Origin of the sequence: Aeromicrobium sp. (assembly GCF_036675695.1) — a bacterium.
In the GTDB taxonomy this organism is placed as follows: domain Bacteria; phylum Actinomycetota; class Actinomycetes; order Propionibacteriales; family Nocardioidaceae; genus Aeromicrobium.
In genome coordinates this window covers 1-52,484 of the sequence record NZ_JAKFEL010000151.1, presented here as the reverse complement: position 1 = coordinate 52,484, position 52,484 = coordinate 1, and the positions used below count along the sequence as shown (strand labels likewise).

Here is a 52,484-nt window from a genome sequence, read left to right as displayed (position 1 = left end):
CGTCTTCCAGCACTACGCAGCGTTCAAGCACATGACAGTCGAGAAGAACATCGCGTTCGGCCTCGAGATCCGCAAACGCCCCAAGGACGAGATCGAGGCCAAGGTCCACGAGCTGCTCCAGCTTGTGCACCTTGAGCAGTGGTCGCAGCGCCTGCCCTCGCAGCTCTCGGGCGGTCAGCGCCAACGCATGGCGCTCGCCCGCGCTCTGGCGATCGAGCCGACCGTGCTCCTGCTTGATGAACCGTTCGGCGCCCTTGACGCCAAGGTCCGCAAGGAACTGCGCGACTGGCTCCGGCGCCTGCACGACGAGATGCACGTGACGACGGTGTTCGTCACCCACGATCAGGAGGAAGCTCTCGAGGTCGCCGACAGCCTGGTCATCATCAACGAGGGACGCATCGAGCAGATCGGTTCCCCCGACGACTTGTATGACCGCCCAGCAAGTGACTTCGTCCTGTCATTCCTCGGTCCGGTCACGATGCTGGGTGACAAGCTCGTGCGTCCGCACGACATCGAGATCTCTCGCTACGAGCAGGCCGCCGCCGCCGTCGGCACGATCACTCGGTGGACCCGCGTCGGTTTCGAGATCCGCCTGGAGGTCACCCCCGAGAACGGTGGCGACAAGACTCCGATCCAGGTCGTCGTGACCCGGGCCGAGGCAGTCGCGCTCGGGTTGCACGAGGGCGATCGCGTATGGCTGCGCGTGCAGGTCGGCGCTGACCGAGTCGTCAGCTAGCGCCGTCAGGCCCCAACACGATCTCAGGTCGCTTAGGGTCGTCTGGTGGAACTCGACACCATCATCATCGGAGCAGGCGTCGCGGGCCTCGTCGCCGCGGATCGCCTCGCAGCCGCGGGTCAGAAGGTGCTCGTACTTGAAGCCCGCGACCGGGTCGGCGGACGCACTCTGACTGAGGACGTTCCAGGTTCAGACGGCCTGCGCGTCGATTCGGGCGGTCAGTGGATCGGCCCCGACCAACGGCTGCTGGCAGCCGAGCTCGAGCGATTCGGCCTCACGACGATTGACCAGGGCGGCCATGGCAAGACCGTGGTCAGTCTGCGTGGCAAGAAGGCGCGCTACACCGGCAGCACACCGCGACTGGGACCGGCAACACTCGTCGACGTCGGACAGGCACTCGTACGGTTCGAGCGCCTCGCGAAGACGATCGACCTCGAGCAGCCATGGCGTACGCCAAAGGCCGACACATGGGACGGCCAGACGTTCGAGTCGTGGATTCGACGCGCCTGCCGAACTGAGAAGGCTCGAGACTTCTTCCGGATCGCGTGCGAGGCAGTGTTCGCCACCACCTCTGCCAACATCTCCATGCTGCACGCGATGTTCTACTCCAAGTCTGGCGTGAGCTTCGAACACCTCATCAGCACCGAAGGCGGCGCCCAGCACGCTCGTGTCGAGGGTGGCATGCAGCAGCTCTCCGAACGGCTCGCCGCTGGGCTCGGTGACCGCGTACGTCTCAGCGAGCCCGTCACGGCGATCACGTACAACGACCGCGGGATCGTCGTGACGACAACCAAGAGCCAGCACGAGGCGACGCGTGTCGTTGTCGCGATCCCGCCGACGCTCGCTGCGCGTATCTCGTACGACCCACCGTTGCCTGCGATCCGCGACTCGCTGACCCAGCGCATGCCTCACGGCTCGGTCATCAAGACCCACTCGGTCTACGACCGCCCGTTCTGGCGCGAAAGCGGTCTCAGCGGCGAGGCGGCCGGCGACACGTCGCCCGTCAAGGTCATGTTCGACGCGACGCCGCCCGGTGATGGTCAGCCCGGAATCATCCTGGCATTCATCGAGGGTGCCGACGGTCTCGCGATGAGCGATGCAGATCCGGCCGACCGCCAGAAGGCCGTGACCGATGTGCTCGCGCACTACTTCGGGGAAGAAGCGCGTACGCCGATCGCGTACATCGAGCGCGACTGGTCCAAGGAAGAGTGGACTCGAGGTTGCTACGGCGCCCATCTCCCGCCGGGAGCATGGACCCAAGTCGGGGCCTCGTTGCGCGAACCGATCGGACCGATCCACTGGGCAGGCACCGAGACTGCCGTCCGGTGGTGCGGCTACATCGACGGCGCCATCAGTTCGGGCGAGCGTGTTGCCGCCGAAATCATCGGCTGACGGACACCCGCGTACGTCGATCCACTGCGAGGCCGATGGCAAAGATCACGAGTCCCGCCGCGGCAAGTCCGATGCCAACGAGGCTGGTCGCTCGGTATCCGTGACCTGCGGCGATGACCACACCGCCGAGCCAGGCGCCAAGCCCGTTGGCGATGTTGAGCGCCGAATGATTGAGCGCCGCACCCAGCATCTGCGCATCGCCGGCCGCGTCCATCAGGCGCATCTGGAGAGTGATCGCGACGACCGATCCAAGGCTGCCGACGCAGAACACCAGCACCAACGCGGGGATCGCGACTCCTGCGGCGAAATAGAACGCGGCGAGCACCACGACGGTCGCGGCGAACCCTCCAAGGACGGATCGCTCGATGTCCCAGTCGGCCAGTAAGCCAGCAGCCCACGAGCCGAACACCGATCCGATGCCGAAGACCAGCAGGAAGACATTGATCCATCCGCGCGACAGATCGGTGACATCAGTGACGATCGGCGCAATGTAGCTGTACATCGCGAACAGGCCGCCGAATCCGACGAGCCCTGCTGACACCGCGAACAAGACCTGCGGGCGCTTGAGTGCCGCGAGCTCTCCACGGAGTGTCGCGTCAAGATTGGCCGGCGAATGCGGAACGAAGGCGACGATCATCGCCGCGGCAAGTGCTGCAATCCCGAGGACAGCCCAGTAGGCGCTCCGCCAGCCGAGTTGCTGACCGAGCAAGTTCGAAACCGGAACGCCCGCGACCAGGGCAACCGACAGGCCGAGCATGACCGAGCTGACGGCACGGCCGCGATACTCCGGACGTACGAGGGATGCGGCCAGCAGCGACGCGACGCCGAAGTAGGCGCCGTGTGGGAGACCCGCGACGAAGCGAGCAGCCATCACGGGCAGGTAGCCGCTCGACACCGCCGTCAGAGCGTTGCCGAGGCCAAGGGCCAGGATCAGCCCGATCGCCAACTCCTTCTTCGGCAGCCGTGCCCCGAGCGACACGATCACGGGTGCGCCGATGACGACACCGAACGCGTACGCGGTGATCAGATGACCCGTCGTGGGGATCGATTCGTCGATGCCTTCGGCAATGTCAGGGAGCAATCCCATGGTCACGAACTCGGTTGTCCCGATCGCAAATCCGCCCAATGCCAACGCCAGCAGTGCCAGTGAAAGATGCCGCGTACTGACAGGGATCTCGGGAGTGCTCACACATTCATTCAATCCTCATGATGTGCCGCGTTATTCCCCGCCCAGATCTGTCCGAGCGTCGTGCGAGGCTGAGCCGTGCGAACTTTCACCGCGGCTGAGCGACGCATACGTCTTGGCCAACGCCACGCGCTCTCGCCTGCCCATCGTGCAGAGGATCCCGTCGGCGCAGCGCGCAGCGTCGTCGCCCTCCACGGCACTGACCCCGCGACGACGTTCCTCGCCGCGCTGGCTCGGATGGACGACGGATCGATCGTCGACATCGAGAAGGCGCTGTACGACGACCGGTCGCTCGTACGAGTGCTCGCCATGCGGCGCACCGTGTTCGCCGTTCCGCGTGATCTGGTCGCGGCCTGCCATGCTGGCGCAGCCGACACCGTCGCCCGAGAACAGCGTCGACTGCTCGAGAAAATGCTCACCGAGGCCGAGATCACCGATGATCCCGCCGCCTGGGTCCGCGAGGTCGAGGAAATCGCCCTCAAAGCCGTCCACGATGCAGGCGAGATCACCAGTGCCGAGCTCGGCAAGATCGATGAACGACTCATGACTCGGTTCGTCCTCGCCCCTGGTACCAAGTACGAGACCACGCAGGGACTCGCCAGCCGGTTGCTGACCCTGATGTCGGCGAAGGGCGAGATCATCCGCGCGCGACCCCGGGGCACCTGGACGTCAACCCAGTTCCGCTGGAGCAGCCTGGCCAACTGGGCACCCGATGCCGTCGCCAAGCTCTCGGTCGACGACGCGGCTGCCGAGATCGCCCGACGTTGGCTCGCGTCATACGGGCCAGCGACTGAGGACGACCTTGCCTGGTGGGCGGGTTGGACCAAGGCGCGCACGCGCGCAGCGCTCGCCGCGTGTGAGGTGGTCGAGGTCGACCTTGACGGGCAGGTTGGCTATGTCCTCCCCGGCGATGACGCGCCCACCACCGATGGTGAGCCGTGGGTGGCGCTGCTCCCGGCGCTCGATCCGTCGGTCATGGGCTGGAAACACCGCGACTTCTACCTCGGGCCTCACCGCTCGCTGTTGTTCGACGTCAACGGCAACGCCGGTCCGACCGTCTGGTCCAACGGTGAGGTGGTTGGCGGCTGGGCCCAGCTCGACTCCGGCGAGGTCGTGGTCAACCTGTTGGCCGACGTCGGCAAGGAAGCGAGCCAGTCCATCGACCTGGTCGCTTCCTCACTCACCTCATTGCTAGGGGACGTGCGCCTCAAGGCGCGCGCACGAGGCTGGACCCTGTCAGAGAAGCAGCTGCGCAGCTAGCTCCACGTACGGTTGACCGACGCCTTAGGCCCGGTCACCAGACTCTGCCCCGGTACGTCATCGGCCACGACCGCGCCGGCGGCAATCACCGCGTCGCGGCCGATGCTGACGCCGGGCAGGATGGTGGCTCCGGCTCCGATCCAGACGTTTTCTGCCACGTCGATGGGTGCACCGGTCAGCCACAACCGTCGTTCTACCGGATCGACCGGGTGGCCGCCGGTGATGAAGGTGACTTTGGGCCCGATCATCACGCCCTCGGCGATGCGAATTCCGGCGTAGTCCAGGAACGTGCAGTTCTGGTTGATGAACACGTTCTCGGCCAGCTGAAGGTGGAGCCCGTCGTCTGTGAAGAACGGCGGATAGATCGTCACCCTCGCGGGGAGCGGACGCCCGAGGATCTGCTCGAGTAACTCAGCCTTGCCCTGCTCGTCATCGAAGGGAAGGGCGTTCAGGCGTGAAGTGAGGGCCGTGACGTGCATCACCCGCTCGTGCATCGCCGTGAACTCAGGGCTGTGGATGCGCATGAACCGTTCGGCCGACATCGCACGATCTTCTCGCGACGTCAGCCGAGCGGTCAGGTGACACGCCGGGAGATCAGCCGAGCCGGTCGACCAGGTCCTTGAGGATCTCGGTGAACGTCGACGACGGGCGCATTACGGCAGTGACCTTGGCGTCGTCCGGGCGGAAGTAGCCACCAATGTCGGCGGGCGATCCCTGCACGGCGAGCAGCTCGTCGACGATCTTCTGCTCATTTGACCCCAGCGCCTCGGCGATCTCGGCGAAGCCCGCGGCCAGCTCTGCGTCCTCGGTCTGCTTGGCCAGCTCCTGCGCCCAGTAGAGCGCGAGGTAGAAGTGGCTGCCGCGGTTGTCGATCGTGCCCAGCTTGCGGCCCGGTGACTTGTTCTCGTCGAGGAACGTGCCAGTTGCCCGGTCGAGTGTGTCGGCGAGGATCTGCGCGCGGGCGTTGCCATTCGTCGTGGCCATGTGCTCGAAGCTCGACGCCAACGCCAGGAACTCACCCAGGCTGTCCCAACGCAGGTAGTTCTCCTTGACGAGCTGCTGCACGTGCTTGGGGGCCGAACCGCCGGCACCGGTCTCGAACAGTCCACCGCCGTTGATCAGCGGCACGATCGAGAGCATCTTGGCGCTCGTACCGAGCTCGAGGATCGGGAAGAGGTCGGTGTTGTAGTCGCGCAGCACGTTTCCGGTGACCGAGATGGTGTCCTCACCCTTGCGGATGCGGTCGACCGAGAACTGCGTCGCCTCGATCGGCGACATGATCTCGATCTGAAGACCCTCGGTGTCGTGATCGAGCAGGTACTTCTCGACCTTCGCCTTGAGGTTGGTGTCGTGCGCACGGGTGGGATCGAGCCAGAAGACGGCCGGGGTGCCGGACGCGCGTGCTCGGGTCACGGCGAGCTTGACCCAGTCCTGGATCGGGACGTCCTTGGTCTGGCAGGCGCGCCAGACATCGCCCGGCTCGACGCTGTGCTCAATCAGCACCGTGCCCGAGGCGTCGACGACCTGGACCGTGCCGGCCCTCGGGATCTCGAACGTCTTGTCGTGGCTGCCGTACTCCTCGGCTGCCTGGGCCATCAGGCCGACATTGGGCACTGAGCCCATCGTCGTGGGATCGTACGCACCGTTGGCGCGGCAGTCGTCGATGACAGTCTGGTAGACGCCTGCATACGAGCTGTCAGGGATGACGGCGAGCGTGTCGGCCTCGGCCCCGTCGGGGCCCCACATGTGACCCGATGTACGGATCATGGCGGGCATCGAAGCGTCGACGATGACGTCGCTCGGCACGTGAAGGTTCGTGATGCCCTTGTCGGAGTCGACCATCGCGAGAGTCGGACCAGCCGCGATGCCGGCGTCGATCGCAGCCTTGATCTCGGCACCATTCGGCAAGGCATCGAGACCAGCGAGGATCGAGCCGAGTCCGTTGTTGGGGCTCAGACCGGCCGCAGCGAGATCGTCGCCGTACTGAGCGAACACGTCGGGCAGGAATGCTTTGACGACGTGGCCGAAGATGATCGGGTCGGAGACCTTCATCATGGTGGCCTTGAGGTGGACCGAGAACAGGACTCCTTCGGCCTTGGCACGAGCGATCTGGGCTGTCACGAACTCGTCGAGGGCAGCCGCACTCAACACGGTGCCGTCAATGACTTCACCAGCCAACACCGGGAACGCTTCCTTGAGCACCGTCACGCTGCCGTCGGCAGCGACGAGCTGGATCGTGATCGTGCCATCGGCATCGATGACGACCGACTTCTCATTGGACCTGAAGTCATCGGCGTCCATGGTGGCGACATTTGTCTTGGAGTCGCTGCTCCATGCGCCCATCGAGTGCGGGTGCTGGCGTGCGTAGTTCTTGACCGAAGCGGGTGCGCGACGATCGGAGTTGCCCTCACGCAGCACGGGGTTGACGGCGCTGCCCTTGACCTTGTCATAGCGCGCGCGTACGTCCTTGTCTTCGTCCGTCTGCGGGTCGTCCGGGTAGTCCGGGAGTGCGTAGCCCTGGCTTTGGAGCTCGGCGATGGCCGCTTTCAGCTGCGGAATGGAGGCACTGATGTTGGGCAGCTTGATGATGTTGGCCTCGGGCGTCTTCGCGAGGTCGCCCAGCTCGGTCAGCGCATCGCCGATCTGCTGCTCAGGCGTCAGACGATCGCCGAACAGGGCAATGATGCGGCCAGCCAGCGAGATGTCGCGGGTCTCAACCTCAACGCCAGCAGTTGAGGCATACGCCTCAATCACGGGGAGGAACGAGTACGTGGCCAGCAAGGGCGCTTCGTCGGTGTGGGTGTAGATGATCTTGGCCATGTGGCCAGCCTCCTCGGCGCAGAAAATTCGTTCGACATCAAGATATCTCACGGATGTCGACACTCCTGACGGAACCTTCTCGCAGGGCCTCTCAGTCATACACTCGAATTGGTCGCAGGGGGCGGCCCCTAGTGGAGGAGTCTCATCATGGCTACAACCACCCCAATGTCATCGCGGCTCGCCGCCGAAGCGCTCGGAACGTTCGTGCTCGTACTGGGCGGCGTCGGTAGCGCGATCCTCGCCGGCCAGGCCATCGGCGCGCACGGCGTCGCGCTCGCCTTCGGCCTCACCGTCCTGACCATGGCGTTTGCCGTGGGACCCATCTCGGGCGCGCACTTCAACCCGGCAGTCACAGTCGGCCTCGCGGCGGCCAAGCGATTCGAGTGGAACAACGTGCTGCCGTACGTCGCAGCCCAAGTCAGCGGCGGCGTTCTCGGCGGACTCGCCATCTGGGCGATCGGTTCGGGCAATGCCGACTTCGACCGCGAGACCTCGTTCGCCGGCGCATCCAACGGCTGGGGCGACACGATCGGCGGCTACTCGCTGCTCGCGGTGCTCCTCACCGAGGTCATCTTCACGGCGTTGTTCGTGTTCATCATTGCCGCCGTGACCTCGGGCAGGACGCCTGACGGGTTCGCCCCGATCGCGATCGGTCTGGCCCTCACGCTCATCCACCTCGTGACGATCCCGATCGACAACACCTCGGTCAACCCGGCGCGATCCATCGGCGCGGCTCTGCTGGCCGGTGGAGACAGCATGCAACAGCTGTGGGCGTTCATCGTCGCACCGCTGGTCGGCGGCATTGTCGGAGGGCTCGGCTACATATTCATCAACGGGAGCAACCGTTCAGGAGTCGACATCGAGGGCAGGCGCTAGTCCCAAGAACATACGAAAGGCCCGGTCATCACGACCGGGCCCTTCGTATGTCTCGTCAATCAGGCGGCGTTAGCGGACGTCGTACCGGTCGAGGTCCATGACCTTGGCCCAGGCAGCCACGAAGTCCGTGACGAACTTGCCCTTGGCGTCGTCGCTCGCGTAGACCTCCGCGATGGCCCGCAGCTCAGAGTTCGAACCGAACACGAGGTCGGCACGACTTCCGGTCCACTTCACGGCGCCCGAGTCGTCACGGCCCTCGTACGTCGACGAGTCCGCCGCCGCGGCCGTCCACGTCGTACCGAGATCGAGGAGGTTGGCGAAGAAGTCGTTCGTCAACGATCCCGGCTTGTCGGTGAGGACACCCGTAGAGGAGTTGTCGTAGTTGGCCCCCAGTACACGCAGACCGCCCACCAGCACCGTCATCTCAGGAGCACTCAGGTTGAGCAGGTTGGCCTTGTCGATCAGCAGGTACTCCGCAGGAAGGCGGTTGCCCTTCGCTTCGTAATTGCGGAACCCATCGGCCTGCGGCTCCAGCGCAGCGAACGACTCGACATCGGTCTGCTCCTGAGTCGCATCCGTACGTCCCGGTGTGAACGGCACCGTGACGTCGTGGCCTGCAGCCTTGGCGGCCTGCTCGATGGCTGCCGCGCCACCCAGCACGATGACGTCGGCGAGGGAGACACCCTTGCCAAATGCCTGCTGCACACCTTCAAGAGCGCGAAGAACGGTCGCCAGCTGCTCGGGGTTGTTGACCTCCCAGCTGTTTTGCGGCTCGAGGCGAAGGCGCGCACCGTTGGCGCCGCCTCGCTTGTCGCTGATGCGGAACGACGATGCCGACGCCCAAGCGGTCGATACGAGCTGTGAGACCGTCAGCCCCGAAGCGAGGATCTGAGCCTTCAGCTCAGCCACGTCGGCGTCCGACAGCGATGCGCCGCCAGCAGGGAGCGGATCCTGCCAGAGCAGCTCTTCTTGCGGCACGAGCGGACCGAGGTAGCGCTGGATCGGGCCCATGTCTCGGTGCGTCAGCTTGTACCAAGCACGCGCGAAGGCGTCGGCGAGCTGATCCGGGTTCTCCAGGAAGCGACGCGAGATCGGCTCGTAGATCGGGTCGAACCGCAGAGCGAGGTCGGACGTCAGCATGGTCGGCGGACGGTTGAGCTCGTTGGTCTCGGGGTCCGGGAACGTGTTGGCGCCGGCGCCGTCCTTGGCCACCCACTGATTGGCGCCAGCCGGGCTCTTGCTGAGCTCCCACTCAAAACCAAAAAGTGTCTCGAAGAAGCTGTTGTCCCACGTCGTTGGTGTGGGGGTCCAGGTGACCTCGAGACCACTGGTGATGACGTCGCGCCCCTTGCCGGTGCCCAGCGACTGCTTCCAGCCGAGGCCTTGTTCCTCGATCCCGGCACCCTCCGGCTCGGGGCCGACGTACTGGTCGGGGTCACCGGCGCCATGCGTCTTGCCGAAGGTGTGCCCACCGGCGATCAGCGCGACGGTTTCCTCGTCGTTCATCGCCATACGGCTGAACGTCTCGCGGATGTCGCGAGCCGATCCGAGCGGGTCGGGGTTGCCCTCCGGTCCCTCCGGGTTGACGTAGATGAGACCCATCTGGACTGCGGCCAGGGGATTCTCCAGCTCGCGGTCGCCCGTGTAGCGCTGCTCGCCACCCTTGTCGCCGCCGAGCCACTCGTCCTCGGGGCCCCAGTAGACGTCCTCGTCCGGCTCCCACACGTCGGGACGACCGCCGCCAAAGCCGAACGTCTTGAAGCCCATCGTCTCGAGTGCAACGTTGCCCGTCAGGATCATCAGGTCAGCCCACGAGATCGCCGAACCGTACTTCTTCTTGATCGGCCACAGCAGGCGGCGCGCCTTGTCGAGGTTGCCATTGTCCGGCCAGCTGTTGAGCGGCGCGAAGCGCTGCATGCCGGCGCCGGCTCCGCCTCGGCCGTCGCGGATGCGATAGGTGCCCGCGCTGTGCCAGGCCATCCGGATGAATAACCCTCCGTAGTGGCCGAAGTCGGCGGGCCACCAGTCCTGGGAGTCGGTCATCAGCGCAGCAAGGTCAGCGCGCAAGGCGTCGAGGTCGAGGTTCTTGAACGCCTCGGCGTAGTCGAAGTCGGCGTCCATCGGGTTGGCGACATCGGTGTTCTTGCGCAGGATCTTGAGGTTGAGCTGGTTGGGCCACCACTCCTGGTTGGCTGAACCCTCAGTCGGATGGACGCGGCCTCCGTGCGAGACGGGGCACTTGCCCTGCCCCTCGTTCTCCTCGTCGTTCATGTCGCCTACGACGGCGTTGTGGTCCTGGTTGTCAGGCATGGCGTTCCTTCCGGATCAGTTGGTTGTCTCAAGAACAGTTGTGCAGTCGGGGCAGGTGCCCCAGTAGGTGACCTCGGCTTCGTCGATCGTGAAGCCATGGTTGTCGGAAGCGGTCAAGCAAGGAGCGCTGCCGTGGGCGCAGTCGACATCAGCGACGGCACCGCACTCGCGACAGACGACATGGTGGTGGTTGTCCCCGACACGCAGCTCGAACAGCGCGGGCGAGCCGGCAGGCTCGATGCGCCGGGCCAGTCCGACATCAGTGAGCGCCCGCAACACGTCGTAGATCGCCTGGGTCGACACGCCACCGAGCTCAGTTCGTACGTCGGCCGCGATGCGGTCAACCTCTGAGTGAGGAGCCAGAGCCAGAGCAGAGATCACGGCGACCCGAGGGCGGGTGACGCGCATACCGGCGCCCCGCAACAGCTCCACGGGGTCATCGACAGTCTGCATGACCACATGCAACCACCTTTTCTGGAACGATTCAAGATTAGACACGCGCATTGGTCCGACCCGAGCACATTCCTACAGCCGCAGTGGGTTAGTTTCGACTGAGTCCCCCATGCATCAAGGAGCACATTCGTGAGCACAACCCCCGTCAAGGTCGCCGTCACCGGAGCTGCCGGTCAGATCGGCTATAGCTTGCTCTTTCGACTCGCGAGCGGTTCACTGCTCGGGCCCGACACCCCGATCCAGCTCCAGCTGCTCGAGATCACCCCGGCGCTCAAGGCGCTCGAAGGCGTCGTCATGGAGCTCGACGACTGCGCATTCCCGACCCTCGCTGGCGTCGAGATCGGCGATGACGCCGAGAAGATTTTCGATGGCGTCAACCTCGCCCTGCTCGTCGGTGCACGTCCCCGCGGACCGGGCATGGAGCGCGGCGACTTGCTCGAGGCCAACGGTGCGATCTTCACCGCCCAGGGCAAGGCGCTCAACAAGGTCGCCGCGAGCGACGTACGCGTCGGTGTCACCGGCAACCCGGCCAACACCAACGCGCTCATCGCGATGACCAACGCGCCTGACATCCCCAAGGAGCGCTTCAGCGCCCTGACCCGTCTCGACCACAACCGCGCCATCTCGCAGCTCGCTGCCAAGACCGGCGCCAGCGTGACCGATATCAAGAAGATGACGATCTGGGGCAACCACTCGGCCACCCAGTACCCCGACATCTTCCACGCAGAGGTTGGCGGCAAGAACGCCGCTGAGACCGTCAACGACCAGGCCTGGATCGAGAACGACTTCATCCCGACTGTCGCCAAGCGCGGTGCCGCGATCATCGAGGCGCGCGGTTCGTCTTCGGCAGCGTCCGCAGCCTCGGCCACCATCGACGCTGCGCACGACTGGCTGTTCGGCACGCCTGAGGGTGACTGGGCGTCGATGGCTGTCGTGTCCGACGGCTCGTATGGCGTCCCCGAGGGTCTGATCTACTCGTTCCCCGTCACGACCAAGGGCGGCGACTGGTCGATCGTCCAGGGTCTGGAGATCGACGACTTCTCCCGCGCCCGCATGGACGCGACGGCTGCCGAGCTCATCGAAGAGCGCGACGCGGTCAAGGAGCTCGGCCTGATCTGAGGCTCGCAGACTCGAACGCTGCCCCATCTCCGGCTCGGAGGTGGGGCAGTGTCATGTCACCCAGGCTGGTCGGGGATCACCAGCGCCAGCACAACGAGTGCGACGCCGAGCAAGGTCATCCACAGCATGTCGAAGGCCTTGCCTCGTACGCGCAGCATGCCTGTGTGGCTGACCGGTACGACTGACCTGGCGATGGCGCCAACAATGAAAGCTCCACCCACGACGGCGACGCCTGCCCTCCATGGTCCAGCCACGACCAGGCACAGACCGCTGAAGACAGCGAGGAGCTGCAGCAGGTAGAGCTGCGAACCGCGGCTGCGGGGACCCTTCACGGGTTGAGCTGCTCAGCGGTGTCGACGACATTGGACAGGAGCATCGCGCGGGTCATCGGTCCCACTCCCCCGGGGTTGGGAGAGACCCAGCCGGCGACCTCGTACGCAGCGGGGTCAACGTCGCCGACGATGCCGTTCTCGTCACGGCTGACGCCCACATCGAGAAGAGCGGCACCTGGCTTGACCATGTCGGCCGAGACGATGCCCGGAACTCCTGCGGCGGCGATCACGATGTCGGCACGACGAACCTCAGCACCGAGGTCGCGCGTACCGGTGTGGCAGAGCGTGACCGTTGCGTTCTCGCTGCGACGGGTCAGCAGCAGACCCATTGGCCGGCCGACGGTGATGCCGCGTCCGACGACAACGACATGCTTGCCGGCAATGGCGACGTCGTTGCGACGAAGGAGCTCGATGATGCCGCGAGGCGTGCAGGGCAGCGGCGCTTCCTTGCCAAGCACGAGCCAGCCGAGATTGGTCGGGTGCAGACCGTCAGCGTCCTTGGCCGGGTCGATGCGTCCGATCACTGCGTTCTCGTCGAGGCCCTTGGGCAGCGGCAGCTGCACGATATAGCCGGTACAAGCCGGATCGGCGTTCAGCCGGTCGACTGCAGACTCGACATCAGCCTGTGTCGCCGTCGCGGGAAGGTCGATGCGGATCGAGTTGATGCCGACCTCTGCGCAGTCCTTGTGCTTGCCTGCGACGTACCACTGGCTGCCGGGATCGTCGCCGACCAGGATCGTGCCGAGCCCGGGAATGACTCCCCTGGTCGCCAGTGCGCTCACCCGCTCGCGGAGCTCAGACTTGATCGCGGCTGCAGCCGCCTTGCCGTCGAGGATCTGTGCCGTCACGGCACGAGTCTTTCACGACGACCGTCTCTGATCGTGACGGGTCAGGGAGCGTCACGCCTGGGCACATAGACTTCCCTCAGCACTCACCGCTCCTCGAAGGGTCGTTCATGGCAACTCGCGCGCAGCTGTCTCAGGAGCGCAGCCGGCTGCGACGCGACGAGCTCCTCAACGCAGCGATCGAGCTGTTCGCCGAGGGCGGCTCCCGCGCCGTCACGCACCGTGCGGTCTCCCTGCGCGCCGGACTGCCGTCAGCAACGACGACGTACTACTTCGAGTCGATCGACGAGCTCATCAAGGAAGCCCTCGGTGCTCACATCGACCAGTGGACTGCTGACCTGGAGGCGCTGTCCAAGGTCGATGTCGACGTCGACGTGAGCCTGGATGACGCGGCCGGGTTCATCACGATGGTGTTCGCAGCCCGTGGGCCCGAAGTTGCTGCAGTTGAACTGTCGATCTTCCTCGCCGCAGCCCGGCAACCCGAGCTGCGCGATCAAGCGGCTCGAGCCATGCGGGCGTTCGAGTCATTGGCTGGCTCAGTGCTCACCCGGGTCGGCATCGACGCCCCCGCCGAGCTCGCCGCTGCGATCGTCGCGCTCATTGGCGGCACCGCGCTGCGGCGACAGTCGGGTCTCTACAGCGAAGAGGCGGAGGCTCGCCTGCTCACTGCAGCGATTCGCAACCTGGTGGCAGCGCATGCTCTCGGTCCAGCAGGCGTTGACCACAAGCTCGCCGAGCTCCGCAAGGACCAGCCTTGACCGTCACGCTGGGCACGCTTGAGCTCGGTCCGCTCGATCTGGAACTGCTCGCCGACCCTGTTGCTGCCGCCTTGGCGCTGCTGCCCGACGTCGCGGCTCACTCACATACCGTCGCGATCGACCCGGATCTGGCCGACACCGCTGCGCTCGCCTCCGAGCACGGCATTCCTCCGGAGGTCTCGGCCAACTGCGTCGTGGTGCTCGGCAAGCGCGGCGGAGAGCAACGTCCAGCTGCCTGCGTCGTGCTGGCGCACACCCGCGCCGACGTCAACGGACTCGTACGCCGCACGATCGACGTACGAAAGCTCTCGTTCGCCCCACAGGATTGGGCGGTCTCCGAGACCGGCATGGAATACGGCGGCATCACTCCCGTCGGCCTCCCGGACGGATGGCCCCTCCTGGTGGATTCCAGGGTCGTCGAACAGCCATGGGTGCTGATCGGCAGTGGCTTGCGGCGATCCAAGCTCGCTCTGCCCGGTGCATCGCTGGCCGCGCTCCCCCATGCCGTGGTTCTCGAGAACCTCGGCATCCCCGCGAGCTAGACCGGAGGCACCTCGGACGGCGCCGGGCGCTGGCTCAGCGCCAGCCATACGACGGCAGCAAGTACGAGAGCAGCGCCGATCGCCTGGACGGTCGACAGCGACTCAGAGAGCAGCCAGGTGGCAAGACCGACGGTGACGACAGGCTCGAGTGTCGACAGCACTGACGTCGAGGTAGGACCGAGCAGTCGCAGTCCGGCGAAGAACGCGAGAATCGCCATCACGGTGCAGACCAGCGCAATCGCGGCCAGCGACGACCAACCCGTGGCGGACTCAGGGAACGAAGCTGCGCGACCAGTCGCAGCGAGTACGGCGACGATCACGCCCGAAACGAACGCAGCGGCGACACACACGACCGTCGAGACTGCAATGGCGTCCAGTCCGCGAGTCACGACCGAGCCAACCGTGATGTAGATCGAGTAGATGACGGCAGCGCCGATACCCAGCGCGATGCCGAGAGGTTTGCCCGTGCCTCCGCCGACGACGAGGAACGTGCCCGCGAGGGCGAGCGTCAACGCCAACGCCGTCACCAGTCCGATGCGTTCGTGCAGGAACACCGCCGCGAGGATCGCGACGAACGCGGGAAAGAGATAGAGCAACAGCGCGACCAGGCTGGCCTGTGCGTGTTCAAGCGCAAGGAAATAGCAGTAGGCCTGACCGACGTAGCCGATCCCGCCCATTGCAGCGACCGGCAGGCAGTCACGCACCGACGGGACCGCAATTCCCCGTACGCGCATGAACGCGACCAGGATCAGCGCGGCAGCGGTGAACCGTACGAAGATCAGCGCCGGCGTGCTCGTGCCATCGTCCTGCGCCCAGACTCCGAAGATCGCCATCGACCCAAACGCAGCCGAGGACAACGCAACCAGCAGCGCCCCGACCATGCGTTCGGACATGACGTCAGTGGAATCTCTGCTTAGTGAAAAAAGTGTCGGGTGCCGGTGACGTACATCGTCACGCCGGCAGCGTTCGCTGCCTCGATCACCGAGTCGTCACGGATCGATCCACCGGGCTGAACGATCGCGCGTACGCCAGCAGCCATCAAGATCTCCGGACCGTCTGGGAACGGGAAGAACGCGTCGGACGCAGCAACCGAGCCCGCAGCGCGCTCGGCTCCGGCCCGCTCCACGGCAAGCTTGCAGGAATCGACACGGTTGACCTGGCCCATGCCGACGCCCACCGAGGCGCCTTCCTTGGCCAGCAAGATCGCGTTCGACTTCACGGCTCGGCACGCGGTCCACGCAAACTCGAGGTCGGCGAGCGTGGCTTCATCCGCAGGCTCGCCGGCCACCAAAGTCCAGGTCGAAGACGCGTCACCCTCAGCATCCACCCGGTCGACCTTCTGGAGCAGCACGCCGCCACTCACCGGACGCAGCTCAACTGGCGAGCGACCGGCTTCGACCGGCACCTGGAGGATGCGGATGTTCTTCTTGGCCTGGAGCACGTCAAGCGCGCCCGGCTCGTAGTCCGGAGCCACGATGACCTCAGTGAAGACCTCCGCGACCTGCTCAGCCATCGCAACTGTGACCGGGCGATTGGCGGCAATGACACCACCAAAGGCCGAGACAGGGTCACAGGCGTGTGCCCGGGCATGCGCTTCGCCGACATCAGTGCCGACAGCGATCCCGCAGGGGTTGGCATGCTTGATGATCGCCACCGCCGGCGCGTCAAAGTCACCAACCGCGCGTCGCGCAGCGTCCGTGTCGACGTAGTTGTTGTAGCTCATCTCCTTGCCGTGCAGCTGCACGGCATTGGCCAGTCCGCCGCGACCGGACGTGTAGAGCGCCGCGGGCTGGTGCAGGTTCTCGCCGTACCGAAGAACCGCCGACCGCTCCCAGGTCGCGCCAAGGAAGTCCGGGAAGACAGAGTCGGTCGGCTGTACGTACGCCGACGCAAACCACGAGGCGACCGCGACGTCGTATGCAGCGGTGTGAGCGAACGCTTGGGCAGCGAGCTGCTTGCGCTGTTCGAGTGTGAATCCTCCGGCGGCGAGCGCTTCGCGGAGCGAGTCGTACTGGGCTGTCGAGGTGACAACGGCGACGCTGGGGTGGTTCTTGGCAGCGGCTCGAACCATCGACGGTCCGCCGATGTCGATCTGCTCGACGCACTCGTCGGGCGTCGCTCCGGACGCAACGGTCTCGGTAAACGGATAGAGGTTCACGATCACGATGTCGAACGGCTCGATGCCGAGGTCGGCGAGCTGTGACACATGTGAGTCGAGACGCAGATCAGCCAGGATGCCGGCGTGTACGCGCGGGTGCAGGGTCTTGACCCGACCGTCGAGGCACTCGGGGAACTCCGTCAACTGCTCGACAGGAGTGACCGGCACGCCCGCCGACTCGATGGTCTTGGCGGTCGAACCGGTCGATACGATTGCAACACCAGCGGCGTGAAGATCGCGGGCGAGCTCCTCGAGACCGGTCTTGTCATAGACCGAGATCAGGGCACGCTTGAGGGGACGGGTTGTCATGTGGGGGCTCCTCCGAGGCGCACGGCCCGGTCATCGATGTGGAAGTCCGAACGGGCCAGCGCGCCGACCCATTCGACGAGCATGGTCCGCTCGCTGGTCTTGATGCGTTTGTGCAGCGTCTCTTCGTCGTCATCGTCGAGCACAGGCACTGCAACCTGAGCCACGATCGGTCCGGTGTCGACTCCCTCGTCGACGATGAACAGCGTCGCGCCGGTGACCTTGACGCCGTACGCGAGCGCATCGCGCGGCCCATGCATGCCCGGGAAGGCAGGCGAGAGCGCCGGGTGGGTGTTGAGGGTTCGGCCGCCGAAACGGGCGAGAAACGCAGGGCCGGTCAGCTTCATGAATCCGGCCAGCACGACGAGATCCGGTCCATGTGCAGCAACAGCCTCGGCGAGGGCGACGTCCCAGGCCGCGCGATCGGCGTACGACTTCGTCTCGAGGACGAAGGTCTCGATGCCGTGCTTCTCAGCGCGCTCGAGAGCGCGGATGTCAGTGCGGTCCGCACCGACCGCGACAATCTCGACGCCGTAGTCAGGTCGGGTCGACGCGTCGATCAGGGCTTGGAGATTTGTCCCGCTTCCAGAGACGAGGACCACGACTCGTGCTGGTGACTTCGGGCTTCGTGGCACGCTCCCCACGATAGTGGCCGAGCACTGCGCCAAGTGCGCCGCCCAACGCCATCACGGGAACAGCGACCAGAAGCGGGGTCAGAGTCGGCGGTCCGGCGTCGGCCATGCGGCCCGGCCCGATCGCGCCACCCGACACGGCGATCAGAAGTCCCAGCGCCAGCCCGGCGACTCCCCCGGCCGCCGCACCCAGGCCTACGCGGGTGAGCAGGTCTTCGCGGTCACGCACCTCGACCCGCCATCCGGCGATCATGCCCGCGAGAAGCGGGATGAGGCCGAGCAGGAACACCCAGTCCGCGAACTGCCCCGGCGCTGGAAGCGCGGCGAAGATCGGCAGACCGGGAACCTCACCCAGCTGAGCGCCCGTCAGGTCCACGCTGGTGTCGGTGCCCAGGGCGAAGCCAGGGCCGATCAGAGCGGAAGCGGTCCACAGGATGAGGGTCGGTATCGCCAGCAGACACCCGACTGCGAGAGCCAAGCCGCCACCGAATCCCGGATCGAGCACGGCCCAAAGGTCGCCCGCGCGCGAAACGTGAAGGACCAGCAGCGCCAACACGATCGTCGCGGACGACGCCAGCACAGCGATGATCGCTGGCACTGATGCGCGGACGACGGCGCGGGCATCGACATTGGAGGTCGGCCAGAGATCAGCTGTGGCCTTGTGGCGGGTGGCCGCACCCAATGCCGCGCCGATACCACCAACGATGAATGCGCCAATTGCTGCACGGACTGCTGAGGTATGGATGTCGCCGGCGTTGGACACAGCCGACGCGATGCCGGCGATTAGACCCGAAGCGCCAGCCGTCGATGCCGCAAAGGCAGGGAGCTCAACCGGATCGACGACGACCCAGTGCGTGGTCGCCGCCACGATCGCGATGCACAGCAGAGTCGCGCCCAAGGGAACGAGCCCCAGCGAAACCTCACCTGTGTCCAACCCCGACCCCAGCGAGACCAACCACGTACGGGCAGACGATCGGGCAAATCCAGAAAACGACAAGTCAGCTGATCCGCGGGCCGCCAGGACGAACAGGGCCGAGACGGCGAGCGACCCCACCGCCGAAAGGATCGCCGTCAGGAAGGCGGGCCGCAAGAAGGACGGCGTGGACGGCTCGGGCACCACTTCATCCTGCCTGTAAAGTTGCGGCGTTGTAGACAGGCACGCCCGGGACGAGGAGGCTGGACATGACTCGCGTCGACGAGTTCAACAGCTTCTACACCTCAACCTTCTCCCAGGCCCTCGAGGTCACGTACGCCGTCACCGGTGACCGTCACGTAGCCTTCGAATCAACCGTCGACGCCTACCGTCGCGCCTGGCGTGACTGGTCCAAGATCCGCGCAGGCAACCCGCTCGCATACGTACGCAACGAAGCCTGGAAGCTGACCGGCCTGAGCCGAGGCACCCACCCGCTGCGCCGCAAGCACGAAGAAGACAGCGACACGCAGCTCCTCGACGCACTCGGCGAGATGAACGTCACCGACCGTCGCCTGATCGTGCTGATGACCCTCGGCAACACCGACCTCGAAGAGGCATCGCAGGAGGTCAACCTGCCCGCCGAGGAAGGCATCGAGAGCGTCACCAACGCTCTGGCAACACTCGAGGCGAAGCTCGGCCAGTCAATCGACGAGATCGAGCGCCGTATGCACGGGCTCGGCACGGCGACCGACGCGTTCGAGGAGCCGACCCCTGCCAAGATCCGCAAGGCGGCGAAGCGTGGCCGGCAGCGCAACACGGTGATTCTGGTCGCGGCATCCGTGGCTCTCGCGATCGGCGGCGGATTCATCGTCACCGAGGGTGACGCCCTCGACAGCCGCGCCTCACTCCCCTATCGCGAAAAGATCGGTGCGGAGCGACCAGACGTCGTCCTCGACGCTGAGAACATTGACACCGGCAACCTGCTGACCCTGACGCAGGTCGGCCAGCTGGACCCGCGGAGTGTGTGGTCCGTCGAGAACACTGATGAGAACATCGACAACACGACGCCCTATGCGACCTGTCCGGTCAAGCGGTTTGCGGACACCGATCCTCTCAAGGTCCTGGTTCGCACCTACACCGCGAACGGTCAGGACAAGGAGCGGGTTGCGCAGGCCATTGAGGTCTCGCGCAGCACCAAGATCGCCGACGCTGCCTACCGCCGCCTGGTGCGTTGGTACTCCGACTGCCAGCACCCCCGCGTACAGCTGGTCGACTCCTACTCGGTAAAGCGACCGGCCGGCGACTTCCAGATCCTGCTCCTGCGCTCACACTCGACTCCGGTACGTACGTTCACCGTCGGCTTCAGCCACTCAGGCAATGTCACCAGCACCCTTGTCCATGAGGTCGATGGCACCGTCGGACCGAGGATCGGGGCCTTCGCCCGTACGCTCAACAACGCCGTGTCACGCCTGTGCGCCGACACCGGTGGCAACTGCACAGACGAAATCGCCGTCACTCGTACCGAGCCGCCGAGAACTTCGCAGGACCCTGCGTTCCTCGGCATCGTGGATCTTCCACCGATCGCTCAGATCGATCGCGTCTGGGTTGGCGTCGAGGCGTTCTCCGCTGCCAAGGTCAACCCGGCTGCCACAGGATGCGATCGAGCCGATTTCTCAGCGATCAAGACCGCGAAGTCCAAGCTGTTCGTCATCCCCCAAGCCAGGGAGCTGCCCAAGGAGTTCGGCGTCGCCGAGACGATTGGCCGGTTCCCGAGCGAGAAGCTTGCCAAGGAATTCGTCAAGACCATCAGCGACCGGGTCAACGAGTGTGGGGTCAAGAACCTGACCGCCAAGGTCGACCAGCGCGACTCGTTCAGGACCGGCCAGTACTCCGGCAAGACGTGGCGCATCAGCCTCGAGGTCACCAAGGGCCAGCGCATCATCTTCCGCGGCGCAATCATCAGGCGCGGCTCCGACGTCGCCCAGGTGACGTTCACACCATCAGGGAAGTTCGACGTTTCATCCAAGGTGTTCAAGGCCGTCGCTGCCCGCGCCGGCGCACGACTGCGCTTCGCCGAATAGCAAGAACCCCTCTCCCGCCAGGCGGAAGAGGGGCCCTCGTCACATGTACCTCAGAGACTCTCGAGGCTAGATGTCCTTCAGGATGGCTCGCATCAGCTCAGCCGTCTCGGACGGCGTCTTGCCGACCTTGACGCCCGCAGCTTCGAGGGCTTCCTTCTTGCCCTGCGCCGTTCCCGCACCGTCGGAGACGATTGCGCCAGCGTGGCCCATCGTCTTGCCCTCGGGAGCCGTGAAGCCTGCGACGTAGCCGACGACCGGCTTCGTGACGTGCTCCTTGATGTACGCGGCTGCCTTCTCCTCGGCGTCGCCACCGATCTCGCCGATCATGACGATCGCCTTGGTCTCGGGGTCAGCTTCGAATGCCTCGAGCGCATCGATGTGCGTCGTACCGATGATCGGGTCACCACCGATGCCGATCGCGGTCGAGAAGCCGAAGTCGCGCAGCTCGAACATCATCTGGTAGGTCAGCGTGCCCGACTTGGAGACGAGACCGATCGGTCCACTCCCGGCGATGTTCGCCGGCGTGATGCCCGCGAGCGCCTCGCCCGGCGTGATGATGCCCGGGCAGTTGGGACCAATGATCCGCGTCTTCTTGCCCTGGGCGTAGGCCCAGAACTCGGCGCTGTCCTGGATCGGGACACCTTCGGTGATGATCACCAATAGACCGATCTCAGCGTCAATCGCTTCGACAACAGCGTCCTTGGTGAATGCCGGAGGCACGAAAACGACCGACACATCAGCGCCAGTCTTCTCGATGGCCTCGGAAACCGATCCGAAGACCGGCAGCTCGACCTTGGTGCCCGACGCGTCGATGTGCTCGACGGTCGTGCCGGCCTTGCGGGCGTTGACGCCACCGACGACCTGGGTGCCAGCCGCGAGCATGCGAGCGGTGTGCTTGGAGCCCTCGCCGCCGGTGATGCCCTGGACGATGACCTTTGAGTCCTTGTTGAGGAAAATCGACATACTCAGACTCCTTCGTGTGCGAACTGTGCAGCCTTGTCGGCCGCACCGTCCATCGTCTCGACCTGGGTCACGAGCGGGTGGTTGAGCTCGTTCAGGATGGCGCGGCCCTCGTCGACGTTATTTCCGTCGAGACGTACGACCAGCGGCTTCGTGGCGGCGTCGCCGAGCAGCTCGAGAGCGCCCTTGATGCCGTTGGCGACCGCATCACACGAGGTGATGCCGCCGAACACGTTCACGAATACCGACTTGACCTGCTCGTCACCCAGGATGACGTCAAGGCCGTCGGCCATGACCTGCGCCGAGGCGCCTCCACCGATGTCGAGGAAGTTGGCGGGCTTGACGCCGCCGTGCTTCTCACCGGCGTATGCCACGACGTCGAGCGTGCTCATGACGAGCCCCGCACCGTTGCCGATGATGCCGACCTGACCATCAAGCTTGACGTAGTTGAGGCCCTTGGCCTTCGCCTTTGCCTCGAGCGGGTCAGCTTCCTCGTGGATCACGAAGTCCTCGTGCTCGGGGTGACGAACCTCGGAGGCGTTGTCGTCAAGCGACACCTTGCCGTCGAGAGCTTCGAGCTTGTCACCCTCCAGGCGTGCCAGCGGGTTGACCTCGACGAGCGTGGCGTCTTCTTCGACGAAGACCTTCCACAGCGCCTGGACCATGACAACAGCCTGGTCGGCGAGCTCGGCGGGGAACTTGACCTCTTCGACGATCGCGCGGGCCTTCGCCTCGTCGACACCGGTGCCGGCGTCGATCGGGATCTGGCGCACTGCCTCGGGGTTGGTCTTCGCGACCTCTTCGATCTCGACACCACCCTCGACGCTGGCAATGCAGAGGTAGCTGCGGTTCGAACGGTCCAGCAGGAACGAGAAGTAGTACTCCTCGACCGGCGGAGTCGCCGGGGTCACCAGAACGCGGTTGACGGGCAGGTCCTTGATCGTGAGCGCGAGGATGTTGGTCGCGTGCTCGAATGCCTCGTCGGGCGTCTTGGCGATCTTGACGCCGCCGGCCTTGCCGCGACCTCCTGCCTTGACCTGAGCCTTGACGACGGTCACGCCGCCGAGCTGCTCAGCGGCAGCCTTGGCTTCCTCTGGCGTCTGTACGACGATGCCGAGCGTCGTCGTGACGCCATGCTTGGCGAAGAGTTCCTTCGCCTGATATTCCATCAAATCCACGGTGTGTCCGTCCTTTGTTGACGTCCTGATTGGCTCAGACTGTTCGACTCAGAATGGGGCCGACGACAGAAAAATTGAGCGTGGCGACTCTACCCGCTCAAAGGAGGTCCTGACGTGTCAGGTCGGTCACACCGGCTGCGACTGTCAGGCGTACGTGCTGGGCGCCGAGCTGCTCGCGAACGGACTCCAGTGCCGTCAGGTCGACGTCGCCGCACACCACGACCTCGTCTGCATCCTCGGCCAAGGCCGTCCTGATGAGTTGTTCAGCGGACTGTCCTCCGCCGACGAGAATGACCTCCCGACCCGCATCCCGCAGAGTCCGGGCAACTGCCTGCGCGTCCTCGCCCTCTCCCACGGCACCAACCACGATGCGTCGTCTGGTCATGTCCGGCATCGTCGCACGTGATCCTGCACGGCGCGTCCGGTCCCGCTCGTGGAGCGTGAACGTCGTCACACAATGTCGACAATTCCCGCGGGGCGAACAACAAATGTGTGGATTCGGTTTCGTCCGAACCAGCGATTGGGCTAGGCTCGTCGAGTCCTGCTGTCCCCTTTCGGAGGTTTTTTGCGTGTCTTCGTCTGCGCCTAAACGCCGACTGGATGTACGCCAGGAGACCCCCAAGCGGGCTTCGAGCGGCAAGCGGGTCGCCGAAAGGCGCCGAGCTCGCAAGCGCTCCCTTCGACTCACCCCAGCCATGGCCGGCGCATTCGCGCTGATCATGGCTGGTTTTGGTTCCGCCGTCGTTGGTGGTCACGTCGACGACTCGACACTGTCGGCCGGCGACTACCAAACGATCTCCGAGACCTACACCGGCGACGACGTCAACAGCGTTGACGTCAGCCGTGACTTCGACCGCAAGCTCGACGAGCAGGGCAAGATCCAGGCCGACCAGATGTTGATCGCCCTCGCCGACCAGAACAAGATCCTCAAAAATGCCGAAGCTGCGGCGAAGAAGAACCAGTGGGTACTGCCGGTCACCGGCTACCACCTCTCGGCACGCTTCGGTCAGCGCAGCGGCCTCTGGTCACGCATGCACACGGGCCTCGACTTCGCCGGACCCTCAGGATCGGCCATCAGCTCCGTTGCCGCTGGCACAGTCAAGTCCACGGGCTACGAAGGCGCATACGGCAACCGCACGATCGTCACGCTCATCGACGGCACGGACGTCTGGTACTGCCACCAGAGCCGCATCGCTGTCAGCGTCGGCGACAAGGTCAGCCCGGGCCAAGTCATCGGCTACACCGGCTCTACCGGCAACGTCACCGGCCCGCACCTGCACCTCGAAGTACACCCGGGTGGCGGCGGACCCGTCGACCCCTACGCAGTACTCGTTCAGCACGGCATTCGCCCGTAGCTCCTCCCCGCGATTTGTGACGCCCACGGCGTTACCCCACGTTGATAGCGCCCACAGCGTCACATTTCGCACGGCTTTGTCCACAGGTCGAAGCCGGTATGTGGTTGCCCGCGCATAGCGACAGCACTGTGAGAGGTATGCCGCGTCATCCTCGAATCCCTGCCGAACTTCATGACCGCGTGTTCACCTCGGCCCAGGCCTCCGAGCACGGCGTCACTTCGTCGATGCTGCGAGGTCCTGCCTTCGTAGCGGTCCACCACGGCGTATGGCGACTCACCACGACCGAACTGACCTTCGAACTAGCAGTGCGCGCTGCAGCTCTAGCTCTCCCACCTGGATCGGCCGCGAGCCACGTGACGGCACTGCAATGGATGGGCGTCATGATCGGCAGTCCCAGCCCTGTCCATTTCTCAACCACCTCAACAGCGCAAACCCGCAACGACGTGGTGCTGCACCGTCGGCTTGGGCGCACGTCTCCGCTGTCAAGGAATGGAGTCGCAGTTCTGGGACCGGACCGATCGTTCGTCGACAGCGGCACTCTGCTGAGCGTTCGCAGCCTGGTCCAAGCCGGAGACTGGCTCGTCCGGGCCGGACACACCACGGTGGATCGACTCATCGACTACACGATGGCGTCCCATCTTGACGGCGTGATCCGCGCCCACGAGGCAGCACTGCTCGTTCGCGAACGAGTCGACTCCCCGCGGGAGAGCGACGCAAGACTCCTGATTGCCACGGCGGGACTCCCGGAGCCAGAACCCAACATCGATATCACCACCGAGGCGGGTGAATGGCTAGCGCGAGGCGACCTCGTACTCCCGGCATACCGGATCGTGGTCGAGCACGATGGCTGGGTCCACGAGCGGAACGCCGAGCAGCGACAGAAGGACCACCTTCGCCGCGAGCGCATCGAGGCAGCCGGCTGGACCCTGATTGTGGTGACTATCGCCGACTTCGAGCAGCCAACGTCTATCGTCGCCCGGATCGTCGAAGCCCTGCTACGCCGCGGCTACACCGGACCGCCGCCTGAGCTGGGCCGCAAGTGGCACCAAATCGCCCGCGATTTGTGACACCCACGGCGCTACCCGGCGCGTTTAACGCCGTGGGTGTCACAAATCGCGGGGATTAGAGCTTTTCGACCGGCGCGTAGCGGAGCAGCAGTCGCTTGACTCCCTGCGACCCGAAGTCGACCGATGCCTGGGCCTTGTCGCCCTGACCGTCGACCGCCACCACGGTGCCGAGTCCGAAGCTGTCGTGCGACACCCGATCTCCAGGCTCCAGCGAAACGACCTCACGCGTCGCTCGCTTGGAGCGCGCGGCGACATTGGTCGACCGGAACGTCGACTGCGACGTGACGGAAGGACTGCTGGGCGTCCACTGGGTTGGCGACGACGCAACCCGACGCCAATCGACCAGTGCCTCGGGCAACTCATCGAGGAAGCGGGACGCCGGATTGTAGGACGGGGCACCCCACGCGGCACGCGTCTGGGCGCGAGTGACGTAGAGACGTGTGCGCGCTCGGGTGATGCCGACGTACGCGAGTCGGCGCTCCTCCTCGAGCTCGGTGTTGTCGGCGAGCGAGCGCATGTGCGGGAAGACGCCATCCTCGAGACCGGTGAGGAACACGACCGGGAACTCGAGCCCCTTGGCCGTATGAAGCGTCATCAGCGTGACGACACCGTCGCCTTCGTCGGGGATCTGGTCGGCGTCAGCCACCAAGGCAACTTGCTCAAGGAAGGCCGCGAGGGATCCCGGTGCGAGGTCCGCCGCAGCGTCGGCAACCGCTTCCGAGTCTGCGTCGTCGTCGAGCGTGCTGGCGCCGACGACGAACTCTCGCGCCACCGCAACAAGCTCGGCGAGGTTCTCGACCCGCGTCTCATCCTGCGGATCGGTGCTCTGCTCAAGGGCGTTGAGATAGCCGCTGCGAGTCAATGCGGCCTCGAGCACGGCATCGGCGGGTGCTCCGCTCTCGGCCATCGCCATGAGCTCCGACATGGTCTGGGTGAACGTCTGGATCGCGTTGAGGGAGCGCGTCGCAAGATCATCGGCTTCGTTGGCGCGGGTCATCGCCTCCCAGAAGCTGATCTCGTGACGATCGGCCAGACGCTGGATTGCCGCCTCAGCCCGATCGCCGATGCCGCGCTTGGGCTCGTTGAGGATGCGGCGGAGCGACACGGCATCGCGCGGATTGATGAGCACGCGTACATATGCGAGCGCGTCCTTGATCTCTTTGCGCTCGTAGAACCTGACTCCGCCGACCACGCGATAGGGCAGTCCAACTCGGATGAAGACTTCTTCGAACACTCGGCTCTGAGCGTTGGTGCGATAGAAGATCGCGACATCCTTGGCGGCGGCGTCACCCGCGTCGCTCAGCTTGTCGATCTCCTCGGCGATGAACTGCGCCTCGTCGCGCTCGTCGTCGCCGACATAACCGACGATCTTCTCGCCGTCACCCTCGGCGGACCACAGCTGCTTGTCCTTGCGGCCGGCGTTGCGACTGATGACCGCGTTGGCGGCCGACAGGATCGTCTGGGTCGATCGATAGTTCTGCTCGAGCAGGATCGTCGAGGCATTGGGGAAGTCATCCTCGAACTCGAGGATGTTGCGGATGTTGGCACCACGGAACGCATAGATCGACTGGTCCGAGTCGCCGACGACCAACAGGTCGGAATCGGCGTCGGTCAGCTCCTTGATCAGCTGGTATTGCGCATGGTTGGTGTCTTGGTATTCGTCGACCAAGATGTGCCGGAAGCGACGACGGTAGGTCTCGGCAACATCGGGCCAGCCCTGGAACAGGTGGACTGTGTTCATGATCAGGTCGTCGAAGTCCATCGCGTTGGCAGCGCGGAGCCTCGCCTGATAGGTCGTGTAGGCCTCGGCGTAGAGCTCCTCGGTCGGGTTGACCGCCTTGCTTCCCGCTGCCTCGTGGTCGATGAGCTCGTTCTTGAGGTTGGAGATCCAGTTGAGCACGGCTCGCGGGTTGACCCGCTTGGGGTCGAGATCCATGTCGCGGCACACCTGGGTCATGAGCCGGCGCTGATCGGCCGAGTCGTAGATCGTGAACGTCGACGTGAACCCGAACTTCGTCGCCTCGCGCCGCAGGATGCGTACGCAGGCGGAGTGGAACGTCGAAACCCACATCATGCGAGCTCGGGGGCCGACGAGCTCGGCGACTCTTTCGCGCATCTCAGCAGCGGCCTTGTTGGTGAACGTGATCGCCAGGATCGACCCGGGATGCGCTCCACGAGCCGCGATCAACCACGCCACGCGGCGGGTGAGAACGCGCGTCTTGCCTGAGCCGGCACCCGCCACCACGAGCAGCGGGCCACCTGGATGTGACACCGCATCGCGCTGCGCGTCGTTGAGTCCGTCGAGCAGGATGTCGGAGCGCGCGCGCTTCTTTTCGGCCTCCTGGGCAGACTTCTTCTCCGCGGTTTGGGGCACGGGGAATGGCGATGTCATCAGGCCCTCCAGCCTAGTTGCCGCTGCAGACATCGGCCCCGTCGGGCAGCACGCGACAATGGGCGCATGACTCTCGTCACGATCGACAGCAACGCAGCTGAGCCGCCGTATGAGCAAGTACGTCGTCAGATCGCAGACAGTGCGGCAAAGGGGACGCTGAAGGCCGGTCACAAGCTGCCGCCCGTACGCCAGCTCGCCGCCGATCTGGGTCTCGCCGTCAACACTGTCGCGAAGGCATATCGAGCACTAGAGACCGATGGTGTGATCGAGACACACGGCCGCGGCGGGACGCTCATAGCGACCCGCAAGATCGGTGACGCTCAGGCGGAGGACGCTGCCGCGACGTACGTACGCATTGCGCGTCGCCAGGGACTGTCGATCGACGAGGCCACGAGGCTCGTCGAGCAGCACTGGGGTTAGCTGCGCTATTCGGCCATCGTGTTGGGCTTGCGCCAGCTGCGCTCGAACGGCAGTCGCCAGGCGCGCGGCGCGATCAGCTGGTGCACGGCGTTCGGACCCCAGGTCGCCGACGGATAGGGCCGTACCGGCGGCGGATCGTTGAGCAGCGGCTCGGAGATCTCCCACAAGCGCTCGATGCCTTCGGCCGTCGTGAACAGCGTCCTCTCGCCGCGCATCGCGTCGTGGATCAGCCGCTCGTACGCCTCCAGCACGTCTCCGGCCCGCTCGGTCTCGTGCATCGCGAACTGCATGCTGAGCTTGTCGAGCCGCATGCCCGGGCCGGGCCGCTTGCCGTAGAACGAGAGCGACATCTTCGACGAGTCCGCGAGGTCGAACGTCAGGTGATCCGGACCGGAAAGGCCAACACCTGAGCCGGTCGGGAACATGCTCTTGGGAGGCTCCCGGAACGCTATCGAGATGATCCGCGCACCTTCGGCCATCTTCTTGCCCGTACGCAGGAAGAACGGCACCCCGGCCCAGCGCCAGTTGTCGATCTCGGCCTTCAGCGCCACGAACGTCTCGGTCTCGGAGTCCCCGGCCACGCCCGGCTCGTCGCGATAGCCGTCGTACTGCCCGCGCACGACGTGCTTCGGGTCGAGGGGCAGCATCGAGCGGAAGACCTTGTTCTTCTCCTCGCTGATCGAGTCGGAGTCCAGTGACGTCGGCGGCTCCATCGCCATGAAGGCCAGGACCTGGAACAAATGGGTGACGACCATGTCCTTGAACGCGCCAGTGCCTTCGTAGAAACCAGATCGACCCTCAAGGGACAGCGTCTCGGGAACGTCGATCTGCACGTGGTCGATGAAGTTGCGGTTCCAGATCGGCTCGAAGAGACCGTTGGCGAAGCGGAACGCCAGGATGTTGAGCGCCGCTTCCTTGCCGAGGAAGTGATCGATCCGGAAGATCTGCTCCTCGGCGAACACCTCGTGGATCTGCGCGTTGAGCGACTTGGCGCTCGCGAGATCCGTTCCGAACGGCTTCTCCATGATGATCCGCGCACGGTCGACCAGGTCGGCGTCGCGCAGGGTGTGCACGACGTCGAGCGCCGCCTTGGGCGGCACACTCAGGTAATGGAGGCGTCGCGGCTCGCCGCCCAGCTCCGCCTCGTGAAGTCTTGCCGCCTTGGCCAGTGCCGCAGAGCCGTCCTTGACGTTGACGTACGACAGCTTGGGCGCGAACGCCGCCCACTGCTCGTCCCTGATCATGCGAGGGCTGAACTCACGCCAGGCCTCCTCCGCGAAGGCTCGGAACGACTCGTCGTCGAACTCGTCGAGCGAAACGCCGATGATGCGTGAGTCGGGTACGAGTCCCGACTGCAGCAGGTGCATCAGCCCGGGCAGCAACTTGCGCCGGGCAAGGTCGCCCGTGGCGCCGAAGAGCACAATCAGGTGCGGATCGCTCACCCGTTCAGGTTAGACCCGCAAGATTGCGCGCAGGTGAACTTCAGGAACGCACTAGATCAGGCGGCGGTCGTTGGCCCAGCGCGTCAGCTCGTGACGACTCGACAGCTGGAGCTTGCGCAGCACGCTCGACACGTGGGTCTCGACCGTCTTGATCGAGATGAACAGCTCCTTGGCGACTTCCTTGTATGCGTAGCCGCGCGCGATGAGGCGCATGACCTCGCGCTCGCGCTCAGTCAGACGGTCGAAGTCCTCGTCGATCTGAGCGACCTCGATCGTGCCAGCGAACGCGTCGAGGACGAACCCGGCCAGCCGCGGCGAGAACACCGCATCTCCAGCGGCGACCCGGTCGATCGCATCGAGCAGCTCGGGGCCGGAGATGTTCTTGGTGACATAGCCACGAGCGCCGGCGCGGATGATGCCGATGACGTCTTCGGCGGCGTCGCTGACCGACAGGGCGAGGAACTTCATGTCGGGATGACGAAGGTGCAGACGTCGTATGACCTCGAGTCCTCCCCCGCCCGGCATGTGCACGTCGAGCAGCACGACGTCGGGCTTGGTCTCGACGAGGATCGCCACGGCACTCTCGACGTCCTCCGCCTCGGCGACGATCTCGACGGGCCCGTCGATCTCGGCGCGGACTCCGCGCCGGAACATCGCGTGGTCGTCGACGATCGCGACGCGCAGGGTGGTCGTCATGAGCTGGTCTCCTCGAATACGTGGTCGGCGTCGCGTACGGGAACGGTCATCGCGACCTCGGTGCCCTGACCGCGCTTGCTGCGGATCGTCACGTTACCTCCGTGGCGTTCGACCCGATCGACGATGGAGCCGCGCACACCCATGCGATCCTCCGCGATCTTGTCGACGTTGAAGCCGACACCGCGATCACGGACGAACACCTGGACGGTCTCGTTGTTGGCCTCGGCGTAGACATCGATGCGATCGACCTTCGCATGTTTGGCGGCGTTGATCATGGCCTCGCGTGCCGCCTTGGCGACAGCGCTGACGTCAGGGTCGAGCGGAGCATCGCCAACAGCGATGACCTCCACCGGTACCTGGTGAGCGTCCTCGACGTCGGCCGCCGATGCCCGCAGAGCCGCGACAAGGGAGTCGCCCGCCTGCTCATCAGTGCCATAGAGCCACGCGCGCAGCTCACGTTCCTGACGTCGGGCGAGAGTGGCCACGGTGGCCTGATCGCCGGCGTTCTTCTGCAGCAGCGCCAGGGTCTGGAGCACCGAGTCGTGCAGGTGCGCCGCAACATCCGCGCGCTCCTGCGAACGTACGAGCGCCCGACGCTCCTCCGTCAGGTCGCCGAGCAGCTTGGTGATCCACGGCCCGAGGATCATCGCGAGGCCGATCAGGGCGACGCCCAGCGCCGCGGCGAGGTCGACCATGGCGCCCCAGCCGCGCTCCTGCGTCAGGAAGTAGAGAGCAGCAAGCGCGATCAGCACTCCGCCAGCTGCGATGCGTACGGCAAAGCCAATGCCGCTGGTCTGCCGCATCCAGCGCCGCCAGGCGACATCGTCGAACTGACGCCAGATCACCGTCAGACCGATGACGGCGACCAACGCGGGTCCGACCAGTGCATCGCTGATGCCTCGCCCGGTGACCTGGAGGAACAGCAGCACGCCAACTCCGACCATGCCAATGGCCAGCGTCTGGAGGATCTCGGCCGAACCGGGGCGGTTGGGGTTCGTACGCAGACCCTGTCGGGTGGCCGCCTCGAGGCCTGGCGTCAGCTCGGGCTGGCGCAGCGGCAGGAAACGCCACAGCAACAGATAGGCGATGATGCCGACGCCGCTGAGCCAGGTTGCCACCACGAAGGCGAGTCGAACATAGAGGACACCCACCCCGAAGTGATCGGCGAGACCGGTCGCGACACCGCCCACCAGCCGCCGGTCCGCCGGTCGGTAGGCACGGCGATAGGGGCTCGCACTGATCTGGGTCACCCAACGATCGTCACACGTGCGCGCGCACAGGCGCTACTAGGGACGACCCTTGTCCACCCTGATCGTCGTTGCAGCAGTTTCAGGGTCGTACCCGATGGTGAGGCCAACGCCAGTCGGCCACGATGGAGATATGAATGACACACACGAAGCGCCTCGCGCCAACGGACCGGACGACGAGTTCGATCCGCAGAAGCTGCGCACCATCGCTGACGTCAAGCGATCCACCGATGACCGATGGGTCGCCGGTGTGAGTTCGGGCGTTGCCAAGTACCTCAACATCGATCCCGTGATCGTGCGCATCGTCATTGCCGTGCTCACGATCGTCGGCGCGGGCGCCATCCTCTACGGCGCCGCCTGGCTGCTGCTGCCGTCCGACGACGCAGACAAGAGCATCGCCGCCGGCTGGTTCAAGCTCGACGACAACGAGGAGCAGGTCCGCAAGATCGGACTCGTCGCAGCGGGCGTCATCGCCGCCTTCTCGGTCCTCGGCGGCCACGACAACTGGTTGTGGGGCACCGGGTGGCTTCTCGTCCCGCTAGCAGCGCTCTACTACTTCTTCGTCGTACGACCCCGCAAGACAGACAAGGAGGCCATCAAGGCGCAGGTCATGGCTGACATGCCGTCGAGCGAGAGGATCACCGCTGACGTCCAGGCCAAGATCGACAAGAAGGTCGCCGAGAAGATCGCCCATGCGCGCCAGCCGAAGTCGAAGGCGCTCACACTGCTCACGCTGTCGCTGATTGCGATCGGCGTCGCCATCACCCGGATCTACGCCGACACCAACGATGACGTGGGCTGGACAACGTACGTAGCCGTCGCTCTCGCGATCACCGGCGTCGGCCTCGTCATCGGGACGTTCTGGGGCCACGGCGGACCACTGATCGCCCTGGGAGTCGTACTCGGCCTGGTGCTGGCCATCGGCTCAGTCTTCCCGAACGGGCGCATCGGCGAGCAGAACCCAACTCCGACGACCGCCGCAGGCGTGGACTCGTCGTACGAACACGGTGTCGGTCTCCTCGAGCTCGACCTGACCGACGTCAACGACCCGACGGCCCTGCTGGGACGCACGATCACCCTGGAGAACGGCGTCGGCCAGACCAAGGTCATCGTCCCCAAGGGACTCAACGTCACGATCGACAGCGAGCTCAAGCTCGGCGAGATCTCGGTGTTCGGCCGCAAGCAGCACGGCACGGAGAACGAGATCCAGCTGCCGGCCACCGGCACAGGCGAGGCTTTGACGATCGAGATCGACCAGCGCATCGGCAACGTCGAGGTGATCCGGTCATGAATCGTCACCCGTTCCGCTGGAGCAGCCTCGCGTTCGGCCTGATGTTCCTGGCCGGTGTCGGACAGTGGGCCGTGTGGAAGCAAGACTGGCTCACTCCACGTGAGCTCAGCCTCGCCTCCTCGGGCGTACTGATCGGACTCGGCCTCCTGGGTGTCATCGCGACGTTCTGGAAGCCCAAACAACTCGCCACAACCCCAAGCCCAGAAGACAACCCGTTCCAAGAGAGAAGTGAAAATGAAGAAGCTGACCCGCAATCCTGATGACAAGTGGCTGGGAGGCGTCTGCGGAGGCCTCGCCGACTACACCGGTATCGATGCCAACCTGGTTCGCCTGATCGTCGTCGTGTGCACGTTGCTCGGCGCCGGCTCGCTGATCCTGGCCTACATCGTCGCGTGGGTGCTGATGCCGGCACGACCGGCTGCAGCCCAGACCGTATGGGCTGCAGCTAGTGACTCTGCAACCACTGAGAGCGAGCCTGCACAGCCGTCGAAGTGAAGTCGGAGAACACTCCGTCGACACCCGCGTCGAAGAACGCAAGATACTCCGCAAGGGCATCACCATGGTCCGCCGTGTTGGTGCCCTTGCGGAGCTCTGTCGGCAAGAAGTTGTTCTCGTTGCGCATCGTCCAGATGTGCACCAGCAGCCCGCTGTCGTGAGCGCGACGCACAAGGCTGGTCTGTCCGGCCAGCCGATAGTCGGCATCACGCTTGATGACCTGGCTCTTGTTCGGCCCGATCCCGTCCGCGTAGGCAGCGATCTTCTCCAGCTCGATCCTTGACGTCAGGCTGCGGTACGTACGAGGGTCACGAGCCGCGACGAGGTCGAAGGGTGCACCTTGGCGATCCATCAGCTGGATCAGCATCAGGGGCGTACGTCCGCGTAGGTCCTTGAGATTGCCCGTCTCCATCGACTGGATGATGATCTTCGACTCGGCCCGGTTCAGCCGACGCCTCTCGAGGTTCGCGATCAGCAGGTCGTTCAGGTTGTGACCAATGCCAGCGAAGTAGGTCGGGTGCTTCGTCTCGACATAGACGCCGACCGGCACGTCACGGTGCTCGCTGGCGTCCTCGGCGATGTTGAGGACCTCGTCGAAGGTCAGGATCTTCTCCCTGTGCGCCAGGGGGATGTTCTGCGGACGCAGCTTCGGCAACCGCTCCTTGACGCGGAGGGTCTTGAGCTCCTCGAGGGTGAAGTCCTCGGTGAACCAGCCCGTGTGCGGCGTGCCATCGACGAACTTGGAGACCTTGCGGTCGGCGAACTCGGGGTGCTCCGCCACATCGGTCGTGCCGCTGATCTCGTTCTCGTGCCTGACAACGAGCACGCCGTCCTTGGTGCTGACGACGTCCGGCTCGATGTAGTCGGCGCCCTGCTCGATGGCAAGGAGGTACGAGGGCCGCGTGTGCTCCAGACGCTCACCGGGAACGCCGCGGTGGCCAATGATGATCGGTGCGGTCACGTCTCAATCACACACCATCTCGTCCGTGGACCAGGCGAACGGCACCGTCGCGGCGCGGGTCTGCCGCAGCGACGAGACGTCCGTCGGGCTTTCGGAGTGTCACGCCGACGCCGCCGTAGTACATCGACGGCTGCGTCTCGACCTTCACGTCCTCGTCGGGGCGGCCGGCACGGTGTACGTGGACGCGAGGGTGATTGACCGCGTCCTGAAGGCCCAGTCCGCCATTGATGAACCCGGCGAGTACCTGGACGATCGCCGTCGTGATGCGGTCCGCGCCAGGTGACCCGATCGCGATCGACGATCCGTCGGGGTGGTGGCCAACCGTCGGCGCCATGTTGGACAGGAGCCTCGTGCCGGGAGCAAGACCGTGCAGCCCTTTGGCGTTGAGCTCTTGCTCGCCGAGGCAGTTGTTGAGCCAGATGCCGGTGCCCTTGGCGATCATTCCCGAGCTGTAGCCGGACGACACCGTGATCGCGCAGGCTCCACCATCACTGTCGGTGGCCGAGACGTGCGCGGTCGATCCGGATTCCAGGACGGCGAGGTGGTCGCGGTCGATCAGGTCCAGGAACGCGGCAGCATCGCGCTCCAGATCCTCGCTGTGGTCCAACGTGTCGAGCCGATGTCCGAGTACCGCGCGCTGCACGCGTACGAGGTGGTCGACATCGGACTCGTCCCATCCATGAGCTGGGTGGCCCTCGAGCAGCCGCAGCATCGCCGCGACGCACACTCCACCGACTGACGGAGGAGGGTTGGTGCCGAGCTGCCACTCGCCGACCGTGCTCATCAGAGACGGTCTGACGATGGGTTTGTACGCCGCCAGGTCGGCCGGGCCGAGGATCCCGCCGCGGTCGATCACGTCATCGCTGATCAGCCGCGCCAGGTCGCCGGTGTGCAGAGCGGACGGCCCTTCCGCAGCGATCAGCTCGAGCGCACCAACCAAGTCGGGCAGCTCGACCAGTCCGGTCGAGATCGAGCCGTCCCGGTCGTGCACGGCAACGCGGCTCTGGTCGTCCCACCCGAAGATGTCGTCGTGGACGTATTCGAGATAGAAGCGCGATGCCGTACCCAGCTGGAAGCCACCTCGGGCGACCTCGACAGCGGGCGCCACCAGCTCACGCCAGGGCACACTCCCCCATCGGGCATGTGTCTCGCCGAACGCAGCCACCGAGCCGTGGCAAGCCACAGAACCCGCGCCGATCGTGACGGTCACCCCACCGCCGTAGTCGGTATGGACGTCCCATGTACCGCTGCCGAGTTCGCGGTCACGACCGGGCATGTCCATCCAGCCGTCGACCGTGTGCGGTGCACTGCCGTCAGGCGGCTGGACCGTGATGAATCCACCGGAGCTCAGCGAGACGATGCCAACCTCGTTGACCATCGTCACCAGCGTTGCGGCGATCGCGGAGTCGATCGCATTGCCGCCCGCCAGCGCAATCTGTTCACCGGCGTCGGCGGCAGCCTCGTTGGGCGCGGAAATCGCAACGTCCGGCATGCCGGAAGGTTATCGGGTCAGGCTGGGAGCGAGACGCCGATACCGCCGAGCGTCTGACCACCGAAGCGCGCGATCTCGGCCTCGAGGTTCAACGGGCTCATGGACTTGCGGGAGTCGAGGACCTCTTGGGTGAGCTGGTCGGCCGGCACCAGCCAGCTGACCTCGAACTCGATGCCGTCAGGATCCTTGGCGTACAGCGCCTTGGTCGTGCCGTGATCCGTGGCACCTGCAAGAGCTCCCGCGTCGGCGAGGCGCTGCCGCGTGGCGGCGAGCTCGTCGAGCGTGTCGACCTCCCACGCGAGGTGGTAGAGACCGACCGTCGTACGCCCTGCTCCCGAATCGCCTGCCTGGGCACCGATCTGGAAGAGCCCGAGGTCATGGTCATTGTTGCTGCCATTGGCCTGGAGGAACGCGGCACCCGGGAACGCCATGACGGTCTTGAAGCCGAGGGTGCTGGCGTAGAACGCAACGCTGGCATCAACATCACGGACGTAGAGCACAGCGTGGTTGAGGCGAGTGACGGGCATGATCGTACTCCTAATTAGTTGAATCTTCATTCATCTTAGCATCTTGATTCGCCCGATAGGGTGAGGACATGGTCTCTCGGCTGTTCGGAAGGGGCTCGTGGCCCGAAGCATCCCGCATAGCCGACATCCTCCGGCAGGAGACGCTGGGCGGAGTTCTTCTGCTGATTGCCGCCGCGGCTGCCATCCTCTTCGCCAACCTGGGCGACGGCTACGCCAAGTTGCGAGACACGGCGTTCGGGCCTGAGTCGCTGCACCTCAACCTGACCTTCGGCGGGTGGGCATCCGACGGCCTGCTGGCGATCTTCTTCTTCGTCGCCGGTCTCGAGCTCAAGCGCGAGTTCGTCGCCGGCGACCTGCGCGACCCGCAGCGTGCTGCGCTCCCCGTCGTCGCCGCGCTCGGCGGTATGGCCCTGCCTGCCCTCGTCTTTGTGGTGTTCAACCTCGGCGGCTCCTTGGAGGGATGGGCGATCCCGACGGCAACCGACATCGCCTTCGCCCTCGCAGTCCTGGCCGTGATCGGCAGCCATCTACCCAGCGGCCTTCGTACGTTCCTGCTCACTCTTGCGGTGGTCGACGACCTGATCGCCATCATCATCATCGCGGTCTTCTACACCTCGTCATTACATCTCAACTACCTGCTGCTCGCGCTGTTGCCGCTCGTGGCGTTCACAGTCTTGGTGCAACGACGGGTCAGCACGTGGTGGGTCTTGCTGCCGCTCGCCGGAGTCACGTGGGCTCTCGTGCACGCCTCAGGAGTCCATGCCACGGTTGCTGGAGTTCTTCTGGCGTTCGCAGTTCCAGTCCGTCGTCAGGACGGGGGTGATGGTGCAGGTCTGGCAGAGCACTTGGAGCACCGATTCCGTCCGCTGTCGGCGGCTATTGCAGTGCCAATCTTCGCGTTCTTCGCCGCCGGAGTGCATGTCGAGGGCCTGGATGGCTTCACGGACGCACTGACCGAGCCGATCACTCTGGGCATCGTCGCCGGCCTGTTTGTCGGCAAGACGGTCGGGGTGTTCGCCGCGACCTGGCTGATGGCCACCTTTACGGGAGCCGAGCTCGACGACGACCTGGCCTGGCCCGACGTGCTCGGAGTCGCCATGCTGGGCGGGGTCGGATTCACGGTGTCACTGCTCATCGGTGAGCTCGCGTACGGCGTCGGCAACCTCACCGATGAGCACGTCAAGATCGGCGTCTTGGTCGGGTCGCTGATCTCCGCAGTCGGGGCGTCCTTGGTACTCGTGGCGCGCAACCGCGTCTACCGCGCAATCGAAGAACGGGAGCAACTCGACGGCGACCACGACGGCATTCCCGATGTCTACAATGACTAGTTCGACATAGTCCTAAAGAACTATCCACACTGTGAATATCACTGTGGAATGAGCATTTTCACCGCCGCTGAAGAGGCCTCGTGGCGGGTCCCTCGAGCACCTCGCCGTCGGGTGAGAAACGCGATCCGTGCAGTGGACAATCCCAGCTCTGCTCGACGTCGTTCCACGACAGCACTCCGCCGAGATGCGTGCACACAGCCGTGACCGAGCACGTACGCCCGCCGACCGTCGACACTCCTGTGGGGACCAGGGACCTGCGACCGACGGTGCCTTCACCCTCGGCCGGCAACTCTGTCGCCGTCCGGGTCTCCGCGGCGACGAGACCCCGCGTACCGGCGACAGCCACTCCTACGTTGATCGATGCGCCGTGTAACACCCCTGAAGGGCGGGTGACGCGGCGGCCCAGCACCTTGGCCCACGAGGGTTGGCTGCCGAGAATCTGCCCTGAGATGCTTCGTGCGGCGGCAACCCCGTTCGTCATTCCCCATTTCGCAAACCCAGTAGCGAGGTAGATGTTGCCCCGCCCGCGCGGAAGCTTGCCGACGTACGGGATCCCGTCGTGCGACTCGTAGTCCTGGGCAGACCAGACGTGGGTCTCGACTGCGTCGGGGAAATGCTCCGACGTCCACTCACGGAGCTCATCGACATGCTCCAGCTCAGAACCGGTACGACCCACCGTGTGCCCGCTCCCTCCGACCAGTAGGAAATCTCCCTCGAGGCCCGGGGCATCGCGAACCGACCGCGTAGAACCTCCGGCCGACAGGTACATCGCCTGGGGTGGACTCGGGTGGCTGAAGGCCAGAGCGTAGGAGCGCTGCGGCTCGAGCTTGGCGAAGTAGAGTCCGCGATCGAGGATCGGCGTGCCCGTCGCCAGCACGACCTTGGATGCTTGGAGCGTCTCCCCGCCCAACAGCTCGACTCGCGGGGTGCCCAGTTTCGACACCCCAACTACGCGGCAGTTCTGGTGGATCGTGCCACCGTGCGACCTCAACTGCTCGGCGAGGGCAGACAGCACGTCCATCGGATCGAACTGCGCCTGGTCCGGCAGAACGGTGGCTCCGTGGACCGGGAACGGGGCATCCAGCGCGTCCTCCCACCGAACGTCCAGGCCGAGCTTCAGGGCCGCGTCATGCTCCTCTCGTGCAGCCGTCACGTCATCCGCGCACCCCGCGTAGGTGATGGCATCGCGGGTCTGGAACGTCACGTCGTGGTCCCTGCAGAAGCGCAGCAACCACTGCTGGCCCTCGCGGTTCGCCTCGACGTACGCCTGCGCGATCCGCTCGGACTGCCGCTGGAGGATCGTGGACAGGCGGGTGCCCTGCAAGAGCGAGAGCTTGGCCGTGGTGTTGCCTGTGGCAACCGCGCCGATGGTGCGAGCCTCGACGAGCGCAACTCGACGACCCGCGCGAGCGAGCAGGAGTGCGGTCGTCAGACCGGTGATCCCTCCGCCAACGACGAGATCCTCGACCTTTCCATCGGTCGGGAGGAGATCATCGGTGATCGGAAGGGAACGGTCGAGCCACAGTGACGTCATGCACGGAGACGTACCCGAGAGCGAGTGAGACAAACAGAAACCGCGGATGCGCACCCTTAGGGTGTGGTCATGGACCTCAGCGAGATCGCCCAGGACCTGTACTCCCAGCCGCCGGGCGACTTCATCGCGGCTCGCAAGGAGAGCGTGGCAGCGGCCCGTGCTGCTGGTGATCTTGCGTTGAGCCAGGCGATCAGCGAGCTCCGCAAGCCCAGCGCCGCGGCTGTCGTGATCAACCTGCTGGCGCGCAACAGCGAAGAGCTCCTGCAAGAGGTCGTCGATCTCGGCGAACATCTGCGCGAGGCCCAGGAACAAGGTGACGGCGCCCGTTTGCGCGAGCTGAACGGTGAGCGCAAGGCCCTGCTCAGGCAGCTCGCAGCCGAGGGAGCCGAACTGGCCCGCGACCACGATGTCTCGTTCAGCTCTGCGGTCGCGAACGGCGTCGAGGAGACGATCAAGGCCGCACTCGCGAGCCCTGAGGCTGCCAGAGCCGTACAGGCTGGACTCCTGGTGTCGGCGCTCTCCGGAGCCGGGATGGGCTTCGTCGACCTGTCCGACAGCGTTGCGCTGCCCGATTTTGAGCTGAAGCCCCGCGAGGACCGACCCCGGGAACGCAGGCTCACGGCCGTCCCCGACCTCCCAGACCCCAAAGCCGCTCGCGAGGATGCCGCACGCGATCTCGTCGCTGAGGCGTCCGATGCGGCGGACCAGGCCGACACCGACCTCAAGGAGAGCGAGACGGCGTACGAGGCGAACGAGCTGGCACGGGCCGAGCTGCACCAACGCATCGAAGACCTGAAGAAGGAGCTCCAGACGCTTCAGGAAGATGTGGCCGAAGCAGATGCCGACTCACGAGGTCTCCAACGTGCCGTCACTCAAGCCACGAAGGCTCGCGATGCGGCCCACAAGGAGCTGGCCAGGGCCAAGGAGCGGCTGGACCGCCTCAGCTAGAGGTTATTCCCACTCGATCGTGCCGGGCGGCTTGCTGGTGATGTCGAGGACCACCCGGTTGACCTCGTCGACCTCATTGGTGATCCGGGTAGAGATGCGCTCGAGCACCTCGTACGGCAGACGGCTCCAGTCGGCTGTCATCGCATCTTCGCTGGACACGGGTCGCAGCACGATCGGGTGACCGTATGTGCGGCCGTCGCCCTGGACGCCGACCGAGCGGACGTCGGCGAGCAGCACGACGGGGAACTGCCAGATGTCACCGTCAAGGCCAGCTGCGGTGGTCTCGTCGCGAACGATCAAGTCGGCGGCGCGGAGGATGCGCAGGCGGTCGGCGTCCACGGCTCCGACGATGCGGATCGCGAGGCCGGGGCCGGGGAACGGGTGGCGACCGACGATCGCCTCGGGGATGCCGAGCTGGCGACCGACGTCGCGTACCTCGTCCTTGAACAAGGTACGAAGGGGCTCGATCAGGCTGAACTCGAGGTCTTCGGGAAGACCGCCCACGTTGTGGTGGCTCTTGATGTTGGAGGCACCGGCTCCCCCGCCGGACTCGACGACATCGGGGTAAAGCGTGCCCTGCACGAGGAACTTCACCGGAGGACCCGGAGTCGCGAGGACTTCGCGCTCGGCAGCCTCGAAGACGCGGATGAACTCGCGTCCGATGATCTTGCGCTTCTCCTCGGGGTCGCTGACCCCGGCGAGGAACCCGAGGAACTGGTCCTTGGCGTCCACGACCTTGAGGTCGACGCCGGTGGCCTTCACGTAGTCCTTCTCGACCTGCTCGGCTTCGCCTTCGCGTAGCAGTCCGTGGTCGACGAAGACCGCGGTGAGCTGGTCGCCGATGGCGCGTTGGACGAGTGCGGTGGAGACAGCTGAGTCGACGCCACCGGAGAGCGCGGAGATGACGCGGGAGTCGCCGACCTGCTTGCGGATGAGTTCGACCTGCTCCTCGACGATGTTGCTACTCGTCCAGGTCTGGCGGCAGCCGGCTATCTCGACCAGGAACTGCTCAAGGATCCGCTGGCCGTGCTCACTGTGCATGACCTCGGGGTGCCATTGCACGCCGGCGAGGCGGCGTCCGGTGTCCTCGAACGCGGCGACTGTGGCGCGCGGAGAGTTGGCGTTGACCGTGAAGCCCTCAGGAGCGCCGATGACCTCATCACCGTGCGACATCCAGGAGGTCAGCGACTCGGGAAGTCCAGCGAGCAGTGTGCCGGGCTCGAGGACGGAGACCGCCGTACGGCCGTACTCACGCTGGCCCGTCTTGGCGACATTGCCGCCGAGCGCCTGCGCCATCGCCATGAATCCGTAGCAAATGCCGAATACGGGCACATCGCCCTGCAGCATCGCCGGATCCAGCCGCGGAGCGCCCTCTTCGTACACCGATGACGGCCCGCCCGAAAGGATGATCGCGGCGGGCTTGCGAGCCATGATTTCGGCCGCTGACATGGTGTGCGGCACGATCTCGGAATAGACCCGCGCCTCGCGTACGCGGCGGGCGATCAGCTGCGCGTACTGCGCCCCAAAATCAACGACAAGGACAAGGTCATGTTCGGGGGTCACGTGGTCAGTCTATCGGCGGAAAAATACTTGAGTAACGACGTAACCATGTGTGTATCGCCTCGTTTTACAGGGTGGATCTAACAAAACTCCCTCCCGTTAGATCATGTGCCGGTTTCTAGTTGGCACAACAGGGCCCGACCCGTGAGTTCCCTCCCGGTCGGGCTCTGTGCGTTGCTGGCACTTTTCCCCGCAATTGCAGGAAGAGTGCCAGTTTCAGCTGACGCCGATGATGGGCAAGCGCAGCGCTGCCGGCGCGTCGGCCGGTACCACAGGGTGGTTGGGCGCAATCGGGTCGATCTTGCGATATCCCTCGCCGATCGGGGGCCGAACATCCGCCTCGCCCTTGTTGGGCCAGTAAGACATCGCCCGCTCGGTCTGAGCCGTGATCGTGAGCGAGGGATTGACGCCCAGGTTCGCCGTAATCGCCGAGCCATCGGCGACATGCAGGCCCTCGTGGCCGAACAGTCGCTGATAGGGGTCCACGACGCCGTTTTCGGGGCTGTCGCCAATCGCGCAGCCGCCCATGAAGTGCGCGGTCAGCGGGACGTTGAACGGCTCGCCGATCGTGCCGCCCGGCGTACCGCCCATCTCCTCCGCCATCATCTGCACGGCTCGGTGACCGGGCTCGATGAACGCGGGGTTCGGCGCACCATGGCCCTGCTTGGACGTCAGCTTGCGTCGACCGCTGATGCCGCGCTTCGTATAGGTCGTGATCGAGTTGTCGTGCGTCTGCATGACCAGCGCGATGATCGTGCGCTCAGACCAGTGGCGCAGGTCGTAGAGCTTGAACAGGTTGCGCTTCTGCGTCCACATCTCCCGCAGCCACACCCGCCAGCGGGGCTTGTCGGAGCTGCCGTCGGTGAGCACTGTCTGCATCAACGACATCGCGTTGGAGCCCTTGCCGTAGCGGGTCGGCTCGATGTGGGTGTACTCGTCCGGGTGGAACGACGATGTGATCGCGACGCCCTCGCTGTAGTCGACGTCCAAGCCGTCGGAGATCGAGCCGAGGAGCGCCTCGGAGTTCGTACGCGTCAGCAGGCCCAGGCGGTCTGAGACACCCGAGAGGTGACCCTTGTCCTTCATCTTGTGCAGAAGCTTCTGTGTGCCCATGGTGCTGGCGGAGAACACGACCTGCTCGGCGGTGATCTTCTTGCGCGGGCGGAACCGCTTGTTGGTGCGACGAACCTCGATCTCGTAGCCGCCACCGGGCAGCGGACGTACGGCGGTGGCTGTCGTGAGCGGGTGCACTTCTGCGCCGGCCTTCTCAGCCAGGTGGAGGTAGTTCTTGACCAGGGTGTTCTTGGCGTTGTGGCGACAACCCGTCATGCACTCGCCGCAGTTGAGGCAGGCGTTGCGCTCGGGTCCGGCGCCTCCGAAGAACGGATCGGCGACCCGCTCCCCCGGCTCACCAAAGAAGACGCCGACGGGCGTGTGGTGGAACGTTCCGCCCACTCCCATACGCTCGGCGACCTTCTTGACGACTTCGTCGGCCGGCGAGACGTACGGGTACACGGTGACGCCCAACATGCGCTTGGCCTGGTCGTAGTAGGGCGCGAGCTCAGTCTTCCAGTCCGTGATGTGGCCCCACGCCGAGTCCTTGTAGAACGGGTCGAGCGGTTCGTACAGCGTGTTGGCGTAGACCAGCGAGCCACCGCCGACTCCGGCGCCCGACAGGATCAGGACGTCCTTGAGCTTGTCGATGCGCTGGATGCCATAACAGCCGAGCTGCGGCAGCCACAGAAACTTTCGAAGCCGCCACGAGCTCTTGGCGAAGTCCTCGTCGGAGTAGCGCTTGCCGGCCTCGAGGACGCCAACCTTGTAGCCCTTCTCGGTCAGCCGGAGCGCCGAGACGCTCCCGCCGAAGCCGGAGCCGATGACCAGGACGTCGTAGTCGTACGAGTTACTCATGCGCGCGGCGTCCGACGCAGGACCTTGAGTCCGACAGTGAGCAGCTTGGCCCACGTGCGCGCCTGCAGAGCGCTCGGACCGTTCATCGGCATGAGGCGTTGAACGCCGATCGACTGCGGTTCGGTGTAGCGCAGAATGCCCTCGGCGCCCTGACGGCGACCGAGACCTGATTGGCGCATGCCACCCATCGGGGCATCGACGCTGCCGAATGTCGCCGAGAAGCCTTCGTTGATGTTGACCGTGCCGGCCTTGATGCGGGCCGCGATCGCCTTGGCCTCGCGGGGCTTGCCCCACAGGCTGGCGTTGAGGCCGTACTCACCGCCGTTCGCGAGCGCAATCGCCTCCTCGGTGGTCTTGTACGGATAGAGCGAGACCAGCGGTCCGAACGTCTCTCCCGCGAAGCACTCGGCCTTGTCGGTCACACCCTCAAGGACGGTGGGCTCGTAGAAGAACGGGCCGAGGTCGGGGCGGCCCTTGCCGCCGGCAAGAACCGTTGCACCGTTGGCCACGGCGTCCTGGACGTGTGCGGTCACTGTCTTGAGCTGTGACTGTGAGACCAGGGAGCCGATGTCGGCATCCCAGTCGAGAGCCGCCCCCAGCGCGAGGTGTTCGACGCGCGACACGAACGCCGTCTTGAACTCGTCGTACTTCTCCTCGGGGACATACAGGCGCTCGATCGAGACACACAGCTGACCAGCGGACGAGAAGCACGCTTCGACGGCGCCGGCCGCCGCCTTGTCGATGTTCGCGCTCGGAAGCACGATCATCGGGTTCTTGCCACCGAGTTCCAGCGAGCAGCTGACGAGTCGAGCGGCAGCCTGCTGGGCGATGAGCTTTCCGGTCGCGGTCGAGCCGGTGAAGCAGATGTAGTCGGCGCGCTCGATGATCGCGGTGCCGACGACCGAGCCGGCACCGCTGACGACCTGCCAGATCTCTGCCGGGAATCCTGCCTTGCGCATGAGCTCGATGCCGGCGAGCGCGATAAGCGGGCTCTGGCTGTCGGGCTTGTGCACGATTGCGTTGCCCGCGGCGATGGCGGGGATGCCATCGGAGACGGCCATGGTCAGCGGGTAGTTCCACGGGCTGATCAACCCGACGACTCCCTTCGGCTGCGGGATCACCGTGACGCTGGTCAGCAGCGGCAGGGCGCCGTTGCGACGCCTTGGCTTGAGCTGCTTCTTGAGTCGTCGGGCATAGAAGCGAGCCGTCAGGGCCACGTGAGCGACCTCATCGAACGCGTGCGCGCGGCTCTTGCCCGACTCGATCTGGATCAGGTCCATCAGCTCGTCCTGATGCTCAAGTACGAGGTCGTGCAGGCGAAGCAACGCTTTCTTGCGCTCGCGCAGCGAGGTCTTGGACCACGCTTCCTGGGCCGTGCGAGCAGCCGCAAAGGCCGCCTCGACGTCCGCGATGCTCGAGACAGGAATCTCTGCAACGGGCTCACCATTGAGCGGAGAAATCGTCGTACGAGTCTCGCCCGAGGAGGTCCGGATCAACGCCGTGAGTTCGGCGACTCGCTCAGGTGTGACCAGCGAAGAGGTGGTTCTTGGTGCGGCTTCTGCAACAGACATAAGGGCGAGCATACCGCTGGTATGGGTTTGATGCTCTAGTTCCTCATGCCAGCTGCTTCTCGAAGCACAGCGAGTAGGCCAGCTGCTCGTACGGCGGGTATATCTCGATCGGCGTGTAACCGTGGCGCTGGTAGAACGCCACCGCCGCCTGCTGCCGGGCCCCTGTGTGCAGGATCAGCCGCGGTGCGCCCAACGCCCTGGCCTCACGTTCGACCTCAGCGAGCAGTCGCTCAGCAAGATCGCCGCCGCGTCGCTCGGGTACGACGTACATCCGCTTGATCTCCAGATCATCGCCCAAGCGCCGCAAGGCGATGTGGCCGATCGGTTCGTCATCCTCGCGGATCACGGCGGTGAAGACGATCGATTCCGGATCGATCTCGAGTCGGCCGTCGCGGTTCTGCGACGTCGGGTCATCGGCGTACATCCCGCGGATCTCGGCCTGCATGGCGTCACGCAGCCGTACGGCGTCTGCGTCGTTCCACTCGACCCTCGCGGGAGTGGTCAACCGACGACGACCTCCACCCGCTGGAACTCCTTGAGGTCGCTGTAGCCAGTGGTGGCCATGGCGCGTCGCAGAGCACCGATCAGGTTCATCGTTCCGTCGGGCACCGACGAGGGGCCGAACAGCACCGACTGGAGGTCGCCGACCGTGCCGATCTCGACGCGCTCACCACGCGGCAGCTCTGCATGCCATGCCTCAGCGCCCCAGTGCACGCCTCGACCGGGCGCCTCGGCGGCGCGGGCGAACGGCGAGCCGATCATCACGGCGTCGGCTCCACAGGCGATGGCCTTGGCGATGTCGCCACTGCGGCCGATCGAACCATCTGCAATGACGTGGACGTAGCGGCCGCCCGACTCGTCGAGGTAGTCGCGTCGCGCTGCGGCAACGTCTGCGACAGCAGATGCCATCGGTACCGAGATGCCCAGCACCGAGCGGGTCGTGTGTGCGGCTCCACCGCCAAAGCCGACGAGCACGCCGGCGGCGCCAGTCCGCATCAGGTGCAGCGCTGCCTGATAGGTCGCGCAGCCACCGACAATGACCGGCACGTCGAGCTCGTAGATGAATTCCTTGAGGTTGAGCGGCTCCGCGCTGCCTGAGACGTGCTCCGCCGACACGGTCGTTCCGCGGATGACGAACAGGTCGACGCCGGCCTCGACGACGGTCGAGGCGAACTGCTTGGTGCGCTGCGGCGACAAGGCTCCGGCGACTGTCACACCCGAGTCGCGTACCTGCTGCAGGCGGGCCTTGATCAATTCGGCCTTGATCGGCTCGGCGTAGATCTCCTGGAGACGCTTGGTGTCTGCCGGACCGTTGGCCAGCTCGTCGAGCAGCTTCTCGGGGTCCTCATAGCGCGTCCACAGACCTTCGAGGTCGAGTACGCCGAGACCACCGTGCTTGCCGAGGGCAATCGCCGTGTCCGGGCTCATGACCGAGTCCATCGGTGCGGCGATCAACGGAAGCTCAAAGCGGTACGCGTCGATCTGCCATGCGGTCGAGACCTCTTGCGGATCGCGCGTACGACGGCTCGGCACGATCGCGATGTCGTCGAACGAATAGGCCCGCCGACCGCGCTTGGCGGTGCCGATCTCGATGTCCATGCCCTAAGACTAGTGGGCTACTGAACGCCTCGAGCGATGTCGTCGAGTGAGAGGTCGGGCAGCATCCCTGACGGGTTGGTCTGGCGCCTGACGAGGACCGGCTGCACGTCGTCGCTCTCGCGAGCCAGGGCGTACTGAGTACCGGCGAGGGCGAAGCGAAGGGCGCGAGACAGCGAGCTGACCTTGGCGTCGGACGGGCTGAGCTTGGGTGCGGCTGCCTTGAGCGCCATCGCGAGGATCGGGAGGGTGCCGCCCTGGTTGGCGAGCTTGTCGCAGTAGCTTCGAACCTTCGAGTCGTTCAGCACCTTCTTGATGATCGCCCTGTAGTCATCCGGCGAGCTCGCCTTCCCGGAATGGACCACCGGGATCTCCTTGGCCATCTCGTGCCAGTTGACCTTGCCGGAAGCCTTCGGCACCACTGCCTGAGGCGCCTTCTTGGCAACCTTCTTCGCTGGTTCCTTCTTGGCGCGCGTCGGCGCTGAAGGCTGCTTGGCCTTGGGCTGCTCGACCTTGGCCGCCTTCGGTTCAGCTGCCTTCTTCTTCGGAGCCGCCTTGGCGGGTTTGGACGCGAGGTCAGCCGAGAACACAGCCTTGAGCCCTACGGCGGGTTGTGGCGCGAGCTTCAGCGGTACGTAGTGATCGACCTCTTGCTCGAGGACATTGTTGACCGGGTGATTCGCCAGCGTTGCCCCGACCACGAACTTGTTCAGCTCGTGGAGACGGCGAACCAACGGTACGAAGTCTCCGTCAGCAGAGACAAGGACGAACACCTCGAGCTGATCGAGATCGGCGGCGGCGCGGAGGCAGTCGACCACGAGAACGATGTCGGCGGCATTCTTCTCGGCTTTGCTGACCGAGAACACCTGGACGGTCTCGACGCGGCTCCGCTCGACCTCGCGACGATAGTCCTCGAGTCCAATGGCGTTCCAGTCCGCGTAAGCCCGAGCCAGCGCGATGCCTCCAGCGCCTGCCTCACGTGCGACAGCCGTCTCCAGCTGCTTGAGGATGTCGGACATCGAGACGTCCGGGATCTCGAGCTTGCCGTAGCCCTTGAAGAGGTTCTCGGCGTCGATGAAGACGGCGACGTTGCGACTGGTCACTCTTTCGAGGCTAGTGCCATGGGTCAGCGCGAACTGTAGTTGGGAGCCTCGGCGGTCATGTGGATGTCGTGCGGGTGGCTCTCCTTGAGCGAGGCCGACGTGATGCGCACGAAGCGACCCTTCTCCTGAAGCTCGGGGATCGTACGAGCGCCGACGTAGAACATCGACTGGTTGAGGCCACCGATCAGCTGGTGCGCGACAGCGGACAGCGGTCCGCGGAACGCGACCTGGCCCTCGACGCCCTCGGGAACGATCTTGTCGTCGCTGGAGACTTCGGCTTGGAAGTAACGATCCTTGGAGTAGGACTTCTTGCCGCGGCTGCTCATCGCGCCGAGCGATCCCATGCCGCGGTAGGCCTTGAACTGCTTGCCGTTGACGAAGACGACCTCGCCAGGCGACTCCTCGACGCCCGCGAGCATCGACCCGATCATCACGGTGTCGGCGCCGGCGACCAGCGCCTTGGCGATGTCACCGGACTGCTGCAGACCACCATCGGCGATCACCGGGACGCCAGCGGGCTTGCAGGCCAGCGAAGCTTCGTAGACGGCCGTGATCTGGGGTACGCCACAGCCGGTCACGACCCGGGTCGTACAGATCGAGCCCGGACCAAAACCGACCTTGACTGCGTCAGCTCCGGCATCGACGAAGGCCTGCGCGCCGTCACGAGTCGCGACATTGCCGCCGATGACCTGTACGTGCTTGGTGGCTGGGTCTGTCTTGAGTCGCTCGACGATCTCGAGCAGCATGCGTACGTGACCGTGAGCGGTATCCGCGACCAGCACGTCGACGCCCGCCTCGATGAGGGTCGTCGCACGCTGCCACGCATCGCCGAAGTAGCCGATCGCGGCTCCGACCATGAGCCGACCGTCAGCGTCCTTAGACGCGTGTGGGAACTGCTCGGACTTCACGAAGTCCTTGACCGTGATGAGTCCGACGAGGCGACCGGAGTCGTCGACCAGCGGCAGCCGCTCACGCTTGTGCTTGCGCAGCAGCAGCGTGGCGTCCTCGCGGGAGATGCCCTCGTGGCCGGTGATCAGGGGCATTGGGGTCATGACTTCGTCGACCTTGGTCGATGCCCACTCGGCGACCGGGGTGAATCGCAGGTCACGGTTGGTGATGATGCCGAGGAGACGGTTGTCGGTGTCGACAACCGGGAGTCCGGACACTCGGTACTCACCACAGATGCGATCGAGGTCCTCGAGCGTCGCATCGGGGCCGATCGTCACGGGGTTGGAGATGATGCCCGTCTGGGTCCGCTTGACCAGGTCGACCTGGTAGGCCTGATCGTCGAGTGACAGGTTGCGGTGCAGAACACCGATACCGCCCTCGCGGGCCATGGCGATCGCCATACGGGACTCGGTGACGGTGTCCATCGCGGCGCTGATGAGCGGAACCTTGAGGCTGATGCCGCGGGTCAACCGTGCTGTGGTGTCGATCTCGGACGGGTTGAGGTCAGACAAACCCGGCAGGAGGAGCACGTCGTCGTACGTCAGCCCGAGGGCGGCAAATTTGTCAGGGATGCCGGTCTGCTCCATGACCTGATTGTACGGGTCATGGAGCAGACGGTTGGTGCCCACATCCGTGAGTTGTGTCAGCTGACCTTGGCGAGGTCGTCGGCAAGACGGTTCATCAAGTCGGCGTACGCCTGGTAGCTCGGCGGTGCGACCGAGGTCCACGGGATGTACGCCTTGTTCTTGGCTGCCGCCAGCGTCTGGAATACCGGCTGATCGTCCAGCAACTTCAGCCCGGCCTCACCGGTGCGGTCGTCGTACAGGAACACGTCAGCCGGGTACTTGTCGGCCTTCTCCCAGCTGAGGCTCTCGAAGTAGCCGCCCGGGTCGGGGTTGGACGGTACGACGAGCGGAAGGTTGAGCTCTTCGCGCCAGTAGCTGAGGTCTGGGCTGACTGCCGGGTTGGAAGCGTAGAAGAGCTCCTTGGACGGCGACCCAGCCAGGATCGTGCGATCGCCAAGGGCCGCACCGGCGGCCTCAACGCGCTTGGCTGCAGCATCGAACTCGTCGTGCGCCTCGGTGACATCGTCGTCATCGAGATCGGCGCCGAGTGCCTTCGCAGCACGCTCCGTACCCTCGAGCAGCTCGGGCAAGGTCTTGCCGTCAAAGCTCACGACTGCAATCGGTGCGAGCTTCTTCAGGTCCTTCGCGGTGGCGTCGTTGATGTACCAGAGGTCATCGTCGAGGTACGCGCTGGTGACGACCAGATCGGGCTTGAGCGTTGCCGCCTTCTCCAGGTCGATCGAGCCGTATTCGCCTGCAGCGGTGACATCCGTGACGTCATCGATGTCGAGGCCGGCGACCTGCGAGTCGGGCTCGCCGGCTGCGTTCTTGAGCGGGCCGAACGTTCCGACAATCTGGTCGCCAAGTCCAAGGTCGGTCAGGGCTGCTGCCATCGAGGACTGTACGAGGAGTCGCTCGGGCGCAGAGTCGAGCGAGATCTTCGCGCCGAGGTCGTCGGTGAACGTCCATGGGCCGGACTCGCTGTCGTCGGAGGAGCCGCAGGCGGCAAGGGTCAGGAGGGCAAGCGCGGCAATGGCCGCGAGGATTCGCTTCATAAGGACAGCCTAACCTAATCTTCTGCACGGTCTCGAGGCGCCCCATACGCAAGAACGCCCTCCCCCTGGCGGGGAGGGCGTTCTGGACCAACAGGTTTCTAGTGGTTGTGACCAGCGTGAGCGTCAGCAGCCTCTTCAGCGGGCTTCTCGACGATCAGCGTCTCGGTCGTCAGCAGCATGGCCGTGATCGACGCGGCGTTGGCGAGCGCGGAACGCGTCACCTTGACCGGGTCGAGGACACCCTGCGCGACCAGGTCGCCGTATTCGCCGGTTGCCGCGTTGTAGCCCTGGCCGCTCTCGCGGACCTTGTTGACGACAACTTCGCCGGAGACACCGCCGTTGCGGGCGATCCATTCGAGCGGAGCGTCGGCGCCGAGGCGCACGATGCGTACGCCGATGGCTTCGTCGCCAGTCAGTCCGAGGTTGTCGGAGAGCACGGAGACTGCGTGTACGAGGGCAGAACCGCCTCCAGCGACGATGCCTTCCTCGATCGCTGCACGAGTGGCCGAGACGGCGTCCTCGATGCGGTGCTTCTTCTCCTTGAGCTCGACTTCGGTGGCTGCGCCAACCTTGACGACGCAGACGCCGCCGGCCAGCTTGGCGAGACGCTCCTGGAGCTTCTCCTTGTCCCAGTCGGAGTCCGACAGCTCGATCTCAGCCTTGATCTGGCTGACCCGACCTTCAACCTCGGCCTTGTCGCCGCCGCCGTCGATGATCGTGGTGGCGTCCTTGGTGACAACCACGCGACGCGAGGTACCGAGGACTTCGAGGCCGACCTGGTCGAGCTTGAGGCCCACGTCAGGCGTGACGACAGTTGCACCGGTCAGCGTCGCAATGTCCTGCAGCATGGCCTTGCGACGGTCACCGAATGCCGGAGCCTTGACGGCCACGGAGGTGAACGTGCCGCGGATCTTGTTGACCACGATCGTCGAGAGCGCTTCACCGTCGATGTCCTCGGCGATGATGAACAGCGTCTTGCCGGCCGCAACGACCTTCTCCAGCAGCGGGAGGATGTCGCTGACCGAGGAGATCTTGCCCTGGTTGACCAGGATGTACGGGTCATCGAGCACCGCTTCCATGCGCTCGGTGTCGGTGACCATGTACGGCGACAGGTAGCCCTTGTCGAACTGCATGCCCTCGGTGAACTCGAGCTCGGTGCCCATGGTGTTGGACTCTTCGACGGTGATGACGCCGTCCTTGCCGACCTTGTCGAACGCTTCGGCGATGAGCTCACCGATGTGCGCGTCACGCGAGGAGACGGTGGCGACGTCGGTCATGTCCTTGACGTCGTCGACCGGGCGGGCGAGCTTGTGGAGCTCTTCGACGACAGCCGCGACAGCCGCCTCGATGCCCTTCTTGAGGCCCATTGGGTTGGATCCGGCGGCAACCGCGCGGAGTCCTTCGTGAACCATGGCCTGCGCGAGAACGGTCGCGGTGGTCGTACCGTCACCGGCGACGTCGTTGGTCTTGGTGGCAACTTCCTTGGCGAGCTGGGCGCCGAGGTTCTCGAACGGGTCGTCGAGCTCAACCTCACGGGCAACCGTCACACCGTCGTTGGTGATCGTGGGAGCGCCCCACTTCTTGTCGAGCACGACGTAGCGGCCCTTGGGGCCAAGCGTGACCTTGACGGTGTCGGCGAGCTTGTCGACGCCACGCTCGAGCGCGCGGCGGGCGTTCTCGTCAAATTCGAGGATCTTGGGCATGCGGGTGACTTCTTTCGAAAGATAGGGGTTTTCGTGGGATGCCCCGGCTCCCCCAGTCAACGGATGACTAGTGGCGCCGGGGCGTCACATCACGAAACGACAGCGAGGACGTCGCGAGCGGAGAGGATGAGGTACTCGTCTCCGTCGTACTTGACCTCGGTTCCGCCGTACTTGCTGAAGATGACCTTGTCGCCAACGGCGACATCGATCGGAACGCGGTTGCCGTTGTCGTCGACCCGACCGGGGCCTACTGCAACGACAAGACCTTCCTGCGGCTTTTCTTTGGCGGTTTCTGGAATGACCAGACCCGACTTGGTGGTCTGCTCGGCTTCGACAGCCTGGATGACCAGACGATCTTCGAGCGGCTTGATGGTGACCGACACGTGTCGACCTCCCCTTTCAGGCGGTGGAACTCTGGA

48 protein-coding genes are annotated in these 52,484 nt (G+C 65.1%); 16 read left to right on the top strand and 32 right to left on the bottom strand.

Annotated elements, in window-relative coordinates; translation table 11 throughout:
- Together V6M39_RS09965 and V6M39_RS09960 are read left to right on the top strand one after the other, a co-directional pair.
- Positions 1-736: sulfate/molybdate ABC transporter ATP-binding protein (locus V6M39_RS09965; RefSeq protein ID WP_332643669.1), on the top strand; the 736-nt coding region annotated here is incomplete at its 5' end.
- Between the two features lie 45 nt (positions 737-781).
- On the top strand, positions 782-2,128 hold the full coding sequence (locus V6M39_RS09960) for a flavin monoamine oxidase family protein (protein WP_332643668.1): 1,347 nt from the start codon (positions 782-784) through the stop codon (positions 2,126-2,128).
- On the opposite strand, the gene V6M39_RS09955 is transcribed toward V6M39_RS09960, so the two are convergent.
- On the bottom strand, positions 2,118-3,317 hold the full coding sequence (locus V6M39_RS09955) for an MFS transporter (protein ID WP_332643667.1): 1,200 nt from the start codon (positions 3,315-3,317) through the stop codon (positions 2,118-2,120). The genes V6M39_RS09960 and V6M39_RS09955 overlap by 11 nt on opposite strands.
- A gap of 75 nt (positions 3,318-3,392) precedes the next feature.
- On the opposite strand from V6M39_RS09955, the gene V6M39_RS09950 reads away from it, so the two are divergent.
- Positions 3,393-4,574: a winged helix DNA-binding domain-containing protein gene (locus tag V6M39_RS09950; protein ID WP_332643666.1), complete on the top strand. Its 1,182-nt coding sequence runs from the start codon at positions 3,393-3,395 to the stop codon at positions 4,572-4,574.
- Here V6M39_RS09950 and V6M39_RS09945 read toward each other — a convergent pair.
- Both V6M39_RS09945 and V6M39_RS09940 read right to left on the bottom strand, forming a co-directional pair.
- Complete coding sequence (locus V6M39_RS09945) at positions 4,571-5,116, bottom strand: DapH/DapD/GlmU-related protein (RefSeq protein WP_332643665.1); 546 nt, start codon at positions 5,114-5,116, stop codon at positions 4,571-4,573. The genes V6M39_RS09950 and V6M39_RS09945 overlap by 4 nt on opposite strands.
- Before the next feature lie 52 nt (positions 5,117-5,168).
- On the bottom strand, positions 5,169-7,394 hold the full coding sequence (locus V6M39_RS09940) for an NADP-dependent isocitrate dehydrogenase (RefSeq protein ID WP_332643664.1): 2,226 nt from the start codon (positions 7,392-7,394) through the stop codon (positions 5,169-5,171).
- 147 nt (positions 7,395-7,541) lie between these two features.
- Here V6M39_RS09940 and aqpZ point away from each other — a divergent pair, with 147 nt between their 5' ends.
- Positions 7,542-8,270 (top strand): aquaporin Z, encoded by a 729-nt coding sequence (aqpZ, locus tag V6M39_RS09935; protein WP_332643663.1) that lies wholly within the window; start codon positions 7,542-7,544, stop codon positions 8,268-8,270.
- A gap of 69 nt (positions 8,271-8,339) precedes the next feature.
- On the opposite strand, the gene katG is transcribed toward aqpZ, so the two are convergent.
- Both katG and V6M39_RS09925 read right to left on the bottom strand, forming a co-directional pair.
- Positions 8,340-10,580: a catalase/peroxidase HPI gene (katG, locus tag V6M39_RS09930; protein ID WP_332643662.1), complete on the bottom strand. Its 2,241-nt coding sequence runs from the start codon at positions 10,578-10,580 to the stop codon at positions 8,340-8,342.
- Between the two features lie 15 nt (positions 10,581-10,595).
- Positions 10,596-11,033, bottom strand: a complete 438-nt coding sequence (locus V6M39_RS09925) for a Fur family transcriptional regulator (protein WP_332643661.1) — start codon at positions 11,031-11,033, stop codon at positions 10,596-10,598.
- A 129-nt stretch (positions 11,034-11,162) separates the two neighbouring features.
- On the opposite strand from V6M39_RS09925, the gene V6M39_RS09920 reads away from it, so the two are divergent.
- A complete protein-coding gene (locus V6M39_RS09920) occupies positions 11,163-12,152 on the top strand; it encodes a malate dehydrogenase (protein WP_332643660.1) in 990 nt (329 codons plus the stop codon).
- Positions 12,153-12,208: 56 nt separating this feature from the next.
- On the opposite strand, the gene V6M39_RS09915 is transcribed toward V6M39_RS09920, so the two are convergent.
- The gene (locus tag V6M39_RS09915) at positions 12,209-12,484 is read right to left on the bottom strand and encodes a DUF3017 domain-containing protein (protein ID WP_332643659.1); all 276 of its coding nucleotides are present in this window, start codon (positions 12,482-12,484) and stop codon (positions 12,209-12,211) included.
- Complete coding sequence (locus V6M39_RS09910) at positions 12,481-13,332, bottom strand: bifunctional methylenetetrahydrofolate dehydrogenase/methenyltetrahydrofolate cyclohydrolase (protein WP_332643658.1); 852 nt, start codon at positions 13,330-13,332, stop codon at positions 12,481-12,483. The genes V6M39_RS09915 and V6M39_RS09910 overlap by 4 nt, the downstream gene beginning before the upstream one ends.
- A gap of 107 nt (positions 13,333-13,439) precedes the next feature.
- Here V6M39_RS09910 and V6M39_RS09905 point away from each other — a divergent pair, with 107 nt between their 5' ends.
- Positions 13,440-14,087, top strand: coding sequence for a TetR/AcrR family transcriptional regulator (locus V6M39_RS09905; RefSeq protein WP_332643657.1), 648 nt, complete (start codon positions 13,440-13,442; stop codon positions 14,085-14,087).
- Positions 14,084-14,629 (top strand): YbaK/EbsC family protein, encoded by a 546-nt coding sequence (locus V6M39_RS09900; RefSeq protein WP_332643656.1) that lies wholly within the window; start codon positions 14,084-14,086, stop codon positions 14,627-14,629. Before V6M39_RS09905 ends, V6M39_RS09900 begins: the two co-directional genes overlap by 4 nt.
- Here V6M39_RS09900 and V6M39_RS09895 read toward each other — a convergent pair.
- The 4 genes from V6M39_RS09895 to V6M39_RS09880 are packed head-to-tail and all read right to left on the bottom strand — an operon-like array spanning position 14,626 to position 18,842.
- A complete protein-coding gene (locus V6M39_RS09895) occupies positions 14,626-15,522 on the bottom strand; it encodes a DMT family transporter (protein ID WP_332643655.1) in 897 nt (298 codons plus the stop codon). The two genes, V6M39_RS09900 and V6M39_RS09895, sit on opposite strands and share 4 nt — an antisense overlap.
- A gap of 20 nt (positions 15,523-15,542) precedes the next feature.
- Positions 15,543-17,096: a bifunctional phosphoribosylaminoimidazolecarboxamide formyltransferase/IMP cyclohydrolase gene (gene purH, locus V6M39_RS09890; RefSeq protein WP_332643654.1), complete on the bottom strand. Its 1,554-nt coding sequence runs from the start codon at positions 17,094-17,096 to the stop codon at positions 15,543-15,545.
- Positions 17,093-17,695 carry a phosphoribosylglycinamide formyltransferase gene (purN, locus tag V6M39_RS09885; protein ID WP_332643653.1) on the bottom strand — a complete coding sequence of 201 codons (603 nt, stop codon included), beginning with the start codon at positions 17,693-17,695 and terminating at the stop codon, positions 17,093-17,095. Before purN ends, purH begins: the two co-directional genes overlap by 4 nt.
- Positions 17,631-18,842: a cell division protein PerM gene (locus V6M39_RS09880; RefSeq protein WP_332643652.1), complete on the bottom strand. Its 1,212-nt coding sequence runs from the start codon at positions 18,840-18,842 to the stop codon at positions 17,631-17,633. Before V6M39_RS09880 ends, purN begins: the two co-directional genes overlap by 65 nt.
- A 65-nt stretch (positions 18,843-18,907) precedes the next feature.
- On the opposite strand from V6M39_RS09880, the gene V6M39_RS09875 reads away from it, so the two are divergent.
- A complete protein-coding gene (locus V6M39_RS09875) occupies positions 18,908-20,719 on the top strand; it encodes a hypothetical protein (protein WP_332643651.1) in 1,812 nt (603 codons plus the stop codon).
- Positions 20,720-20,785: 66 nt separating this feature from the next.
- On the opposite strand, the gene sucD is transcribed toward V6M39_RS09875, so the two are convergent.
- From sucD to V6M39_RS09860, 3 genes are all read right to left on the bottom strand, one after another.
- Positions 20,786-21,682 carry a succinate--CoA ligase subunit alpha gene (sucD, locus tag V6M39_RS09870; protein ID WP_332643650.1) on the bottom strand — a complete coding sequence of 299 codons (897 nt, stop codon included), beginning with the start codon at positions 21,680-21,682 and terminating at the stop codon, positions 20,786-20,788.
- Positions 21,683-21,684: 2 nt separating this feature from the next.
- Complete coding sequence (sucC, locus tag V6M39_RS09865; RefSeq protein ID WP_332643649.1) at positions 21,685-22,857, bottom strand: ADP-forming succinate--CoA ligase subunit beta; 1,173 nt, start codon at positions 22,855-22,857, stop codon at positions 21,685-21,687.
- 97 nt (positions 22,858-22,954) lie between these two features.
- Positions 22,955-23,242 carry a hypothetical protein gene (locus V6M39_RS09860; protein ID WP_332643648.1) on the bottom strand — a complete coding sequence of 96 codons (288 nt, stop codon included), beginning with the start codon at positions 23,240-23,242 and terminating at the stop codon, positions 22,955-22,957.
- A gap of 310 nt (positions 23,243-23,552) precedes the next feature.
- Between V6M39_RS09860 and V6M39_RS09855 the strand changes: the two genes are divergently transcribed.
- Positions 23,553-24,212 (top strand): M23 family metallopeptidase, encoded by a 660-nt coding sequence (locus V6M39_RS09855; RefSeq protein WP_332643647.1) that lies wholly within the window; start codon positions 23,553-23,555, stop codon positions 24,210-24,212.
- A gap of 137 nt (positions 24,213-24,349) precedes the next feature.
- The gene (locus tag V6M39_RS09850) at positions 24,350-25,279 is read left to right on the top strand and encodes a hypothetical protein (protein ID WP_332643646.1); all 930 of its coding nucleotides are present in this window, start codon (positions 24,350-24,352) and stop codon (positions 25,277-25,279) included.
- Between the two features lie 55 nt (positions 25,280-25,334).
- On the opposite strand, the gene pcrA is transcribed toward V6M39_RS09850, so the two are convergent.
- On the bottom strand, positions 25,335-27,671 hold the full coding sequence (gene pcrA, locus V6M39_RS09845) for a DNA helicase PcrA (protein WP_332643645.1): 2,337 nt from the start codon (positions 27,669-27,671) through the stop codon (positions 25,335-25,337).
- Between the two features lie 66 nt (positions 27,672-27,737).
- On the opposite strand from pcrA, the gene V6M39_RS09840 reads away from it, so the two are divergent.
- The gene (locus V6M39_RS09840; protein WP_332643644.1) at positions 27,738-28,091 is read left to right on the top strand and encodes a GntR family transcriptional regulator; all 354 of its coding nucleotides are present in this window, start codon (positions 27,738-27,740) and stop codon (positions 28,089-28,091) included.
- A gap of 5 nt (positions 28,092-28,096) precedes the next feature.
- Here the strand turns inward: V6M39_RS09840 and zwf are convergent, their stop codons facing one another.
- From zwf to V6M39_RS09825, 3 genes are read right to left on the bottom strand one after another with little or no spacing between them, the layout of a single operon-like run.
- Positions 28,097-29,533, bottom strand: coding sequence for a glucose-6-phosphate dehydrogenase (zwf, locus tag V6M39_RS09835; protein ID WP_332643643.1), 1,437 nt, complete (start codon positions 29,531-29,533; stop codon positions 28,097-28,099).
- A 51-nt stretch (positions 29,534-29,584) separates the two neighbouring features.
- Positions 29,585-30,229: a response regulator transcription factor gene (locus V6M39_RS09830; protein WP_332643642.1), complete on the bottom strand. Its 645-nt coding sequence runs from the start codon at positions 30,227-30,229 to the stop codon at positions 29,585-29,587.
- Positions 30,226-31,479, bottom strand: coding sequence for a PspC domain-containing protein (locus V6M39_RS09825; RefSeq protein WP_332643641.1), 1,254 nt, complete (start codon positions 31,477-31,479; stop codon positions 30,226-30,228). The genes V6M39_RS09830 and V6M39_RS09825 overlap by 4 nt, the downstream gene beginning before the upstream one ends.
- Positions 31,480-31,609: 130 nt before the next feature.
- Between V6M39_RS09825 and V6M39_RS09820 the strand changes: the two genes are divergently transcribed.
- From V6M39_RS09820 to V6M39_RS09810, 3 genes are read left to right on the top strand one after another with little or no spacing between them, the layout of a single operon-like run.
- Complete coding sequence (locus V6M39_RS09820) at positions 31,610-32,767, top strand: PspC domain-containing protein (protein WP_332643640.1); 1,158 nt, start codon at positions 31,610-31,612, stop codon at positions 32,765-32,767.
- Positions 32,764-33,027, top strand: coding sequence for a hypothetical protein (locus V6M39_RS09815; RefSeq protein ID WP_332643639.1), 264 nt, complete (start codon positions 32,764-32,766; stop codon positions 33,025-33,027). Before V6M39_RS09820 ends, V6M39_RS09815 begins: the two co-directional genes overlap by 4 nt.
- Positions 33,002-33,262 carry a PspC domain-containing protein gene (locus V6M39_RS09810; RefSeq protein ID WP_332643638.1) on the top strand — a complete coding sequence of 87 codons (261 nt, stop codon included), beginning with the start codon at positions 33,002-33,004 and terminating at the stop codon, positions 33,260-33,262. Before V6M39_RS09815 ends, V6M39_RS09810 begins: the two co-directional genes overlap by 26 nt.
- Here the strand turns inward: V6M39_RS09810 and V6M39_RS09805 are convergent.
- Genes V6M39_RS09805 through V6M39_RS09795 form a run of 3 tightly spaced genes read right to left on the bottom strand, consistent with a single transcriptional unit; the run spans position 33,213 to position 36,242 of the window.
- Positions 33,213-34,223: a glycerophosphodiester phosphodiesterase gene (locus tag V6M39_RS09805; protein WP_332643637.1), complete on the bottom strand. Its 1,011-nt coding sequence runs from the start codon at positions 34,221-34,223 to the stop codon at positions 33,213-33,215. The two genes, V6M39_RS09810 and V6M39_RS09805, sit on opposite strands and share 50 nt — an antisense overlap.
- Before the next feature lie 7 nt (positions 34,224-34,230).
- Positions 34,231-35,715, bottom strand: a complete 1,485-nt coding sequence (locus V6M39_RS09800) for a gamma-glutamyltransferase (RefSeq protein WP_332643636.1) — start codon at positions 35,713-35,715, stop codon at positions 34,231-34,233.
- Positions 35,716-35,732: 17 nt separating this feature from the next.
- Complete coding sequence (locus tag V6M39_RS09795; RefSeq protein WP_332643635.1) at positions 35,733-36,242, bottom strand: VOC family protein; 510 nt, start codon at positions 36,240-36,242, stop codon at positions 35,733-35,735.
- Positions 36,243-36,310: 68 nt separating this feature from the next.
- On the opposite strand from V6M39_RS09795, the gene nhaA reads away from it, so the two are divergent.
- Positions 36,311-37,570, top strand: a complete 1,260-nt coding sequence (gene nhaA, locus V6M39_RS09790; protein ID WP_332643634.1) for a Na+/H+ antiporter NhaA — start codon at positions 36,311-36,313, stop codon at positions 37,568-37,570.
- 58 nt (positions 37,571-37,628) lie between these two features.
- On the opposite strand, the gene V6M39_RS09785 is transcribed toward nhaA, so the two are convergent.
- Positions 37,629-39,104: an FAD-dependent oxidoreductase gene (locus V6M39_RS09785; protein WP_332643633.1), complete on the bottom strand. Its 1,476-nt coding sequence runs from the start codon at positions 39,102-39,104 to the stop codon at positions 37,629-37,631.
- A gap of 69 nt (positions 39,105-39,173) precedes the next feature.
- Here V6M39_RS09785 and V6M39_RS09780 point away from each other — a divergent pair, with 69 nt between their 5' ends.
- Positions 39,174-40,052 carry a hypothetical protein gene (locus tag V6M39_RS09780; RefSeq protein ID WP_332643632.1) on the top strand — a complete coding sequence of 293 codons (879 nt, stop codon included), beginning with the start codon at positions 39,174-39,176 and terminating at the stop codon, positions 40,050-40,052.
- 3 nt (positions 40,053-40,055) lie between these two features.
- On the opposite strand, the gene guaA is transcribed toward V6M39_RS09780, so the two are convergent.
- The 10 genes from guaA to groES form a co-directional block, all read right to left on the bottom strand.
- Positions 40,056-41,615, bottom strand: coding sequence for a glutamine-hydrolyzing GMP synthase (gene guaA, locus V6M39_RS09775; protein WP_332643631.1), 1,560 nt, complete (start codon positions 41,613-41,615; stop codon positions 40,056-40,058).
- Positions 41,616-41,828: 213 nt separating this feature from the next.
- Entirely contained in the window at positions 41,829-43,523 is a 1,695-nt protein-coding gene (locus V6M39_RS09770; RefSeq protein WP_332643630.1) for a GMC family oxidoreductase, read from the bottom strand.
- Entirely contained in the window at positions 43,520-45,094 is a 1,575-nt protein-coding gene (locus V6M39_RS09765) for a succinic semialdehyde dehydrogenase (protein ID WP_332643629.1), read from the bottom strand. Before V6M39_RS09765 ends, V6M39_RS09770 begins: the two co-directional genes overlap by 4 nt.
- Before the next feature lie 43 nt (positions 45,095-45,137).
- Positions 45,138-45,599 carry a GNAT family N-acetyltransferase gene (locus V6M39_RS09760; protein WP_332643628.1) on the bottom strand — a complete coding sequence of 154 codons (462 nt, stop codon included), beginning with the start codon at positions 45,597-45,599 and terminating at the stop codon, positions 45,138-45,140.
- The gene (locus V6M39_RS09755) at positions 45,596-46,693 is read right to left on the bottom strand and encodes a GuaB3 family IMP dehydrogenase-related protein (RefSeq protein WP_309971717.1); all 1,098 of its coding nucleotides are present in this window, start codon (positions 46,691-46,693) and stop codon (positions 45,596-45,598) included. The genes V6M39_RS09760 and V6M39_RS09755 overlap by 4 nt, the downstream gene beginning before the upstream one ends.
- Positions 46,694-46,710: 17 nt before the next feature.
- Complete coding sequence (locus V6M39_RS09750) at positions 46,711-47,793, bottom strand: NYN domain-containing protein (protein ID WP_332643627.1); 1,083 nt, start codon at positions 47,791-47,793, stop codon at positions 46,711-46,713.
- 23 nt (positions 47,794-47,816) lie between these two features.
- A complete protein-coding gene (gene guaB / locus V6M39_RS09745; RefSeq protein WP_332643626.1) occupies positions 47,817-49,328 on the bottom strand; it encodes an IMP dehydrogenase in 1,512 nt (503 codons plus the stop codon).
- Positions 49,329-49,384: 56 nt separating this feature from the next.
- A complete protein-coding gene (locus V6M39_RS09740; protein ID WP_332643625.1) occupies positions 49,385-50,362 on the bottom strand; it encodes an ABC transporter substrate-binding protein in 978 nt (325 codons plus the stop codon).
- 98 nt (positions 50,363-50,460) lie between these two features.
- On the bottom strand, positions 50,461-52,065 hold the full coding sequence (groL, locus tag V6M39_RS09735; protein WP_332643624.1) for a chaperonin GroEL: 1,605 nt from the start codon (positions 52,063-52,065) through the stop codon (positions 50,461-50,463).
- 89 nt (positions 52,066-52,154) lie between these two features.
- Complete coding sequence (gene groES, locus V6M39_RS09730) at positions 52,155-52,448, bottom strand: co-chaperone GroES (RefSeq protein WP_332643623.1); 294 nt, start codon at positions 52,446-52,448, stop codon at positions 52,155-52,157.
- Positions 52,449-52,484: the final 36 nt, after the last annotated feature.

Bases quoted from the DNA above. Each gene is read 5' to 3' on its own strand.
- V6M39_RS09810 (WP_332643638.1), top strand. From the start codon at position 33,002: ATGAAGAAGCTGACCCGCAATCCTGATGACAAGTGGCTGGGAGGCGTC.
- V6M39_RS09850 (WP_332643646.1), top strand. From the start codon at position 24,350: ATGCCGCGTCATCCTCGAATCCCTGCCGAACTTCATGACCGCGTGTTC.
- V6M39_RS09925 (WP_332643661.1), bottom strand. From the start codon at position 11,033: ATGCAGACTGTCGATGACCCCGTGGAGCTGTTGCGGGGCGCCGGTATG.
- guaB (WP_332643626.1), bottom strand. From the start codon at position 49,328: ATGGAGCAGACCGGCATCCCTGACAAATTTGCCGCCCTCGGGCTGACG.
- nhaA (WP_332643634.1), top strand. From the start codon at position 36,311: ATGGTCTCTCGGCTGTTCGGAAGGGGCTCGTGGCCCGAAGCATCCCGC.
- V6M39_RS09895 (WP_332643655.1), bottom strand. From the start codon at position 15,522: ATGTCCGAACGCATGGTCGGGGCGCTGCTGGTTGCGTTGTCCTCGGCT.
- V6M39_RS09765 (WP_332643629.1), bottom strand. From the start codon at position 45,094: ATGTCTGTTGCAGAAGCCGCACCAAGAACCACCTCTTCGCTGGTCACA.
- V6M39_RS09940 (WP_332643664.1), bottom strand. From the start codon at position 7,394: ATGGCCAAGATCATCTACACCCACACCGACGAAGCGCCCTTGCTGGCC.
- V6M39_RS09855 (WP_332643647.1), top strand. From the start codon at position 23,553: ATGGCCGGCGCATTCGCGCTGATCATGGCTGGTTTTGGTTCCGCCGTC.
- V6M39_RS09860 (WP_332643648.1), bottom strand. From the start codon at position 23,242: ATGACCAGACGACGCATCGTGGTTGGTGCCGTGGGAGAGGGCGAGGAC.
- V6M39_RS09905 (WP_332643657.1), top strand. From the start codon at position 13,440: ATGGCAACTCGCGCGCAGCTGTCTCAGGAGCGCAGCCGGCTGCGACGC.
- aqpZ (WP_332643663.1), top strand. From the start codon at position 7,542: ATGGCTACAACCACCCCAATGTCATCGCGGCTCGCCGCCGAAGCGCTC.
- pcrA (WP_332643645.1), bottom strand. From the start codon at position 27,671: ATGACATCGCCATTCCCCGTGCCCCAAACCGCGGAGAAGAAGTCTGCC.
- V6M39_RS09830 (WP_332643642.1), bottom strand. From the start codon at position 30,229: ATGACGACCACCCTGCGCGTCGCGATCGTCGACGACCACGCGATGTTC.
- V6M39_RS09945 (WP_332643665.1), bottom strand. From the start codon at position 5,116: ATGTCGGCCGAACGGTTCATGCGCATCCACAGCCCTGAGTTCACGGCG.
- V6M39_RS09820 (WP_332643640.1), top strand. From the start codon at position 31,610: ATGAATGACACACACGAAGCGCCTCGCGCCAACGGACCGGACGACGAG.
- V6M39_RS09875 (WP_332643651.1), top strand. From the start codon at position 18,908: ATGACTCGCGTCGACGAGTTCAACAGCTTCTACACCTCAACCTTCTCC.
- V6M39_RS09800 (WP_332643636.1), bottom strand. From the start codon at position 35,715: ATGCCGGACGTTGCGATTTCCGCGCCCAACGAGGCTGCCGCCGACGCC.
- groL (WP_332643624.1), bottom strand. From the start codon at position 52,065: ATGCCCAAGATCCTCGAATTTGACGAGAACGCCCGCCGCGCGCTCGAG.
- V6M39_RS09755 (WP_309971717.1), bottom strand. From the start codon at position 46,693: ATGGACATCGAGATCGGCACCGCCAAGCGCGGTCGGCGGGCCTATTCG.
- V6M39_RS09840 (WP_332643644.1), top strand. From the start codon at position 27,738: ATGACTCTCGTCACGATCGACAGCAACGCAGCTGAGCCGCCGTATGAG.
- sucD (WP_332643650.1), bottom strand. From the start codon at position 21,682: ATGTCGATTTTCCTCAACAAGGACTCAAAGGTCATCGTCCAGGGCATC.
- V6M39_RS09785 (WP_332643633.1), bottom strand. From the start codon at position 39,104: ATGACGTCACTGTGGCTCGACCGTTCCCTTCCGATCACCGATGATCTC.
- V6M39_RS09815 (WP_332643639.1), top strand. From the start codon at position 32,764: ATGAATCGTCACCCGTTCCGCTGGAGCAGCCTCGCGTTCGGCCTGATG.
- V6M39_RS09795 (WP_332643635.1), bottom strand. From the start codon at position 36,242: ATGCCCGTCACTCGCCTCAACCACGCTGTGCTCTACGTCCGTGATGTT.
- purH (WP_332643654.1), bottom strand. From the start codon at position 17,096: ATGACAACCCGTCCCCTCAAGCGTGCCCTGATCTCGGTCTATGACAAG.
- V6M39_RS09770 (WP_332643630.1), bottom strand. From the start codon at position 43,523: ATGAGTAACTCGTACGACTACGACGTCCTGGTCATCGGCTCCGGCTTC.
- katG (WP_332643662.1), bottom strand. From the start codon at position 10,580: ATGCCTGACAACCAGGACCACAACGCCGTCGTAGGCGACATGAACGAC.
- V6M39_RS09780 (WP_332643632.1), top strand. From the start codon at position 39,174: ATGGACCTCAGCGAGATCGCCCAGGACCTGTACTCCCAGCCGCCGGGC.
- V6M39_RS09740 (WP_332643625.1), bottom strand. From the start codon at position 50,362: ATGAAGCGAATCCTCGCGGCCATTGCCGCGCTTGCCCTCCTGACCCTT.